Source organism: Georgenia sp. EYE_87 (assembly GCF_023148685.1).
Taxonomy (GTDB): domain Bacteria; phylum Actinomycetota; class Actinomycetes; order Actinomycetales; family Actinomycetaceae; genus Georgenia.
In genome coordinates this window covers 388,648-445,135 of record NZ_JAHXNL010000003.1, presented here as the reverse complement: position 1 = coordinate 445,135, position 56,488 = coordinate 388,648, and the positions used below count along the sequence as shown (strand labels likewise).

Annotated in this window: 53 protein-coding genes and 1 pseudogene (3 of these 54 only partly in view); 21 read left to right on the top strand and 33 right to left on the bottom strand. The window is 71.4% G+C overall.

The genetic code is table 11. The features are described from left to right. The 4 genes in view from KZX45_RS07805 to KZX45_RS07790 are tightly spaced (at most 60 nt apart) and all read right to left on the bottom strand, a layout consistent with a single transcriptional unit that may run on beyond the window. Positions 1-150 carry the 5' end (the start) of an alpha/beta hydrolase gene (locus KZX45_RS07805; RefSeq protein ID WP_248257147.1) on the bottom strand. The gene continues 774 nt to the left of window position 1, outside the view, so only the first 150 of its 924 coding nucleotides appear in the window; its start codon is at positions 148-150; the stop codon falls past the left edge of the window. Positions 151-154: 4 nt separating this feature from the next. Beyond that, the gene (locus KZX45_RS07800) at positions 155-1,276 is read right to left on the bottom strand and encodes an NAD(P)/FAD-dependent oxidoreductase (RefSeq protein WP_248257146.1); all 1,122 of its coding nucleotides are present in this window, start codon (positions 1,274-1,276) and stop codon (positions 155-157) included. Between the two features lie 55 nt (positions 1,277-1,331). Then, complete coding sequence (locus KZX45_RS07795) at positions 1,332-2,267, bottom strand: phosphotriesterase (RefSeq protein ID WP_248257145.1); 936 nt, start codon at positions 2,265-2,267, stop codon at positions 1,332-1,334. A gap of 60 nt (positions 2,268-2,327) precedes the next feature. Further along, positions 2,328-3,320, bottom strand: a complete 993-nt coding sequence (locus KZX45_RS07790; protein ID WP_248257144.1) for a phosphotriesterase — start codon at positions 3,318-3,320, stop codon at positions 2,328-2,330. A gap of 207 nt (positions 3,321-3,527) precedes the next feature. Here KZX45_RS07790 and KZX45_RS07785 point away from each other — a divergent pair, with 207 nt between their 5' ends. After that, positions 3,528-4,010 (top strand): NADPH-dependent FMN reductase, encoded by a 483-nt coding sequence (locus KZX45_RS07785; protein ID WP_248257143.1) that lies wholly within the window; start codon positions 3,528-3,530, stop codon positions 4,008-4,010. A gap of 17 nt (positions 4,011-4,027) precedes the next feature. Here the strand turns inward: KZX45_RS07785 and KZX45_RS07780 are convergent, their stop codons facing one another. From KZX45_RS07780 to KZX45_RS07735, 10 genes are all read right to left on the bottom strand, one after another. Next, positions 4,028-6,049: a CocE/NonD family hydrolase gene (locus tag KZX45_RS07780; protein ID WP_248257142.1), complete on the bottom strand. Its 2,022-nt coding sequence runs from the start codon at positions 6,047-6,049 to the stop codon at positions 4,028-4,030. Next, positions 6,049-7,338, bottom strand: a complete 1,290-nt coding sequence (locus KZX45_RS07775) for an acetyl-CoA carboxylase biotin carboxylase subunit family protein (RefSeq protein ID WP_248257141.1) — start codon at positions 7,336-7,338, stop codon at positions 6,049-6,051. Before KZX45_RS07775 ends, KZX45_RS07780 begins: the two co-directional genes overlap by 1 nt. Positions 7,339-7,396: 58 nt before the next feature. Then, entirely contained in the window at positions 7,397-8,188 is a 792-nt protein-coding gene (locus tag KZX45_RS07770) for an ABC transporter ATP-binding protein (RefSeq protein WP_248257140.1), read from the bottom strand. Next, positions 8,188-9,090 carry an ABC transporter permease gene (locus KZX45_RS07765; protein WP_248257139.1) on the bottom strand — a complete coding sequence of 301 codons (903 nt, stop codon included), beginning with the start codon at positions 9,088-9,090 and terminating at the stop codon, positions 8,188-8,190. The genes KZX45_RS07770 and KZX45_RS07765 overlap by 1 nt, the downstream gene beginning before the upstream one ends. A gap of 4 nt (positions 9,091-9,094) precedes the next feature. Next, positions 9,095-10,093 (bottom strand): ABC transporter substrate-binding protein, encoded by a 999-nt coding sequence (locus KZX45_RS07760; RefSeq protein ID WP_248257138.1) that lies wholly within the window; start codon positions 10,091-10,093, stop codon positions 9,095-9,097. A 79-nt stretch (positions 10,094-10,172) separates the two neighbouring features. Next, positions 10,173-10,625, bottom strand: coding sequence for an SRPBCC family protein (locus KZX45_RS07755; protein ID WP_248257137.1), 453 nt, complete (start codon positions 10,623-10,625; stop codon positions 10,173-10,175). Between the two features lie 83 nt (positions 10,626-10,708). Continuing rightward, complete coding sequence (gene dinB, locus KZX45_RS07750) at positions 10,709-11,965, bottom strand: DNA polymerase IV (protein ID WP_248257136.1); 1,257 nt, start codon at positions 11,963-11,965, stop codon at positions 10,709-10,711. A 108-nt stretch (positions 11,966-12,073) separates the two neighbouring features. Beyond that, a complete protein-coding gene (locus KZX45_RS07745; protein WP_248257135.1) occupies positions 12,074-13,057 on the bottom strand; it encodes a tripartite tricarboxylate transporter substrate binding protein in 984 nt (327 codons plus the stop codon). A gap of 122 nt (positions 13,058-13,179) precedes the next feature. Next, positions 13,180-14,736 (bottom strand): tripartite tricarboxylate transporter permease, encoded by a 1,557-nt coding sequence (locus KZX45_RS07740; RefSeq protein ID WP_248257134.1) that lies wholly within the window; start codon positions 14,734-14,736, stop codon positions 13,180-13,182. Between the two features lie 12 nt (positions 14,737-14,748). Further along, positions 14,749-15,291: a tripartite tricarboxylate transporter TctB family protein gene (locus KZX45_RS07735; protein ID WP_248257133.1), complete on the bottom strand. Its 543-nt coding sequence runs from the start codon at positions 15,289-15,291 to the stop codon at positions 14,749-14,751. Between the two features lie 223 nt (positions 15,292-15,514). Here KZX45_RS07735 and KZX45_RS07730 point away from each other — a divergent pair, with 223 nt between their 5' ends. Continuing rightward, positions 15,515-16,276, top strand: coding sequence for a triose-phosphate isomerase family protein (locus KZX45_RS07730; protein ID WP_248257132.1), 762 nt, complete (start codon positions 15,515-15,517; stop codon positions 16,274-16,276). A gap of 75 nt (positions 16,277-16,351) precedes the next feature. Here the strand turns inward: KZX45_RS07730 and KZX45_RS07725 are convergent, their stop codons facing one another. Beyond that, positions 16,352-17,365: a 4-hydroxythreonine-4-phosphate dehydrogenase PdxA gene (locus tag KZX45_RS07725; RefSeq protein WP_248257131.1), complete on the bottom strand. Its 1,014-nt coding sequence runs from the start codon at positions 17,363-17,365 to the stop codon at positions 16,352-16,354. Positions 17,366-17,567: 202 nt separating this feature from the next. Next, the gene (locus KZX45_RS07720; RefSeq protein WP_248257130.1) at positions 17,568-18,275 is read right to left on the bottom strand and encodes a GntR family transcriptional regulator; all 708 of its coding nucleotides are present in this window, start codon (positions 18,273-18,275) and stop codon (positions 17,568-17,570) included. A gap of 90 nt (positions 18,276-18,365) precedes the next feature. Here KZX45_RS07720 and KZX45_RS07715 point away from each other — a divergent pair, with 90 nt between their 5' ends. From KZX45_RS07715 to KZX45_RS07700, 4 genes are all read left to right on the top strand, one after another. Beyond that, the gene (locus tag KZX45_RS07715) at positions 18,366-19,349 is read left to right on the top strand and encodes a sugar phosphate isomerase/epimerase (protein ID WP_248257129.1); all 984 of its coding nucleotides are present in this window, start codon (positions 18,366-18,368) and stop codon (positions 19,347-19,349) included. Positions 19,350-19,521: 172 nt separating this feature from the next. Continuing rightward, positions 19,522-21,246 (top strand): dihydroxyacetone kinase family protein, encoded by a 1,725-nt coding sequence (locus KZX45_RS07710; protein WP_248257128.1) that lies wholly within the window; start codon positions 19,522-19,524, stop codon positions 21,244-21,246. Positions 21,247-21,275: 29 nt separating this feature from the next. Beyond that, positions 21,276-21,764 (top strand): ribose-5-phosphate isomerase, encoded by a 489-nt coding sequence (locus tag KZX45_RS07705; RefSeq protein ID WP_248257127.1) that lies wholly within the window; start codon positions 21,276-21,278, stop codon positions 21,762-21,764. A gap of 63 nt (positions 21,765-21,827) precedes the next feature. After that, positions 21,828-23,144 (top strand): cytochrome P450, encoded by a 1,317-nt coding sequence (locus KZX45_RS07700; RefSeq protein ID WP_248257126.1) that lies wholly within the window; start codon positions 21,828-21,830, stop codon positions 23,142-23,144. Between the two features lie 4 nt (positions 23,145-23,148). On the opposite strand, the gene KZX45_RS07695 is transcribed toward KZX45_RS07700, so the two are convergent. The 7 genes from KZX45_RS07695 to KZX45_RS07665 form a co-directional block, all read right to left on the bottom strand. Beyond that, a complete protein-coding gene (locus tag KZX45_RS07695; RefSeq protein WP_248257125.1) occupies positions 23,149-24,039 on the bottom strand; it encodes a mechanosensitive ion channel family protein in 891 nt (296 codons plus the stop codon). Between the two features lie 55 nt (positions 24,040-24,094). Next, entirely contained in the window at positions 24,095-25,429 is a 1,335-nt protein-coding gene (locus KZX45_RS07690; RefSeq protein ID WP_248257124.1) for a DUF2254 domain-containing protein, read from the bottom strand. 167 nt (positions 25,430-25,596) lie between these two features. Then, positions 25,597-25,761: a DUF4193 family protein gene (locus KZX45_RS07685; protein WP_248257123.1), complete on the bottom strand. Its 165-nt coding sequence runs from the start codon at positions 25,759-25,761 to the stop codon at positions 25,597-25,599. 213 nt (positions 25,762-25,974) lie between these two features. Next, positions 25,975-26,391 carry a PRC-barrel domain-containing protein gene (locus KZX45_RS07680; protein WP_248257122.1) on the bottom strand — a complete coding sequence of 139 codons (417 nt, stop codon included), beginning with the start codon at positions 26,389-26,391 and terminating at the stop codon, positions 25,975-25,977. A gap of 216 nt (positions 26,392-26,607) precedes the next feature. Next, positions 26,608-27,216 carry a GerMN domain-containing protein gene (locus tag KZX45_RS07675; protein ID WP_248257121.1) on the bottom strand — a complete coding sequence of 203 codons (609 nt, stop codon included), beginning with the start codon at positions 27,214-27,216 and terminating at the stop codon, positions 26,608-26,610. Next, positions 27,213-28,661 carry a HAMP domain-containing sensor histidine kinase gene (locus tag KZX45_RS07670; RefSeq protein WP_248257120.1) on the bottom strand — a complete coding sequence of 483 codons (1,449 nt, stop codon included), beginning with the start codon at positions 28,659-28,661 and terminating at the stop codon, positions 27,213-27,215. The genes KZX45_RS07675 and KZX45_RS07670 overlap by 4 nt, the downstream gene beginning before the upstream one ends. Continuing rightward, positions 28,658-29,335, bottom strand: a complete 678-nt coding sequence (locus KZX45_RS07665; RefSeq protein WP_248257119.1) for a response regulator transcription factor — start codon at positions 29,333-29,335, stop codon at positions 28,658-28,660. Before KZX45_RS07665 ends, KZX45_RS07670 begins: the two co-directional genes overlap by 4 nt. Before the next feature lie 422 nt (positions 29,336-29,757). Between KZX45_RS07665 and KZX45_RS07660 the strand changes: the two genes are divergently transcribed. The 7 genes from KZX45_RS07660 to KZX45_RS07630 all read left to right on the top strand — a co-directional run bounded on the left by KZX45_RS07660 (position 29,758) and on the right by KZX45_RS07630 (position 35,723). Continuing rightward, a complete protein-coding gene (locus KZX45_RS07660) occupies positions 29,758-29,934 on the top strand; it encodes a hypothetical protein (protein WP_248257118.1) in 177 nt (58 codons plus the stop codon). After that, a complete protein-coding gene (locus KZX45_RS07655) occupies positions 29,931-30,407 on the top strand; it encodes a hypothetical protein (protein ID WP_248257117.1) in 477 nt (158 codons plus the stop codon). The genes KZX45_RS07660 and KZX45_RS07655 overlap by 4 nt, the downstream gene beginning before the upstream one ends. Further along, positions 30,407-31,237, top strand: a complete 831-nt coding sequence (locus tag KZX45_RS07650) for a hypothetical protein (RefSeq protein ID WP_248257116.1) — start codon at positions 30,407-30,409, stop codon at positions 31,235-31,237. The genes KZX45_RS07655 and KZX45_RS07650 overlap by 1 nt, the downstream gene beginning before the upstream one ends. A 92-nt stretch (positions 31,238-31,329) precedes the next feature. After that, positions 31,330-32,223 carry a metallophosphoesterase gene (locus tag KZX45_RS07645; RefSeq protein WP_248257115.1) on the top strand — a complete coding sequence of 298 codons (894 nt, stop codon included), beginning with the start codon at positions 31,330-31,332 and terminating at the stop codon, positions 32,221-32,223. A 19-nt stretch (positions 32,224-32,242) separates the two neighbouring features. After that, complete coding sequence (locus tag KZX45_RS07640; RefSeq protein WP_248257114.1) at positions 32,243-33,760, top strand: phosphatase PAP2 family protein; 1,518 nt, start codon at positions 32,243-32,245, stop codon at positions 33,758-33,760. 39 nt (positions 33,761-33,799) lie between these two features. Further along, positions 33,800-34,297, top strand: coding sequence for a hypothetical protein (locus KZX45_RS07635; protein WP_248257113.1), 498 nt, complete (start codon positions 33,800-33,802; stop codon positions 34,295-34,297). Positions 34,298-34,523: 226 nt separating this feature from the next. After that, on the top strand, positions 34,524-35,723 hold the full coding sequence (locus tag KZX45_RS07630; protein WP_248257112.1) for an aminotransferase class I/II-fold pyridoxal phosphate-dependent enzyme: 1,200 nt from the start codon (positions 34,524-34,526) through the stop codon (positions 35,721-35,723). On the opposite strand, the gene KZX45_RS07625 is transcribed toward KZX45_RS07630, so the two are convergent. Beyond that, positions 35,644-36,045, bottom strand: coding sequence for a hypothetical protein (locus KZX45_RS07625; RefSeq protein WP_248257111.1), 402 nt, complete (start codon positions 36,043-36,045; stop codon positions 35,644-35,646). The genes KZX45_RS07630 and KZX45_RS07625 overlap by 80 nt on opposite strands. Between KZX45_RS07625 and KZX45_RS07620 the strand changes: the two genes are divergently transcribed. Beyond that, entirely contained in the window at positions 36,044-37,789 is a 1,746-nt protein-coding gene (locus KZX45_RS07620) for a BCCT family transporter (protein ID WP_248257110.1), read from the top strand. The two genes, KZX45_RS07625 and KZX45_RS07620, sit on opposite strands and share 2 nt — an antisense overlap. Positions 37,790-37,911: 122 nt before the next feature. Here KZX45_RS07620 and KZX45_RS07615 read toward each other — a convergent pair whose 3' ends face one another. Further along, positions 37,912-38,514, bottom strand: a complete 603-nt coding sequence (locus KZX45_RS07615) for a 4'-phosphopantetheinyl transferase superfamily protein (protein ID WP_248257109.1) — start codon at positions 38,512-38,514, stop codon at positions 37,912-37,914. A gap of 53 nt (positions 38,515-38,567) precedes the next feature. Here KZX45_RS07615 and KZX45_RS07610 point away from each other — a divergent pair, with 53 nt between their 5' ends. After that, the gene (locus tag KZX45_RS07610) at positions 38,568-41,228 is read left to right on the top strand and encodes an AMP-binding protein (protein WP_248257108.1); all 2,661 of its coding nucleotides are present in this window, start codon (positions 38,568-38,570) and stop codon (positions 41,226-41,228) included. A 105-nt stretch (positions 41,229-41,333) separates the two neighbouring features. Here the strand turns inward: KZX45_RS07610 and KZX45_RS07605 are convergent, their stop codons facing one another. Then, positions 41,334-42,833 carry an ATP-binding protein gene (locus KZX45_RS07605; RefSeq protein WP_248257107.1) on the bottom strand — a complete coding sequence of 500 codons (1,500 nt, stop codon included), beginning with the start codon at positions 42,831-42,833 and terminating at the stop codon, positions 41,334-41,336. Positions 42,834-42,932: 99 nt separating this feature from the next. Here KZX45_RS07605 and KZX45_RS07600 point away from each other — a divergent pair, with 99 nt between their 5' ends. Beyond that, positions 42,933-44,291, top strand: a complete 1,359-nt coding sequence (locus KZX45_RS07600; RefSeq protein ID WP_248257106.1) for a deoxyribodipyrimidine photo-lyase — start codon at positions 42,933-42,935, stop codon at positions 44,289-44,291. A gap of 506 nt (positions 44,292-44,797) precedes the next feature. Here the strand turns inward: KZX45_RS07600 and KZX45_RS07595 are convergent. After that, the gene (locus tag KZX45_RS07595; protein ID WP_248257105.1) at positions 44,798-46,402 is read right to left on the bottom strand and encodes a GMC family oxidoreductase; all 1,605 of its coding nucleotides are present in this window, start codon (positions 46,400-46,402) and stop codon (positions 44,798-44,800) included. 370 nt (positions 46,403-46,772) lie between these two features. Between KZX45_RS07595 and KZX45_RS07590 the strand changes: the two genes are divergently transcribed. Continuing rightward, entirely contained in the window at positions 46,773-47,345 is a 573-nt protein-coding gene (locus KZX45_RS07590) for a TetR family transcriptional regulator (RefSeq protein ID WP_248257104.1), read from the top strand. 116 nt (positions 47,346-47,461) lie between these two features. Here the strand turns inward: KZX45_RS07590 and dnaB are convergent, their stop codons facing one another. Next, complete coding sequence (gene dnaB / locus KZX45_RS07585; protein WP_248257103.1) at positions 47,462-48,823, bottom strand: replicative DNA helicase; 1,362 nt, start codon at positions 48,821-48,823, stop codon at positions 47,462-47,464. Between the two features lie 291 nt (positions 48,824-49,114). On the opposite strand from dnaB, the gene KZX45_RS07580 reads away from it, so the two are divergent. After that, positions 49,115-50,497: an MATE family efflux transporter gene (locus KZX45_RS07580; protein ID WP_374112568.1), complete on the top strand. Its 1,383-nt coding sequence runs from the start codon at positions 49,115-49,117 to the stop codon at positions 50,495-50,497. 16 nt (positions 50,498-50,513) lie between these two features. Beyond that, a pseudogene (locus tag KZX45_RS07575) lies at positions 50,514-50,816 on the top strand (VOC family protein); the annotation flags it as partial. A 133-nt stretch (positions 50,817-50,949) separates the two neighbouring features. On the opposite strand, the gene rplI reads toward KZX45_RS07575, so the two are convergent. The 5 genes from rplI to KZX45_RS07550 all read right to left on the bottom strand — a co-directional run bounded on the left by rplI (position 50,950) and on the right by KZX45_RS07550 (position 55,209). Next, the gene (gene rplI / locus KZX45_RS07570) at positions 50,950-51,402 is read right to left on the bottom strand and encodes a 50S ribosomal protein L9 (RefSeq protein ID WP_248257101.1); all 453 of its coding nucleotides are present in this window, start codon (positions 51,400-51,402) and stop codon (positions 50,950-50,952) included. A 17-nt stretch (positions 51,403-51,419) separates the two neighbouring features. Next, positions 51,420-51,656 (bottom strand): 30S ribosomal protein S18, encoded by a 237-nt coding sequence (gene rpsR, locus KZX45_RS07565; RefSeq protein ID WP_043503716.1) that lies wholly within the window; start codon positions 51,654-51,656, stop codon positions 51,420-51,422. Between the two features lie 57 nt (positions 51,657-51,713). After that, complete coding sequence (locus KZX45_RS07560) at positions 51,714-52,280, bottom strand: single-stranded DNA-binding protein (protein WP_248257100.1); 567 nt, start codon at positions 52,278-52,280, stop codon at positions 51,714-51,716. A 42-nt stretch (positions 52,281-52,322) separates the two neighbouring features. Beyond that, entirely contained in the window at positions 52,323-52,610 is a 288-nt protein-coding gene (gene rpsF, locus KZX45_RS07555) for a 30S ribosomal protein S6 (protein ID WP_248257099.1), read from the bottom strand. Positions 52,611-52,902: 292 nt separating this feature from the next. Then, positions 52,903-55,209: a transglycosylase domain-containing protein gene (locus tag KZX45_RS07550; RefSeq protein ID WP_248257098.1), complete on the bottom strand. Its 2,307-nt coding sequence runs from the start codon at positions 55,207-55,209 to the stop codon at positions 52,903-52,905. Between the two features lie 400 nt (positions 55,210-55,609). Here KZX45_RS07550 and KZX45_RS20220 point away from each other — a divergent pair, with 400 nt between their 5' ends. Beyond that, positions 55,610-56,488 carry the 5' portion of a PadR family transcriptional regulator gene (locus KZX45_RS20220; protein ID WP_308221716.1) on the top strand. 3 nt of this gene lie beyond the right edge of the window, so only the first 879 of its 882 coding nucleotides appear in the window; the start codon lies at positions 55,610-55,612; the stop codon falls past the right edge of the window. Beyond that, position 56,488: a 1-nt sliver of an inositol-3-phosphate synthase gene (locus KZX45_RS07540; protein ID WP_248257097.1), read on the top strand. 1,079 nt of this gene lie beyond the right edge of the window; only 1 of the gene's 1,080 nt is visible here; the start codon is cut by the window's right edge — 1 of its three bases falls inside, at position 56,488; its stop codon lies beyond the right edge, outside the window. Before KZX45_RS20220 ends, KZX45_RS07540 begins: the two co-directional genes overlap by 4 nt.

The window sequence follows — 56,488 nt, the reverse complement described above, 5'->3', positions numbered from 1 at the left end:
CAGGTCCTCGACGGCGTGGAGCGGCAGCCGCTCCTCCGGCGGGGGCACCGACGCCTCCTCGGCGGCACGGAGGGCCGCCGGGTCGATCGGGCCCGGCGGCGGGGCGGGCAGGCTGGCGACGATCCTGGCGATCTCGGGATGCAGCGCCACGGCGTCAGGCCCTCGTCCCGGCCGCGGGCTTCTGCCCGGGGAAGACGTCGTTGACCTCGTCCTCGGTCCAGCCCTGGCGGGAGATGCGCTGCAGCTCGTCCGTGACCGGCTTGCGGGTCGCCTGGTACGACGCCAGCGCCTCCGTGACGGAGCCGGCCTCCCGAAGGGCGTCCGCGAGCGCGCCGGCGTCCAGGATCGCCGAGTTCGCGCCCTGACCCTGGTGGTGGCACATCGAGTGCGCGGAGTCGCCGAGCAGCACCACGGAGTCCGAGTGCCAGGTGTCGACGGGGTCGATGTCGTACACGGCGCGGATGTTGACCCTGTCCATGTCGAGGTCCCGCACGAGGCCGACGATGCGCTCGTCGAAGCCCTCCACCGTCCGCAGCAGGTCCTCCTTGGTGACCTGCGGGCTCCAGGTGCCGTCGGGGTTCAGGGCGGTGACGTCGAAGGACATCTGGCCGCGGTGGCGCAGCGGCAGCACGTACACCTTGGTGCCCCTGCCGATGAACATCCGGAGGTTGTCGTCGGTGACCAGGCCATGAGCGTCCTCGGCGTCGACGACGACGCGGTAGGCGTGCTCGCCGGCGAACACCGGCTGCTGGTCGCTGAACAGCTGCTGGCGCACCGTGGACTTGATGCCGTCCGCCCCGACGACCAGGTCCGCCTCGACGGTCCTGCCGTTCGTGAAGGTGAGCGTGGCGCGGTCGCCGTGGTCGGTGACGGTCTCGAGCTTGTGGCCCAGCTGCACCATGCCCTCGGGCAGGACGCTGAGGAGGGCCTGGAGGAAGTCGTTGCGGTGGATGAGGTGCGTGTGGGTCTTCACCTCGTAGTCGTCCATGCCCGGCCACGAGTCCTTCATGATCGGGTCGCCGGTGGCCGAGAGGATCTCGAAGTAGTCGCTCGGAGAGCTCACCTTCGCGATCGCGTCGAAGATCCCCCACTGGCGGAACTGGTCCATCGAGGACGGACGGAGGCCGATGCCTGCCCCCACCTCGCGGATCTCGTTCGCCTGCTCGTACACGGTGACGTCTGCCCCGAGCCGGCTGAGCGCCTTGGCCGCGGCGGCGCCGCCGTAACCGGCACCGACGATGGCGACGGTCAGGTTGTTCAGGTCGGAGGTGTTCATTGTGCTGCCTTTCGGGCGGGGCGCGTCGGTGCGCCGCGGGGGTGATGGCGGGCGGTCAGGACTGGACGGTCAGGAAGTCGGCGGGGTTGTCGACGAACAGCTTCGTGATCGTCGCCTCGTCCACGCCGTTGTCGCGGAGGTCGGGGATCAGCACCTCGAAGATGTAGTTCACGGTGTGGCCCTTGACGCCCGGCCAGCCCAGGGGGCTGCAGTTCGCGTCGGCCGAGGCGAGCACCCTGTCCGCGTGGCCGCCCTTGACGAACCGCAGGAAGTGGTCCAGGCGCTCCTTGCGGGGGCGGGCCCAGAACGGCGGGTCCGGCAGCTCGGTCTCGTACCCGAAGGTGTCGAAGCCGAGGCGCCCGCCCTGCTCGACGATCCAGGTGTCGCGCGTCTTGTCGGCGTTCACCCCGTCGTCGACGTGCCCGAACAGCACGCGGTCCAGCGGGAGACCCTCCTCCGCGAAGATGGCGACGGCGTTCTCGGCGTCGATCGCCAGGTGGGTCAGGATGGGCACCCCGGTCGTCAGGGCGGCCCGGGCGGCGGCGCGGTAGATGCGCTTGTCCAGGTCGGTCATCCGCCCACCGCGGCTGACGCCGACCTTGATCACGCCGGCGCGACTGCCGGTGCCACCGATGCCGACGGTGATCTCGTGGACGAACTGGCGGGTCAGGTAGTCGACGCTCGCGCGGGCGAAGTGCGGCAGGGCGGTGTCGCCGCCGACGAAGCCGGTGCAGGCGACGATGTGGACCCCGGTCTTCGCGGACAGCGACCGGTAGTAGTCGACGTCGCGGCCGTTGCAGATGCCGGTGGCGTCGACGAACGTCCCGCCGCCGTGCTCGTGGAACCTCCGCAGCTTCGGCACCGTCTCCTCGTACCGCTGCTCCGGCGTCTTCCACCATCGCGTGTCCAGCTCGGAGCCGGGCATCCCGTACCCGATGTGCTCGTGGACGGCCACGACGCCGAGCTCCTCGGCCGGGACCGGTCCCAGCACGGTGTTGACTCTCGACAAAACCCTCACCTCAGAAGTTCGTACGAATGGGTGGACGGCGCGTTATCGGCGCAGGGTCAGCAGCTCGCGCGGGTTGTCCACGAGGATCCGTACGGCGTCCTCGTCGGTGAGCCCCAGCGACTTGGCGAAGGGCACGAACGTCGACACCACGTGGCTGAACGGCAGGTCGTACCCGGGCTGGCCCTTGGCCACGCCGACGGCGTTGCTCGAGAGCAGGATGCGGCCTGCGTGGCCGGCCCCGACGAGCTCGAGCACCAGCGCGGCGCGCTCCCGGTCGGAGAGGTGCTCGTCGTCGTCGTCCAGGCCCACGTGGTCCAGGGCGACGAAGGCGCCGCGCCCGGCGACCGCGAGGGGCGCGCCGGCGGCCACCGCGTCCTTCCGGTCGAGCCCGCCGACGACGACGCGGTCGGCCGGCAGCTGCTCGTCCAGGACGACGTCGAGGTCGTGCCGCGCGTCCTCGCCGAACCTGACGGAGAGCGGCACGCCCGTGCCGAGGGCGGTCCGGGCGGCGCCACGGAACAGGCTCTCGTCCGTCGCGGTCATGCCCTCGCGGGTGGCGGTGGTGGTCACGAGGCCCGCGGGGGCGCGGCGCTCGACGCGGGGGACCACCATGCCCTCGGTGGCCTCCTTCGTGAAGAGGTCCGCGAACTTCTCGGCGGGCCACGGCGTGGGCGGGTTGGTCTGCGGCGTCAGGAAGTAACCGCCGAGCAGCTCCTCGGGCCCCATGCCCGTCGAGGCGACGATGTGCACGCCGGTCGAGCGCGAGAGCGCCTCGTACAGCCGCACGTCGCGACCGTGGAACATGCCGGTGCTGTCGACGATCGTCCTGCCGCCGTGGTCGCGGAAGTCCGTCAGCTTCCTTGCCAGGACCTCGAAGATCTCCGCCCGGTCCATCGTGACGTCGTACGCGTGCTCCGCCCCCGGGACCACCGAGAGCAGCGCCTCGTGGACCGAGACGACGCCCAGCTCGTCGGCCGGGACCGGGCCGAGGACGGTGTTGACGGTCCTGCTGGTGACAGTCGTGGGGTCCGTCATCGGCGGGGACTACCTTTCGTCAGCGCCACGCCAGCTCCGGCGTCACGTGTGGTGGAGAGGATCGTGCACCGCGACATCTGGATCGGTTCCTCGTCGAACTCGGTGCGAGCAGGTGGGCGGGGGAGGTCGCCGCAGGATCCCGAGGTCCGGCCCGTGGGCCGCGGTCCCTGCCGCGGGTGTGATCCCCCTTACGTCACGTCCACTAAGTTGACATCTTGTCAGGCTAAAGTCAAGGCCGGTCTGGCGGGTGGACGGCGCGGCACGCATGCCGGGCGGCGCGCACCCGAGCTCCCGGAAACGGCCCGGCAACGCCGGAAACCCGACCGCGACCGACGTGCGGCACCGGTCGAACGGCCACTTCCCGGCTACAACGCCGCGCTGAAGAACGCGCTGGACTTCCTCCACCAGGAGTGGGCGGACAAGCCGGTCGGCATCGTCAGCTACGGCGGCATCTCCGCGGGCATCCGCGCCACGCAGCAGCTCAAGCCGGTGCTCGACGCCCTGCGCATGGCGGTCGCCGTCGAGGCGGTGAACGTCCCGTTCGTCGCGAACCTCGTCCGGGAGGGCGGTTTCCACCCGACCGACGTCCTCGAGGCGTCGGCCGTCGCGATGCTCGACGAGCTCGTCCGGCTCGAGGGGCTGCTCCGCCCGGCCCGTAGTGAGGTGCGGATGCAGCTCACCGCCCGCTGACCTGCATCATCGCGCCGCTAGAGGAAGTCCCGCGGGATGGTCGTGCGCCAGGTCTTCGACGCCACGCGCACCTCGCCCTCGTAGGCGTCCAGCTCGGCGATCAGGTGGAAGTCGGTGGCGGTCGAGGTCAGCACCGTCCGCGTCCGGGTGCGCACCTGCCAGTCCCCGCGCTCGAAGCCCATGGCCCAGTCCGTCTCGCCGCGCACCGAGCAGAAGTCACGCCCGACGAACGTGTATCGCTCGTGCGCGCGTCGCGTGACCGCGAGGTCGATGGCGTCGAAGCGAACCACCCCGAGGTCCTTGAGCACGTCGAGCGCTCCGGAGAGGTCCACCATGTTGCGGGTGACGGTCCAGTCGTGCTCGCCCGGCCGGAGCTGGGTCACCGAGATCGGCGGCGTGCCCTCGGGCTCGCCGAACACGGGGGCGGGCTCGCCGTCGTCGACGCCCACCGGGCGCACCGGGAGCACCAGGTGGCTCTCCTCCGGGAAGACGGTGAGCCGCACCGGCTCGGGGGACGGCCAGACCACCGGCCAGTACGTCGTCGAGAGGGACAGGCGTAGCCGGTGCCCGGCGGGGAACGACTGCGCCATGCCGTTGAGCTGGACGGCGACGGTGTACCGCTCCCCCGGCTCGAGCAGCTGCGGGTCCTCCGAGCCGGCGTGGTGGGTGAGGTTCCGGACGCCGTAGCTGACCCGCGTGGCCTCGCCGTCCGGTGCGACGTCGGACAGCCGGGCCACCACCATCGCGACCGGGCGGTCGGCCGCGAGGGTGAGCTCGACCCTCGGGGCGCCGAGCACCTCCAGCCGCTCGGGCAGCAGGTCGCTGTCGAAGACCATCGACCCGCCGTCCTCCTCACGCTGGTCGTACGGCATGTCCGGGGGTGCGTTGTAGGAGCACCACTTGCCCGCGAAGTGGCCGACCCAGAGCGGGGACTGGACGCTCAGCACCGGGCTCGGCTCGGGCCGGTCCGGCGCGGCGATCCGGTGACGCCCGAGCGGGAACCGGGTCTCGACGATCCGCGGGCTGGGCCAGCTCGGCTCCCCCACCCACCTGCCGGGGCGGTCGGCGTAGGTGGTCGAGGGACGGACCGAGTCCTGCATCCAGATGGTCAGGGCCGGCGGGTCGGCACCGTCGTCCTTGCCCTTGAGCCACCGGTCCCACCAGGCGACGACCTCCTGGAGGAAACCGATGGCCGGGCCGGGCTGGCCCAGGTGCGGGTACTTGTGGCTCCACGGGCCGACGAGCCCGCGGGTGGGCACGTCGAGCCCGCGCAGCAGCCGGAACACCGCGTTGGAGTACCCGTCCGCCCACCCGCTGACGGCGAACACCGGGCACCGGATCGCGGAGAACTCCTCGCCCACCGACCCGTGCCTCCAGTAGTCGTCGCGGCGTTGGTGACGCAGCCACTCCTCCAGCCACAGCCCGCTGCGCTCGAGCCGTTCCAGCCACATCTCGCGCCACCGCGCGCCCACGACGGCGGGGTCGGGCGGACAGGAGTTGTAGGCGAACATCGTCGAGGCCCAGGAGAGGTTGTCGCTGAGCAGGCACCCGCCCATGTAGTGCACGTCGTCGGTGTAGCGGTCGTCCGTCGAGCACACAGTGACGATCGCGCCCAGGCTCGGTGGCCGGCGAGCGGCGACCTGCAGGGCGTTGAACCCGCCCCAGGAGATGCCCATCATCGCGGTGGTGCCGTCGCACCAGGGCTGCACGGCCATCCACGCGAGCACCTCCTCGGCGTCCTGCAGCTCCTGCTCGAGGTACTCGTCCATGAGCACGCCCTCGGAGTCGCCGCTGCCGCGCAGGTCCACCCGCACGCACGCGTAGCCGTGGCCCGCGATGTACGGGTGGTGGACGGAGTCGCGCTGCGCCGTGAGGTCACGCTTGCGGTACGGGATCAGCTCCAGCACGCCCGGGACCGGCTCGGCGACGGCGGAGACCGGGAGCCAGAGCCGGGCGGCGAGCCGGGTGCCGTCGGACATCGTGATCCAGAGGTGCTCGACCTCCTGGACCTGGTAGGGCAGCGACGAGACCGTGCGCATCAGGACCCTCCGTCGACGTCGTCGATCTCGAACCTCAGCGCGTCGACGCACGCGGCGTACCTCGCCGTCAGAGCCGCCTCGTCGTCGCCGGCGGTGTAGATCTCGGCGAGGACGTAGCTGTAGCTGTCCTCCCCTTCGCCGCCCTGCGAGAGCCGGTCCCCGGCGGCGACGAGGGGTCGCACCGTCGTCCCCGTCACGGCGCGCTCGACGGCGGCGACCTCGGCGGGCGTGGGGACGCGGCGCACGACGCCGTCCGAGAACCGCCGCAGGAACCACTTCGCGGCCGTCCGGTACGGGCCCTCGCCGCTGGGCAGGTGCGGTTCCCGGCCGAGCGCCAGGTCGATCATGCAGGCGTGGTTGGGGACGCCGTCGACCAGGCGGAAGAGCATGGCGTGGGACTGCGAGTGCCGCGTGTTGATCTCCAGCAGGGCGAGCCGGTCCGACTCGGGGTCCCAGAAGTACTCGACGTTGAAGGTCGAGCTCGTCAGGCCGACGGCGCTCATCACCTTCTCGGTCACCGCGGCGGCCTCGCGGCGGACCCGCTCGGGGAGCACGGACGGGTACTGGTAGCGCAGGAAGCTCGAGGAGTCCGGGTACCGGTGGGAGTCGATCACGCCGTAGGTCCGCACCCGGCCGGCCCGGGAGTACCCCTCGACGGTGAACTGGTGCCCGGTCACCGCCTCCTCGACCAGGCACGCGCGAGCGCCTGCGGCGGCGACCTCGGGCGGCAGGTCGACCATGGCGAGGAGCTCCTCCCACGGTGGCCCGATGCGGTCCATGGTCGCTCGCGCGCGGGCCACCGCCGTCTGCAGCTGCGCCTCGTCGGCCGCGTAGCTGGCCCCCTCGGAGCTGGCGGACTTCACCGGCTTGACCCACACCGGGTAGCGGAGCCCGCGCGGCAGCGTGGCTCGGGTGACGGCCGGGTCGAGCAGGGCGAAGGCGGGGACGTTGTCGACGACCTTCCGCTGCTCCAGGCGGCTCCAGTACTTGTGCTCGCACCGCATGACGGCGGTCAGGGGCGCGGAGCGCAGGCCGTAGCGCCGGCAGAGCACCGGCACGAGGAGACTCACGGGGAAGTCCCAGTACCCGACGATGGCGTCGATCGTGCCGTCGAAGGCGTCCAGCTGGCGGAAGGCCCTGGCCAGCAGCTCGGCCACCGAGACCGTGCCGGACTGGAGCTCGGGCCGGGTCAGGAGCTGGTGGAAGGCGTAGCTCTCGACGTCGGGCAGCGCCTGCAGCGTCGACAGGTTCAGGTCGTCGAGACCCACCACGAAGACGTTCCGCCTCATGCGCGTCCTTCCGGAGAGGACGATCGTCGCACCTCGGCCGGACGGGTGCTACCGCCGCCTACTGCAGCAGGGTGCGGTCGTCCAGACCGCCGCCCTTGATCTTCTCGAACTCGGCCAGCAGGTCGGCCGGGGTCATCCGGGACTTCCGGGCGTCGTCGACGTCGAGGATGATCGTGCCCTCGTGCATCATCACGAGCCGCGTGCCCATGCTCAGGGCCTGCTCCATGTTGTGGGTGACCATGAGGGTCGTCAGGCGGTGCCGCTCGACGAGCTCGGCCGTCAGCCTGGTGATGAGCGCCGCACGCTGGGGGTCCAGGGCCGCGGTGTGCTCGTCGAGGAGGAGGATCTGCGGCTCGGAGAAGGTGGCCATGAGCAGGGACAGCGCCTGGCGCTGCCCGCCGGAGAGCAGCCCGACCTTGGCCTTGAGCCGGTTCACCAGCCCGAGCTCGAGGCTGGCCAGCTCGACGCGGAAGCGGTCGCGCTTGGCGCCCGTGACCCCACGGCGAAGGCCCCGCCGTCGGCCGCGCTCGAGCGCGATGGCGAGGTTCTCCTCGATGGTCATGTGAGGGGCGGTCCCGGCCATCGGGTCCTGGAAGACCCGGCCGATGTAGCGGGCGCGCTGGAAGTCGGCGAGGCGGGTGACGTCGCGCCCACCGATCCGCACGGCGCCCGTCTCCGGTCGCATCTTGCCGGAGACGATGTTCAGCAGGGTCGACTTCCCGGCCCCGTTGGACCCGATGACGGTGACGAACTCGCCCTCCGTCAGGTGCAGGTCGAGATCGCGCAGCGCGACCCGCTCGTTGACGCTGTTGGGGAAGAAGGTCTTGGTGACGTTGTCGACGTCGAGCATCACGCCTCCGCCCCGGACGTCACCGCGCGCAGCCGCCGCGCCGGCCGGAACCGCCGCAGCACCGACCACTGCGGCAGCACCAGCGCGAAGACCACGAGCACGGCGGAGACGAGCTTCATGTCGTTGGCCTCGAGGCCCGCCTGAAGGGCGAGCTGGATGACGACGCGGTAGAGGACCGAGCCGACGACGACGGCGAGGGTGGCGATGAAGATGACCCGCTGACCGACGATCGCCTGGCCGATGATGACGGACGCCAGACCGGCGACGATGAGGCCGATGCCCATGCCGACGTCGGAGAAGCCCTGGTACTGCGCGATGAGGGCACCGCACACGGCCACCAGGCCGTTCGACAGCGCCAGGCCGAGCACCTTCATGCCGTCGGTGGTGACGCCGAGCGAGCGGATCATCTCCTCGTTGTCGCCGGTGGCCTGCATCGCCAGACCGATGTCGGTGTGGAGGAACCAGTCGAGGATCAGCTTGAGGACGAGTGCGCCGACGGCGAAGATGCCCACCGCGGCGAGGGTGCCGAGCAGCGCCGAGTCCCGCAGCGGGGTGAACAACGTCTCCTCGCGGAGCAGGGGCAGGTTGGCCTTGTTCCCCATGATCCGCAGGTTGATCGAGTAGAGCCCGATCTGGGTGAGGATGCCCGCCAGGAGCCCGTTGATCTTGCCCTTGGTGTGCAGCAGCCCGGTGACGACGCCGGCGAGGAGACCCGCCACCCCCGCCACCGCCGTCGCCAGGAGGGGCGGGGTGCCCGAGATGATGAGGGTCGCCGCCGTCGCACCGCCCGTGGTGAATGACCCGTCGACCGTGAGGTCGGGGAAGTCGAGGATGCGGAAGGTGAGGTAGACCCCCAGCGCCATGACGGCGTAGATGAGGCCGAGCTCGACGGCGACGACCACCGGACTACTCGACGACCGTGTCGGCGTGGTCGAGGACGGTCTGGGGGATCTCCACGCCCATGCGCTCGGCGGCGCCCTGGTTGACGACGAGGGTGAGCTCGTCGAGCGTCTCCACCGGCATCTCGGCCGGGTCGGCCCCCTCCTGGAGGATCCTCACCGCCATGAGGCCGGTCTGGTAGCCGAGCTTGTCGTAGTCGATGCCGTAGGTGGCGAGGCCGCCCCGCTCGACGCTGTCGGACTCCCCGACGACCATCGGGATCTGACGCTGCTCGGCGACGGCGATGACCGACTCCAGGGCATTGACGACGGCGTTGTCCGTGGGCACGTAGAACGCGTCAACCTCGAGGGACTGGGCCGCCTGCTGCACCTCGGCGGAGGTGCTGACGGTGGCCTCCTCGATCGTCAGACCCAGCTCCGCGGCCGCCTCCTTCGCGAGATCGACCTGCACCTGGGAGTTGACCTCGCCGGAGCTGTAGACGATGCCCACCGTCCTCGCGTCCGGCGCGATCTCCGCGAGCAGCTCGAGCTGCTCGCGGACCGGGTTGAGGTCCGAGGTGCCGGTGAGGTTGCCCCCGGGCGCCTCCCAGCTGTCGACGAGGCCGGCCTCGGCGGGCTCGGTGACGGCGGTGAACAGGACCGGGATGTCCGTGATCGCCTGCGCCGCGGCCTGCGCCGTCGGCGTCGCGATGGCGAGCACCAGGTCCTTGCCGTCCGAGGCGAAGGTGTTGGCGATCGAGGTCGCGGTGGTCTGGTCGCCCTGCGCGTTCTGCTCGTCGTAGTTCGCGTCGATCCCGTTCTCCTCCAGAGCGCGCTTGAAGCCCTCACGGGCGGCGTCGAGGGAGGCGTGGGAGACGATCTGGGTGATGCCGATCTCGACGGTCTCGCCGGCCGCGGCGCCGGTGCCGTCCGCGGCGGGGTCGGCGTCGCCGCCGCCCGAGCCGCACCCGGCGAGGAGAAGGGCCGACGCCGCGAGGGCGCCGAGGAGACGCACGGGGCGCTTCATGATGGTCTGGTCCTTTCGGCGGAGGGGTGCCGTGTGCTGGGCAGGGTAGACGGTGGTCCGCCATCCGGGCGAGCACGTGTCAGGGACTGGCACGTTCGGGGGGCTTCTCGCGCGTCTCGAGGATGCGCCGGAGCCGGGCGAGGTCCGATCGGTTGGCCCGACGCATCGCCGCTGCCATGACCCGCGCGACGAGCCGGCCGGACGGACCTCCCCGGTTGCGCAGGCTCATCTCCGTCCGGTCGTCGCCGAGCGCCCGCCAGGTGTAGGTGGTCTCCATCGGGAACGACGACCCAGGGGCCGTGCGCATGACGAGCCGGGTGTGCGGCACGTTCTCGACGACGCCGTAGGTGTAGGCCAGCGTGCGGCCGAGGAACCGTGCGACGAAGTCGACCTGGGAGCCGACCGCCAGCGGCGGCGGCGTGCGCCACGTGACGGACGTGATGTTCCGGTACCACTGCGGTGCCTTGTCCGGGTCGGCGGCGTAGGCCGCGACGACCTCGGGCCGTCGGGCGATCACGATCTTCGTGGTCACGTCGACACCCACGACGTCCCCTCCCTGTCATGCTCCCGGACGGCGAGCCTGCGAGCTGGTCAGCCGCTCGATCATCGTCCCGGTCAGAGATCGCGTTCGGCAAGCTCCCGGAAGTCGTCGGGCACCCCGCCCGGGCGGCGCATGGTGGCCGGCAGGTAGCCGACCGCGTCCCGGCCGAACCGGGCGCGCGCGGCGTCCATCGACCGGTCGAGCGCCCACCTGGCCGACCCCGTGGGCGAGCCGGGCCGCCACGGGTCCTCCGGCTGGAGCGGCAGCTCGAGCTGGACGGCCGCCTGACGGGTCAGGTTCGACACGGAGACGGCGAGCAGCGTGATCTCGGGCGTCTCGGTCTGGTCGCGGATCGCCTGCCAGACGAGCGCCTCGGCCATCTCGGTGAGCGTGAGGGTCGCCGACACCGGTCCGGGCAGGGTGCGCGATCGCGTCACCGACCGCATCCCGGCGAAGCGCACCCGGACGGTGATCGTGCGGCCGGCCCTGTCCTTCGTCCGGAGCCGGCCGGCGACCCGCTCGGCCAGGTGCCCGAGCACGGACCGGACGAGCTCCGGCGTCGGCGTGCGGCGCCCGAGGGCCGACTGGGCTCCGACCGAGCCCGCCCGGGCGGTGCGGGTGACCTTCCTGGGGTCCTCGTTGAGGGCGAGCGCGTGGAGGGTGGAGCCGGTCGCCCTGCCGAGGAGCTTCTCGAGGGTGTGGCCGGGCTCCTGGACGAGCTCGCCGATGGTGCGGATGCCACGGTCGGCCAGCCGTTGCTCGGTCACCGGGCCCACGCCCCACATCAGGCCGACGGGGAGCGGGTCGAGGAACTCCCGCTCGCGCCCGGGCTCGACCACGACCAGCCCGTCGGGCTTCGCGACCTGAGAGGCGATCTTCGCGAGGTGCTTGGTGCTCGCGGCGCCGACCGAGATCGGCAGCCCGACCTCGGCGCGCACGCGGTGGCGGATGCTGGCACCGATCGCCCCCGGGGCGCCGAAGAGGTGCGTGGAGCCGGAGACGTCGAGGAACGCCTCGTCGATCGAGATGCGCTGGACCGCCGGCGTGAAGTCGCCGAGGACCGCCATCACGCGGTCCGCGAGCTCCTGGTAGCGGCCGAAGTGGCCGCGGACGAAGAGCAGGTCGGGGCACAGCCGGGCCGCGCGCCAGCCGGGCATGCCGCCCTGCACGCCGTGCGCCTTGGCCTCGTAGGACGCCGCGAGGACCACGCCGCCACCTGCGCTGCCCCCGACCGCGACGGGCCGGCCACGCAGCGACGGGTCCAGCAGCTGCTCGACCGACGCGTAGAACGCGTCGAGGTCGGCGTGCAGGATGGTCGGCCCGCCGGACATGTCACCCAGCGTAGTCGAACGCCCGTTCGATGAACAGGTCGGCGCCGCGGGTACGAACGAGGGCGGGGTGGTGGCTGCGCGCCACCACCCCGCCGTCCGCGGTGCTGCCTACTCGAGGCCGGCCGCCAGGTCGGCCTCGTACTGCTCCAGGTAGGAGACGAAGTCGTCGCCGAAGAGCGGGTCGGCCTGCATGAAGTTGGCCGACATGTACTCCTTGAAGGACTCGGTCTCGACGTACTCCTTGCTGGCCTCGATCCAGTACTCCTTGGCCTCGTCGGCGATGCCGCCCGGAGCGATGATGCCGCGGTACTGGGAGAACGTGACGTCGATGCCCTGCTCCACGGTCGTCGGGATGTCGGCGAGGTCCTCGTACTCGTAGCGCTCCTCGGCGATCACGCAGAGAGCCTTGAGGTCGCCGGACTCGAGCTGCCCGATGACCTCTCCCGGGTTGGTCAGTGCGACGTCGACGTGGCCGCCGAGCACGGCGGCGATCGCCTCGCCGCCCGACTCGTAGGGCACGCGCTGGAAGGCGACGTCCTGGTCCTTCTCGATGAGGCCGAACTGGATGGCGTCGTTGCCCGTGACACCGCCGGAGACGGAGACCTTGACGTCGCCCGCCCGGGCGGCGTCGACGACGTCGGTGCAGGTGCCGTACGAGGCGCCGGCGGGGACCACCATGATGGTGGAGTCCTGGCCGACCTTCATGATCGGCGTGAACGACTCCCAGCTGAACGGCACGTCCTCCGTCAGCGCGAGGTTGACGAGGGCGGTCTCCGTGGCCAGCAGGTAGGACGGGTCGCCCTCCAGCCCCAGGAAGTTCGCGTAGCCGACGGCGCCGCCGCCGCCCTCCTGGTTCTCCACCGAGATCGTCTTCTCGGTGACCTCCTCGAGACCGGACGCGATCGACCGGCCGGAGAGGTCGGAGCCCCCGCCCGGGCCCATCGGCACGATCATGGTGAGCCGGTCGCCCGGGTCGAAGCTCTCGGCGCCGGCGCCCTCGCCGGCCGACGAGCTCCCGCCGGAGCATGCGCCCAGCGTCAGAGCCGCGGCTCCGAGCCCTGCGACGATTCCTGCTGCTCTGCGAACAGACATGGTGATAAGTCCTCCTTGACCGAACTTCGTTGCGAGACGGGGGTGGGTCCCGTCCGCGGCGGGACGCCGGGGACGAGGGGTCGTGCGAACCGGAGAGACCGTGCGGGCCTCCGGACTGGGGGTCACTCCTCGGCGCCGGTCCTGACCGGGACGTCGTCGGAGGTGGTGGCGGGCCCGGCGGGGGCCGGACCGGCCGGGACGGGCCCGCCGCGGCCCGCGATGCGCTTGGCGACCGTCGGCACGAGCATGATCAGCGCCGTCGCGACGAGGATCGCCAGGGAGAGCGGCTCGGTGAAGATCACCGTGAGATCGCCGTTCGCGAAGGACGAGGTCTGCACGAGCGCCTTCTCGACCATCGGGCCGAGGACGAGGCCGAGAATCAGCGGCGCCGTCGGGTAGTCGAACTTCTTCATGAAGAAGCCGCCGACGCCCGCCGCCAGCAGCACGGGGAGGGCGAACAGGTTGTTCTGGACCGCGAACGCGCCCATCATGCTGAAGAAGATGATCGCCGGGTACAGGTACGTGTAGCGCATGCGCAGCACCTGCGCGAAGGCGGGCGCGAGCGGCAGGTTGAGCACCAGCAGGATGACGTTGCCGATGAAGAACGACGTCAGCAGGCCCCAGACCAGGCCGGGCTGGTTCTCGAACAGCAGCGGTCCGGGCTGGACGCCGTACATGACGAAGGCGCCGAGGAGGACGGCCGTCGTCGTGCCGCCGGGGACGCCGAGCGCGAGGGTGGGGATGAAGTTCGCGTTCGCGGCGGCGTTGTTCGCCGACTCCGCGGCGGCCACTCCCTGGATCGCACCCTTGCCGAACTCCTTGCGGTTCGGGCTCACCTGCTTCTCGACGCCGTAGCCGACGAGGGCGGCCAGCGTCGAGCCGGCCCCGGGCAGGGTGCCGAGCGCGAAGCCGATGCCGCTCCCGCGCAGGATCGCGGAGAACGAGGCCTTGACGTCGCTGAACCGGATCACCATGTCGCGCATGCGGGTGCGGATGGGCTCGACGCCGCCGGTGCCGATCTGGCTGACGACCTCGCCGATCGCGAAGACGCCGATCATGACGACGACGAAGTCGATGCCGCCGAGCAGGTTGACGCTGCCGAAGGTGAACCGGGACTCCGCGAAGCCCGAGGACATCCCGACGGTGGAGAGCAGGATGCCCAGCCCCGCCATGATCAGGCCCTTCGCCAGGTTGTCGCCGGAGAAGGAGATGATCGTGAGCAGGCCCATGATCATGATCGCCAGCATCTCGGCCGGACCGAACCGGAGCGCGAAGGTGGCGATCGGGGCCGCGATCAGCATGAGGAGGACGAGCGAGAGGATCGCTGCCACGAAGGAGCCGATGGCGGCGATCGCGAGCGCCTTGCCGGCCTGCCCCTTGCGGGCGAGCGCATAGCCGTCGACCACCGTGGCGACGGCGTTGGCGTCACCAGGCGTCGCGATCAGCACCGCTGCGATCGTGCCGCCGTACTGGCAGCCGTAGTAGATCCCGGCGAGCATGATGAGCGCCGTGACCGGCTCCATGCTGAGCGTCAGCGGCAGCAGGATGGCGACGCCGGTGGTGGCGCCGAGGCCCGGCAGCATGCCGATGACGGTCCCGAGGACCACACCGATGAAGCACCAGAGCAGGTTCTCGGGGGTCAGCGAGGTCTGAAATCCCAGGGCGATGTTCTCGAGCATCTGTCTTCTCTCTCAGACCAGGCCGAGCATCCCGGTGGGCAGCGGCACGTTGAGCGCCACGCCGAACACCAGGTACCCGAAGAGGAAGGCGGCGGCGCCACCGACGAGCGCCACCCACCACGGCATCTTCTCCACCACGCCCAGCAGCACGACGACCATGGCGGTCAGCGCGAGGAGCAGGCCCACGACGTGGGAGAGGAGCACGGCCAGCAGGATCACGGCGAAGACCATGAGCACGGCGCGGTTGCGCTGCCCGGCCCTGCGGCCGAAGACGTCGAGCTCGCCCGCCTCGTCGGCCGCTTCCGGCACGGCGGCCGCCTCCGCGTCGACGGCGACCGCGGCGCGCGCGTCGCGCAACGCCCTGGCGCCGTCCCACAGGGACGCGACGACCATGACGAACCCGGCGAGGGCGGGCATCAGACCGGCGCCGACGAGCCCTTCGGCGGTCCGCAGGCCGTAGCTGGAGCCGCCGACCAGCGCGGCGACGCCGAGGGCGAGCAGCACCAGCCGCATCACCCAGGGCCCAGTGGCGAGTCTCGCGCCGCTGACGTTCACGACCTACCCCTGTGCTTCTTCATCGACGGTTGCCTCCTTGCAAGCGAGCCACCATGCTCGACCATCACTACAGCATCGATCCCATAGGATCTATTACAGGAGGGAGTGTGCCACCTCACGGAGCCCTGGCGCAATCGAATCGCGCGGCGCCCTTCCCGGCGGCCTCGACCGGGGGCCCGGGCGCCGCACTCCGCCCGCCGTCCCCCCGATCCCGGAGGATCTGATGAACAGACCGCTCGTGGCAGTGAGCCTGAAGATGTACTTCGACCGTGCGCGCTCCCTGGAGTACCTCGACGCCGTGCGGGACCTGGCCGGCCGCACCGCAGTCGCCGCCGGTGACGTGCGCCTGGCGGTGCTGCCGGACTTTCTTACCCTGTCGGCGGCGTGCGAGGCCCTGTCGTCCACGGCGGCGCTCGTCGGCGCGCAGGACCTCTGCCCCGCCGATCGGGGCGCCTTCACCGGCGAGGTCTCCGGCGCGGACCTCGCGGCACTGGGCTGCTCCTGCGTGGAGATCGGCCATGCCGAACGGCGCACGATCTTCGGCGAGGACGATGCCATGGTGGCCGCCAAGACGGCGGCGGCCGTGCGCAACGGCCTCACCCCGCTGCTGTGCGTCGGCGAGGCGGGGCGCACGACGCCGGAGGCCGCCGCCCGTGAGTGCGTCCGCCAGGTGGAGCGGGCCCTCGCCGAGGTCACCGCCAGCTCCGAGGTGTGGATCGCCTACGAGCCGTACTGGGCGATCGGTGCGGCCGAGCCCGCACCGGCCGACCACGTCCGCGCCGTCTGCGCCATGATCCGGGCGGACCTTGCCGCAGCGGGGCGCGAGACCACGCTCGTCTACGGCGGCTCGGCGGGCCCCGGCCTGCTCACCGAGCTCGGCGACGCCGTCGACGGCCTCTTCCTCGGACGCTTCGCCCACGACCCCGCGGCGTTGGCCCAGGTGATCGACGAGGCGGCCGCCAGGGCGGGCGACGGCCGCGCCTGAGCGGGCGCGGACCTCCCCCGCGGTCCCGGGCGCGCCGGAGGGGCCGGCCCGTCGGCCGGCCCCTGGCGTCCCCCGTCAGACGGACGCGGGAACACGCTCCTGCAGCGTCCGGCGACCGAGCTGCACCGCGATGTCGAACGCCCGCTGCGTAGGGCCCAGGTTTGCCTTGTTCTGCCCGACGATCCCGTAGGCGGTGCCGTGCGCCGGCGTCGCGATCGGCACGGGCAGGCCGCCCTGGACGGTCACCCCTTGGTCGAAGCCCATGAGCTTCATCGCGATCTGCCCCTGGTCGTGGTACATCGTCACGACGCCGTCGTACTCCCCGTCGCGCGCCGCGATGAAGATGGTGTCGCAGGGGTACGGCCCCCGCGCGTCGATGCCCTCGACCTGCGCCAGCCGGACGCCGGGTGCGATGTGGTCGATCTCCTCGCGTCCGAACTGGCCGCTCTCCCCCGCGTGCGGGTTCAGCGCGCACACCGCGAGCCGGGGCCGCTCGACGCCGTTCGCGCTGACGACGTCGTTGAGCAGGCGGATCGCGTCGAGCACGGAGCGCGCGCTGATGCGCTCCGGGACCTCCTTGATCGCGCAGTGGGACGTCACCCGGGAGGTCGTGAGGCCGGGGACGAAGTTGAGCTCCGACGTCACGCCGTCGTGGTCCAGCTCCTTGGCGAACCACCGGAGCTCGTCCTCCTCGTGCATGCCGGCGTCGTGCAGCGCGGACTTGTTGAGCGAGAGGAACATGATCGAGTCGACCTTGCCCCGCTTGTACAGCTCGAGGCAGTCGAGCAGGTCCTGGAGCACCCTGGCGCCGCCGGCGGTGGACGCGACGCCCCGCTCGACCGGGCGGTCGGCCAGCTTCGAGCCGACGAGCGTGACCGTGCCCGGCCCCGGGACGGTCGCCGTCGGCACCTGCACGCCCACCTCCGCGGCGAACCGGTCCACCTCGGCCTGGGAGGCGAGCAGGTAGATCTCCGCCTTCTCCCGGTTCTCCTCCACGGCGAGCAGCTTCATCGCCAGCTCGGGACCGACCCCTGAGAGGTCGCCCAGCGTGAGCGCGAGCCGGGGGCGGGTCGCATCGGTCATGGTCATGGTTCTCCTCGTAGTAGTGACGTGCCCGGGGAGCACGCCGTGGCTGCCCGCGAGGCGGGCTCAGCCGCTCGCGACGAGGCGGCCGCGTCGGACGCCCGCACGAGCCGTGCCGCGGGACCACGCGCTCCCCGTCGAGCCGACCGCCCTCGGGTGCTCCGAGGGCATGGAGCGATCCTATTGGATGTTGGATCTATGTCCAACGCTACTCCGGTGTTGCGGCCTCCGCCTGCGCCCGCCCGGAGACCAGGTCGAGGTGCCTGCGCATCGCCTCGACGGCGGTGGCCGGGTCGCCGCTCTCGAACGCCGCCACGATCTCGGCGTGCTCGTGGAGGGCGTCCATGGCGTCGGTCAGGCCCACGTCCATGGTCTGGCGCATCCGGTGGACGTTCGCGCCCAGGATGGACGCCATCTGCTGGATGAAGCGGTTCCCGCACGACCGGATGATCGCCTCGTGGAACGCCCAGTCCGCCCGGAAGTACTCCAGGATCTGATCCTGGGAGGCCTCGCGGACCCCGGCCGGCCCGTCGAGGCCGTAGCGCCGGATCACCGCCTCGTGGTCCGCGTGGACGCCCTTGAGCGTCTCCACGATGCCGGCGGCCCGCACGGCGCGCTCCACCGCGGCGAGCTCGATCACCTGCCGCGCGTCGATCAGCTCGGCCATCTGCCGCGCGGAGAGCGGGGACGTGACCGTGTAGCCCTTGAGGGCGGCGCGCGTGACGAGACCGGTGTGCTCGAGCTCCACCAGCGCCTCGCGCACCGGCGTCGGCGAGACGCCCAGCTGGCGGGCCAGCGAGTCGATGCTCAGGGACTGCCCCGGGGCGAGCTGCTGTGTCATGAGCATCTCCAGCAGGGCGTCGTGGACGTCGTCCCTCAGCACCTTCCGGGTCAGATGCGTCGTGCGAGTCACCATGCGTAGCCCCTATCGAGATCGATCATGTAGTACTCTCACCAACATCCTATATGCTCCAGGATCTCTGGAGAGCCTGCGAAGGAGACACCGTTGTCCTGGACATCTGAGACGTGGCCCATCGGCGCCGCGCTGCTGCAGTATCCCGGCACGCTGCCGGACGGCACAAGCACGACCATGGCCGACGACGCGGCGTGGGCCGGCGTTCTCCGCGAGGTCCGGCTCGCAGGCTTCGACCACGTCGACCTCACCGACACGTGGCTCCCGGTCGGGGACCTGGCGGCCCCGCGCCTGGACGCGCTCCGGCGGCTGCTGCTCCAGGAGGGTCTGGGCGTCAGCGCGATCTCGGTCTCGCGCCGCTCGATCATCGACCACGACGCCGCTGCCGCCGAGGCCAACGTCGCGTACTCGTACCGCACGATCGACGCGGCGGTCGCGCTCGGGGTGGACACCGTCTGCCTCGGCCTGCACCAGGCGCTCACGGCTGACCAGCAGGCCGCCATGTGGTTCTGGCACGAGCCGGGGGCCGCCGACCCCGAGGACCCAGAGGTGTACCGCCACGCCGTGTCGACGTTCCGCGAGCTGGGCGCGTACGCGGCCGAGCGCGGGGTGGCACTCTCCCTCGAGATGTACGAGGACACCTACCTGGGCACCGCGGACTCGTGCGTGCGCATGGTCACGGACATCGGGCTGGAGAACGTCGGCCTCAACCCCGACGTCGGCAACCTCGTCCGCCTCCACCGGCCGGTCGAGGACTGGCGCACGCAGTTCGAGAAGATGTTGCCGTACACCAACTACATGCACGTGAAGAACTACTACCGCGACCTCGACGTCGCGACCGGGGCCTACTTCAGCGCGCCCGCCCCGCTCGAGCTCGGCTTCATCAACTACCGGGCGGTCGTCGACATGGCGCTCGACGCCGGCTTCGCCGGGACGTTCTGCGTCGAGCACTACGGGGGCGACGGGCTGTCCGTGGCCGCCAGGAACCGGGACTACCTGCGCACCATCCTCGCGGCCAAGCTGACGCTGCGCTCGGGGACGGTCACGCCGGACGTGGAGCCCGCCACCGTGGCGTGATCGCCAGGTGGCGTGACCGCCGACGTCGGGAACGCCACGGTCGACAACCCCACTGGGTCCACAGCCTGCCAACACCCCCTCGTCAACCGCACACCACTGACCTACTTGTCTGCCAATATCCAATAGGATGCATGCTGTACGACTTCGATGCGACGGAGCTAGGAGATCTTCGATGACCCGCCTCTACAACGACCCCAAGCAGTTCTCGGACGAAGCGCTGGCGGGCATGGCGCTGGCCCACCCCGGTCACGTCCAGCGCGTTCACGGCGGTGTCGTGCGGTCGACGGACAGCCCGCGCGGATCCGTGTCCGTCGTCGTCGGCGGCGGCTCGGGCCACTACCCGGCCTTCGCCGGGTGGGTGGGGCCTGGCCTGGCGCACGGCGCCGCCTGCGGCAACGTCTTCGCGTCGCCGTCGGCCTCCCAGGTGTACTCCGTCGTCCGCGCGGCCGACAACGGCGGCGGCGTGCTGCTCCTGTACGGCAACTACGCCGGCGACGTCCTGCACTTCGGCCAGGCCGCCGAGCGCCTCCGCGCCGAGGGGCTGGACGTGCGCACGCTGGCGGTCTCCGACGACGTCGCCTCCAACACGCCGGAGAACCACCGGGACCGGCGCGGGGTGACCGGCGACCTCGTCGTCCTCAAGGTCACCGGCGCGGCCGCCGAGCGGGGCGACGACCTCGACGCGGTGGAGCGGCTCGCCCGCCGGGCCAACGACCGGACGCGCTCCCTCGGTGTCGCGTTCAACGGCTGCACGCTCCCCGGCGCCGCGGAGCCGCTGTTCAGGGTGCCTGCGGGCGTGATGAGCGTCGGGCTCGGCGTCCACGGCGAACCGGGCGTGCGCGACGTGCCGATGGGCACCGCGGCCGAGGTGGCGGACCTGCTCGTCGACGGCGTGCTCGCCGAGGAACCGCCGCGCGGGCGAGACGGGTACGAGGGACGCGCCGTCGTGATCCTCAACGGCCTCGGCACGGTGAAGAACGAGGAGCTCTACGTCGTCTACGGGCGCGTCGCGCAGCGACTCGAGGACGCCGGCCTCACCCCGGTGCTGCCTGAGGTCGGCGAGCTCATGTCGTCCCTCGACATGGCCGGGCTGTCCTTGACCGTCACCTTCCTCGACCCCGAGCTCGAGGAGCTCTGGGTCGCTCCGGTCGACACGATCGCCTACCGCCGCGGAGCGGTGCAGGAGCGCGGGCGGCGCGAGGTGACGGCCGACGCCGTCGCCGCCGAACCGATCCCCGAGGCCTCCGCGGAGTCGCGCGAGCTCGCGCAGGCGATCACGGACGTCCTCGAGGTCCTCAGGGCGACGGCCGTCGCCGCGGAGCCGGAGCTCGGCCGCCTGGACGCGATCGCCGGTGACGGCGACCACGGGCAGGGCATGAGCTACGGGACCACGGGAGCCTGGCGCGCCGCGTCGGACGCGCTCGCGCGGGGCGCCGGCGCGCGGACCCTGCTCGTCCGGGCGGGTGAGGCCTGGTCGGAGGCGGCGGGCGGGACGTCCGGCGCCCTGTGGGGCGGTGCTCTCACGGCCGCCGGCGCCGCGCTCTCCGACGACGCCCCGGCCGCGTCGGCGGACATCGTCCGTGCGGTCGAGCAGGGCGGGCAGGCGGTCCAGCGGCTCGGCGGTGCGGAACCGGGCGACAAGACCATGGTCGACGCACTCGTGCCCTTCACCACCGTGCTGACCGAGCGGTTCGCCTCGGGCGACCCGCTGCCACGGGCGTGGGCGCAGGCCGCCGAGGCGGCCTCCCACGCTGCCCGCGCCACCGCGGAGATCCAGGCACGGCGCGGCCGCTCGCGCGTGCTCGGCGAGAAGTCCGTGGGCACCCCGGACCCGGGCGCGACGTCGTTCGCCCTGCTCATGTCGGCGGTCGCCGAGTCCGGACTGCTCGAGAACTGACCAGGAACCAACGAACGAGGGAGAACACCATGGGACTGAGGATCGTCGTCGGCTCGGACGACGCGGGCTTCGACTACAAGGAGGCCCTCAAGCGGGACCTCGAGGCTGACGAGCGCGTCGACGAGGTCATCGACGTCGGCGTCGGCGCCGACGAGCACACCGCCTACCCGCACGTCGGGGTCGCCGCCGGCCGCACGATCGCCGAGGGGCGGGCCGACCGGGCGCTGCTGGTCTGCGGCACCGGCATCGGCGTGGCGATGGCCGCCAACAAGGTGCCCGGCATCCGGGCCTCGGTCGCCCACGACTCCTTCTCGGTCGAGCGCCTCGTCAAGTCCAACAACGCCCAGGTGCTCACGTTCGGTCAGCGGGTGATCGGGCTCGAGCTGGCGCGCAAGCTCGCCAGGGAGTGGCTGGGTCACGGGTTCGACGAGTCCTCGGCGTCGGCCGAGAAGGTCGCGCTCCTCTCCGAGTACGAGTCGGTGACGCCGGCCGGCGACAGCGAGCCCGTCGGCCGCTGATGACGACCTGGCGGGTCCCGGGGGGGCTGAGTCGGCGCCCGTCCTTCGCGCTACGGTGAGGACGTGCGGACGGTGGCCGATCTGCCCGGACCAGCCGCGTCGCCGCTCGTCGGCAACGCGCTGCAGCTCCGCCGCGACCGGCTGGGTTTTCTCACCCGGTGCGCCCGCGAGCACGGGGACGCCGCCGCGTTCCGCATCGGCGGCACCGCCGTCGTCCTGCTCTCCCACCCCGACGCGGTCCACGAGCTGCTCACCGTCCGGCAGCACGACTTCGGGAAGAGCCCGGTGCTTCGGCGCGCCCGGGCCGTGCTCGGCGACGGGCTGCTCACGAGCGAGGGCGACGTGCACCTGCACGACCGGCGGCTGCTGCAGACCGCGTTCAGCCGGCAGCGCGTGGCGCGGTACGCCGAGGAGATGGTCGACGTCGCGGTCGCCGTCGTCGGCTCCTGGACGCCGGGCCGACCGCTCGACCTGCACGCGCAGACCGTCCGGACCACGCTCACCGTGGCGGGCCGGACGCTGTTCGGCACGCGCCTCGACGAGGACGTGGAGCTGGTGGCCGGTGCCGTGCGGGACGTGCTCTCGGCGTACCCGGTCCTCATGCTGCCGCTGGGTGACCTCCTGGTGCGGCTGCCGCCGACCCGCGGGCGCGTCCGCCGGGGCACCGCGGCGCTGGACACCCTCACCGCCCGGCTGGTCGGGGAGCACGCCCGGGGCGGACCGGGGCGGGAGGACCTGCTCTCGCTGCTGCTCGAGGACTTCGACCCGCGTCACGCGCGCGACCAGGTGGTCACCATGCTGCTGGCCGGGCACGAGACCACCGCGAGCGCGCTGGCGTTCGCCGGTCACCTCCTGGCCGGCCACCCCTCCGTCCAGGACCGCGTCGCCGCGGAGGTGCGGGAGGCGTGCGGCGACGGCGGGGTGCCGATGGTCGACGACCTCGAACGCCTTCCGCTCACCCGGGCGGTGATGGCGGAGGCGCTCCGGCTCTACCCGCCGGCGTGGACCATGGGGCGCCAGGCCCGGGCGAGCACCAAGGTGGCCGACGTCGAGATCCCGGCCGGCACGGTCCTGCTCGCCCCGCAGTGGGTGGTCCACCGCGACGCCCGCTGGTGGCCGGACCCCGAGGCCTTCGACCCGGACCGGTTCCTCGGCCCCGCGCCGGACCGGCCGCGCTTCGCGTACTTCCCGTTCGGGGGCGGGACGCGGCAGTGCATCGGCGAGTCCTTCGCCTGGACGGAGGGTGTCCTGACGCTGGCCGTCATCCTGGCGCGCTGGCGGCTCCGGCCGGTGCCGGGCCGCCCGCTGGTCCCCGACCCGCTCCTGACCCTGCGCCCGCGCGACGGGTCCTGGGTGGTGCCCGAGCCCCGACCCGCGTAGCGAGCTAGGAGGGCGCGGAACGCTCCCGACGTCCGCCGTCGTCTCCGCGTCCCAGCCCGGCCAGCGCCGCGGTGAAGCTGGGGGAGGCCTCGAGGACACGGATGTCCGCCGGCATGGCGATCTCCGCCTCGTTGAAGGCGCGCACGACAGCGCCGATCACCTGGTCCTGGGCCTCGAGGGTCTCGAGCTGACGGGCGCCGGACCAGAACCGCAGCTCGATGTTGATCGTGGAGGAGCCGAGCTCGGTGATGAGGGCCTGCGGCGCCGGGTCCCTCGCCACGGACGGCAGGCCCTCCACCGCCGTCAGTGCGGTGCTGCGAGCGCGCTCGAGGTCGGCGTCGTAGGCGACGCCGACCACGACCGACGTCCGGACCTTCTCGTAACCCGTCTGCACCGTGACGACCCCGCTGCTCATCACGCTGTTGGGGATGAGCACCCGGCGCCCGTCGAACGTGCGCACGACCGTCTCGCGCAGGTTGATCTCGTCGACGGTCCCGCGGACGTCACCCAGCGCGATCTGGTCCCCGGACCGGAACGGCTCACGGCTGATCAGCAGCACCCCGGCGAAGAGGTTGCCGAGCACCGCCTGGAACGCGATGCCGGCGGCGATCGACGCCACGCCGAGCCCGCCCAGGATGTTGATGGGCCGGACGCTGGGGAAGGCGATGGTCAGCCCCGCGCCGACGGCCAGCGCGAGGACCACCCAGCCGGTCATCGAGGCGAACACCGAGCTGAAGCTCGGGCTGCGGCGTCGCCAGGTCCAGTAGCGGCGCAGCACCGCGCGCACCAGCCGGGAGAGCACCCAGCCTCCGACGATCACCAGCGCGCCGGCACCGAGCTGGCCGGGCTCGACGGGCGGGAGCTCCCAGGAGTCGACGGCCGCCGGTGGTCTCACCCGGCCATCATGCATCGCCGCGCCGCGGCCCGCCGGGCGAGCGCCCCGGGAGCGGCTACCGGCCGGTGGCGAGGGCGGCGCGCACGCGGCCCGCCCGCTCGGCGTACGCCTCGACGTCGTGGTCCTGGTGCCCCGCCCGCCGGAACGCCTCGTCGAGCAGAGAGACCTCACGGCTGAGCCGGGCGCGCAGCTCGTCGTCCCGGGCGCGCCCGCCGACGCGCTCGGCGAGGGTCAGCGCGGCGTGCATGACCGCGGGGGACCCGGTGGCGTACCAGCGGAGGGTGCCGAGCACCTCCCCGGTCAGCGCCGTGGCGTCCTCGTACGGCGCGTGGACACGCAGGACGTGGTCGTCGTCCAGCCGTGCCGGTGAGGGCATGCGGCGCCCGGCCAGCATCGAGAGCCCGACGGAGAGGTCGTCGATGGCGTTGATCGCCGTGTACGGGTCGTTCGTGCCCGGCGAGAGCGCCCGGACGGCGAGCTCCGTGAGCTGCTGCACCGCGAACCCGACGTCCTGGTGCGGACTGCGGCCGTCGGTGATGCCCACCGCGTCGCGCACCCGGTCTGCCAGCTTCTCGGTGAGTCGCTCGGCCGGGTGCACCAGGCAGACGTCGCCGTCGCCGAGGACGTACCGGCCGGGGTGGACCTGGAGCGCGAGCAGGACGTCGTGCTCGCGGGCGGCGGCCATGAGGTCGTCGTCCTGGACGTAGGAGACGTAGCCGGCGCGCCCGGCCGTGACGCGTCCGCCGTCCGTCTCCAGGCCGGCCGGGAGACGGGGCCGCTCGGTCACGGCATGCTCGTCCACGCCGAGCTCCTCCGGGTACAGCCGTTCGACGGTGGCCCGCAGGTCGTTCTGCACGCGTCGGGAGATGGTCGTGACCTGGATCGAGTCGGCGATGTGGTGGATGAAGTACACGAGCACGGTGACGTCGAGCACCGCGAGCAGCACGGCGCCGTTGACGGCGAGGTGCGGGACGAACACCTCGGCGTCCGGGTCGCCGGGGTCGCCGATCGCGCGGACCGACCGCAGCACCAGAAGGGCGTAGAGGAACGTCGCGACGAAGATGCCCAGCACGGCCTGGTTGACCTTGTCGGCCATGAAGTTGCGGACCAGCCGGGGACCGTAGCTCGACGACGTCAGGGCGAGTACCGCGACGGTGATCGAGAACGTCGTGCCGGCAACCGCAAGGGCAGAGGTCGCGATGGCACCGAGCAGGTCACGGCTCCCGCTCTCGCCCACCCGGTAGACGAAGGTCTCCGCCCACGCTGGGAGGGGTAGCACGCCGAGGCGTTCGTCGACAGCCACCAGCACCTCGGCGGCCACAGCCGCCACGACACAGATCGCGGTGGGGACGAACCAGAACCGCTCCAGCAACCGTCCGAGGGTGTCCATCGCACCAGGGTGTCAGGATGTCGGGGCGCAGGCGCGGATAACCGGGCGCGTCTAGGGCCGGCCACCAGAGGCGGCGAACGGCGATTGCCGCAGCGTGTCGGGGGTGCTGAACCAGCGCGAGCAGGTGAGCTCGTCGGCCTGGACTGGAATGCTCCGCACGGTGAGCGTCATTCGAGGTCGGTACCGGGCAGCTCGAACTCCTCCGCGGCCTCGGCGCCGTCGTCGGCGTCGGTCTGGGCCGATGCCATGGCATCGTTCCTGGCCGCGAGCGCGGCGATGGGCTCGGCGCCATCTTCCTCGTGGTTGCGCAGGGCGTCGCAGTCGATCGTCATGGTCGACTCCCGATCTCGGTCGTCTCAGGTGATGCATCTTGCTGGGAGGGGCACGGCGAGCCGTGGTGCGGTCGCTTCGCCGCACGGCGCGCGCAGCGACGTGGAGAACGGGTCCGTGACGGTCACGGCCGGACACAGAAGTCAGTGCAAGATGCCGGCGCCGAGCGTGATTCTGACGAGCAGACCAGGACGTCACCTGGAGGCCTGGGCTGTCTAGTAGTAGGGGTACGGGTATGTGTAGCCCGCGCCCCAGTACGGTGGTGCTCCCCACCAGCCGTAGAGGTTCTGGTAGTAGTCGCCCTCCCGAACCAGCTCGGGGTCGTAGGCCGGTACGTCGCTCAGTCGTGCGCGGTCGCGATCGACGCGCACGCGTTCGGGCTCGATGCCGGTGATGACGTCGACGGGTACGAGAAAGTGGTCCTTGCCGATGCCGAGAAACCCACCGGAGCTGACCCGGAGGAACCGTACGCGCAACTCCTCGTCGTCGATCAGAATATCGTCGACGCTGCCGACCTTCTCGCCGTCGCTGGTGACGACGTCGCGGCCACGGACGTCGAGGTCTGGATCGGCGATGGTGCGGTCGGTCTCGGTGACCGGGACCAGGTTGGCCCCGGGGCGTGTCTCACTCATGGTGCTCCTTCGTGGTCGGGCCCGGAACCGGGCCTGCCTGTGGTCGCCCGACCAGCGTCACCCCTCGCCGCGTCCCTAGGCATCCCGGACTAGGGATGAGGCCACGGACTTCACCGGATCGTCACACTGGTGTCACGGCGGTGACGAGGGGCGGGGTGGTCTCATGACAGCCCCCGGCGGCATGGGTGCGGACCGGCCCGGCAAGTGATGGGCAGCTCAGCCGGGCCCTGCGGCCGACGCGGTGGCTACGGTCGAGGACTCTGGTGGCTCAGGTGGCGAGCCTGGCGCGACGGACATGTAGTCGTCCCGCCCCACCGGTATCCGGGACAGGCCCCGATCGGTAGGGAGCTCCAGAGGTTTGCCGTTCGAGGACAGGCGGACGCGGTCGATGCCGGGCAGCTCGGTGACCGTCCAGACGAGCTGGGCGACGGCGAGGAGCTGGTTCTGCCCTGAGATGCTGGTGAAGTCCGGCGTCACAGTGACGTCCCCGGTGCCGGGTGTCTTCTCGTCGGTGGTCAGTGTGAGCGGTTGGAGGGTGAGGGCGGTGCGCAGGCCGGTGGTGACCTCTCGACGGGTGGGCCCTGCCGTGAGGAGGGAGAGGACCGTTGCGGCGGAGGCTCGGGCGACGGACCGTTCGACCGGTTCGAGGCGCTCGTTGCGGATGTAGTAGACGGTGACGGTGAGGGGGCCGTCGTCGGGCGTTGGCTGGGAGGAAGGCGTGGCCGCGGTGATCTCGATTGCGGTCGGTTCCTGCTCGGGGCGGACGCCGCAGCCGGGCAGCAGGATCACCGCGAGGCTGAGCAGCGCTGTGATGAGCCGTTTCATTCCGCCTCCAGGGGGAGGGACAGCACGAACCGGGCTCCGCCTCGTGGACCGTCCTCGACGTGGACCGCTCCACCGAGGAGACGGGCGTGCCGACTCACCAGTGCCAGGCCCAGACCCGCCCCGTCACTGCTTGCCCGCTCGTTGCCGGGGCCGCGCGCGAAGGGTTCGAAGATGTGAGCCCTGTCGGCGGCGGGTATCCCGGGGCCGGCGTCGTCGACGATGACCGTCGCCACGGTGTCGCCGCGTCGGAGGGTCACGCAGGTGAGGCCCCCACCGTGCTTCTCCGCGTTGTCGACGAGGTTGGTGATGACCTGTTCCAGGCGCCGTTTGTCGACCAGGACGTCCAGGGAGGCGGCACCGTCCTCGATACGGAGCTGTTCCTGATGCCGCGGTTCCAAGGTCCGCCGGACGAACTCGGCGAGCCGGACCGGGGTAAGGACCAGGTCGGTGCCGCCGATGGCGTCGGTCCGGGATATCTCCAGCAGGTTCTGCACCAGTCGGGCGAACCTCTCTACCTCGGACGTGAGGATGTCGAGCGCCTCGCGGCCCCCTTCGGGAAGGCGATGCCGGTAGTCCTCGACCAGGGCGATGGCGCTGACCATCGTCGTCAGCGGGCTGCGCAGTTCGTGGCTGACGTCGGCGGCGAAGCGGGCATCGGCCTGGACGCGGCGTTGGAGCGACGCAGCAGTGGCGTTGAAGGAGGTGGCGATCGGCAGCAGCTCGGGATCGTGCCCGGGGTCGATCCGGACGTCGAGGTTTCCGGCGGCGACGGCCGCAGCAGCGTCCGCCACGTGGGTCAGCGGCCGCAGTGCCGGTTTGGTGACCCACCAGCCCAGGGCGAGGGAAGCCGGCGGCACGATCGTGACCCCGGTGAGCAGCATGCTGCTGAGGACCCGCAGTGCCTTGTCGAGCTCGTCGAGAGGAAAGACCTCGAAGTACGCCTCTCCCAGGCCCGCCAACGGCACCCCGACCGCCATCATCGTGCGACCGTCGACCACGATGCGTTGGCGGGATGCCTGCCCGTCGATCACCATCTCGCGGAAAGCGGCGGGGAGGTCGTCCCGACCGATCCGCAAGGAGGTGGTGAACCACTCCTGGCCGTCGACCAGCAGGGACGTCGAGCCGAGCTCACGGCTGACCTGCGAGAGCATCTCGGGCGTGCTCAGCCCCTGGGTCCACATTGACCGCTGCACCTGGTCAGCGTTGGCCGTCACCTGCGCCACCGTGGACCGCTCGCGCTGGACGAACAGGAACTGCGACACGGTGAGCCAGACGCTCAGCGCCATCGCGGCGGAGAGCACCAGCGTGAGCGCCGCGAAGGCGACCGTGGCCCTGCCGCGCAGGCTGCGCCAGCGGGCGTGACGAAGAGTGCGGTGTGGGTCCGACCCGCGCGGTCCGGCACCGCTCCGTGACGTCTTGTCCTCGCCGTGGGGGTGGCCCGTCATGTCCCCAACCGATATCCCATTCCCCGGACCGTGACCACGATCCGTGGGTTCGTCGGGTCTGCCTCGACCTTCTTGCGCAGGCGGCCGATATGGACGTCCACCAGGCGGACGTCCCCGAAGTAGCCGTACCCCCAGACCCGCTCGAGGAGCTCCTCACGGCTCAGGACCCGGCCCGGCGTGGCTGCCAGCTCACCCAACAGCCGGAACTCTGTCTTGGTCAGCGCCACCGGAACCCCCGCCTTCAGGACCAGGCCGTTGCGCGGGGCGATCTCCACGTCCTCGACACTCACGTTCCCCTGCGTGGAGGACTCTGCCGATCGGCGGAGCAGCGCACGGATCCGGGCCGACAGCTCCTTGGCGACGAAGGGCTTGGAGACGTAGTCGTCCGCGCCAGCCTCGAGCCCTGCCACGACGTCGTGGCTGTCCGACCGGGCGGTGACCATGATGACCGGCGCCTCGCTGGTCCGCCGGATCTCCCGGCAGATCTCGAAACCGTCCCGGCCCGGCAGCATGAGGTCGAGCAGAACGACGTCAAAGGTCCGTCTGGCAAGCAGCGCCAAGCCGTCCTCACCCGTAGTTGCCTCGTGGACCTCCATGCCCTCGGCGGCCAGGGCGAGGTTGACCACACGACGTATGCCCGCGTCGTCCTCGATGATCAGCACCGTTCGCCGCATCCCCGCAGTCTCCGCCTCGGCAAGGCAACCACGCCACCGCTCGCGCTGTCTCCCGGCCCGAGGGGAAGCGGTGCGGACGACACGGGCCCGGCTGAGCCAGATCGTGCGGGGCCTCCGGGCGAGCGCGGCCGGATGTTACGGAACCGCCATCTCGCCGTCATGAAGGTGACGCCGGGAACGCGTTCCGAGGGCGTTCGGCGTTCGCGGGCACTCCGTCCTCGCGAACGCACCCGAAGCGTGCGCACGGTGGTGGAGGCCGATAGGCCGCCGACCCGGGACCGGGGTTCGGTTCCGGACAAGGAGGAAGTCATGAGACTCAGGCACCGCACGTCCGGACGTCTCGCCATGGCCGGCATCTCGGTCGCCTCGGACCAGTAGCCATGTCCCGTCCACCCCGGCGGGTCCAAGCTGCACGGCACCCCATGAGCGCGATGCGCGGATGGCGCCGACCGGCAGCCCCAGCACGGGCGCCGCGGCTGTTGCACCGGGCCGCGGTGATCACCGCCGTGGTGCTGGGCACCGGGATCTTCGCTGCGGTGAACACGATCTGGCTGGACTGGCCGCGGAAACCGACGACACTGCAGGAGAAGATGCGATGAGCCACCATGGCGAACGCAGGGTCAGGAGCACCTTCACCGGTGCCCTCTGCACCGCGCTGCTGCTCGGCGGGTGCTCCTTCCTCAACCCGATCACCACGATGGAGGAGTACGCCCCCGGCGACGGCATCCGGATCGACCTGACAGAAGACGTCACGGCCGAGAACCTCATGATCCTCACCGAGGGTGAGGGGCTACCGGGCCACCTGCTCGGCGCCATCGACAACAACTCCGAGCAGCCCGTCGTGGTCACCGTGGTCCTGGGGTCGGACGGGTACGCCGTCCCCGTGGACGTGCCCGCCAACGGCCTCGTGAACTTCACCGACAGCCAGGTCGTCATCCCCCGTGTCGACGAACCTCCCGGCGCCACCCTCACCTCGGTGATCCTCTCCGAGCAGAGCGGTGCCTACACCGTCTACATCCCCGTGCTCGACGGCACGCTCCCCCCCTACGACCGGTACCTCGATCGTCACTGATGCGACCGGACCAGGGCGGACAAACCGACCCGTTCATTGCCAGACCTGAGGAGACAAACATCATGTCCAGGATCCGCAACAACAGGAGCGTCGCAGCTCCGCTCGCTCTAGCCACGGTCGTCGCACTGGTGGCTGGATGCTCGAACGACAGCGCCGGGCCCGAGCAGGGTACCGATGTCGAGGACGTCGCGGAGGCCGAGCCCGAGGAGGGCGAAGGCGCACAGCTTCTCGGCCAGAATGTGACGGTCAGCGGGGAGGTCGACGAGGTCGTCGACGAAGGCGCCTTCCGGGTCGGCGGAGACGACCTCGGCGGCGACTCCGCGCTCGTGCTGAGCCAGTCGGGCAGCTTCGACGACCTAGGAACCGACGTCAACGAAGGCCTTGTCGAGGACGACACCGTGGTCCAGGTGACGGGCACCGTCCGAGAGTTCGACCTCGCGGCCTTCGAGGAGGAGTTCGGGGTCGACTACGACGACGAGCTCTACGAGGAGTTCGAAGGTGAGGTCGTCATCGTCGCGGACCAGGTCTCAACACTCGCGGGGGAGAGCCTGACGATCGCCGGAGAGGTGTCCGCACTGGTCAGCACGGTGGCGTTCCAGCTGGCCGGTGCCGGCTGGACGGTGGTGGTCCTGGACGCACAGCAGGCAGAGGTCAGCCGCGGTGACTACGTTCAGGTCACCGGCACGGTCCGCCAGCTCGACATCGCCGAGCTCGAGGAGGAGTTCGGCACCGATCTCGACGATGCGTTGTACGACGCCTACGCCGGCGATCTCGTGCTCGTCGCGGAGAACGTCACCGCGGCGGAGCCGGTGCTCGAACCCAACCAGTGAGGGACGACAGCCCCACCGGCCGGTAGCGGATGCGCGCGATCGAACCATCCTGGGTCCAGCACCGACCACGGCTAGGACGAGAGGCAGTCGAGATGACCTCGAGGAGCAGGCGCACCCTGGTCCGGGTGGCTGCCGCGGCCACGGCGGTCGTCATGGCAGTCCTGGTCTACGGCTCGGTGCTCGAGCCGCGGCTGATCCTGGACGAGCGCCGCTACCGGGCGGAGCTGCCGCGGCTCGGGCGGCAGTGGCAAGGTGCCGAGATCGCCGTGTTCTCCGACCTGCAGGTGGGCATGTGGTGGGCCAACACGGCCATGGTCGAGCGGGTGGTAGATCGGGTGGTGGACGAGCGCCCCGCAGCGGCTCTGGTCGCCGGGGACTTTCTCTACAGCGCCAGCCCCGACGTTGCCGAGCAGGCGGACACCGCGGTGAGGCTGCTGGAGCCGCTGGTGGAGGCCGGGATCCCCACCTTCGCGGTCCTGGGCAACCACGACTACGCAGTCGGCGGCGCCGACGCCCTCACCGATGCCCTGGAGGAGGCCGGGGTGACGGTGCTGCACAACGGGGTGGCCCGGATCCCGGCGCCAGACCCGACGAGCGGCGAGCAGCTGTACGTCGTCGGCATTGCCCCGACCCGGCCCCGTCTCGCCGACACGGGGGAGGCGCTCTCCGCCCTGCCTCCGGAGGGAGCCCGGGTTGTCATGATGCACAACCCGACTGCGTTCCCCCAGCTGCCGGAGGGTTCGGCTCCGCTGGCCGTGGCCGGGCACACCCACTGCGGACAGGTAGCGGTGCCCGGCATGCCGCAGTGGTCCTACCTCGGACTGACCGCTGAGGAGAAGATCGTCGCCGACGGTTTCGCCCCGACCGACTACGGCGCGCGCGGGAACGACCTGTTCGTGACGTGCGGGATCGGGTTCAGTGTGGTCCCGGTGCGGATCGGCGCCGCCCCCCAGGTCGTGTTCTTCGAGCTCATGGCAAGCGACTGAAGGCATGGGAGCTGATCACATGAACCGTGCAGAGCGCCCGTCCGAGCCACCCAGACCTCGCCGCAGCGATGCTCGCGGCACGAAGGCGGTCTGGAGAGGTCATGGTGGGGACGAGCAGCAGCTGGAGGGAGCCGGTCGGTTCGGAGGGCTGAGCCTGCTGGGCCTGCTCGCGGTGACCCTGGGGGCGCTGCCCTTCCTGACCCTGCTCGCCCTGGTCGAACAGCGTTGGCCGCCGCTGGAAGAGCTCGACGTCGCGGTCGCCCAGGGCCTGAACGATCTTGTCTCGCCTCACCCGCTGGTGGTACGAGTGCTGGAGATCGCCTCCGAGGCAGGCGGTGGCGCCACGGCGGGCCTGGTCATGGCGCTGGCCGTGCTGTGGCTCCTCATCCGCGACCAGCGCCGGCTCGCCGCCTACGTCGCGGTCACCGGGCTTGGTCTCCTCGTGCTGGTGCCGCTCACCAAGGCGCTCGTCGGGCGTACGCGACCGGAGGTGCTGCTGCCAGTCGTCGACCTGCCGACGAACGCCAGCTTCCCCAGTGGTCACGCCATGACCTCTCTTGTGACATGGGGGGCGCTCGTGCTGGTGATACTGCCGATGGTGTCGCCGTGGCATCGTCGCCTGCTCTGGAGGGCCGCCGCGGCGCTGATTCTGGTGGTCGGACTCACCCGGCTGGCGCTCGGCGTGCACTTTGTCTCCGACGTCCTCGCGGGCTGGGCGCTCGGCACGGCGTGGCTGGCGGTGACCTGGGCCGGGTTCCGTCGGTGGCTGCACCACCGCCATGACCCCATGACCCCTGTCGGTCTCGGTGAGCCGCCCATCGTGGCCCTGAGGATTGCGCCGCGGGACGAACCCGCGCTCCCCCAGGGAGCACGGTCGGCGGGCTGGATCGCTCTGACGGGCTGCGGCGTCGTGCTGCTGCTCGTCGGGTGGGGCCTGCTGGTCGCGGGGCCGCTGGCCGAGACGGTCCTCGGCCGGTGGGACCGGCAGATCGTGCAGGCGGCGCGGCCCTTGCGATCGCCCGAGCTGACCCAGGTGGTCAGCTCGATCGGCAAGCTCGGCGGGCTCTGGGCCGTTGTGGCGACCACTGTCGTGACTGCTGTGCTGGCGAACGCCTACCGGGGCAGTCTGCGCCCAGTGCTGTTCGTCCTGCTCGCCGTTGCCGGAGAGGTGGTTCTCTACGGTGCGGTGAGCCAGATCGTGGGCCGTGCGCGGCCAGATGTACCCGACCTGACGGCGGGTCTTCCAGCCGATGCAAGCTTCCCCTCCGGGCACGTCGCGGCGGCGACGGTCGCTTACGGGGCGCTCTGTGCCTTGCTGCTGTTGTACGGCCGAGGTAGCTGGCGGTGGGCGGTCGTAGCCGTCGTCGTGCTGATCGTCGTCGCCACGATGGCCTCGCGGGTATATCTCGCCGCGCACTACCCCAGCGACACCCTGGCTGGGCTGCTGCTGGGACTGCTCTGGCTGGCCATCCTCGAGCGGTCCCTCCTGCGTCCGCCGCGCGAGAGGCGCTTGCGGCAGCGGGTTCCCGCACACTGAAGCGGTCAGACTCCCATCACGGAACGGAGAGGAAAGCCGATGAGACCACGTAGCGTTTGGCTCCCACCCCTGGCAGTTGCGCTGCTTCTTGCGCTGGGCGGTTGCTCGGACGACGAACCGGTGAACGAGGCAGGACAGACAAGGACCACCGCCGAGACGGAACGCGAGACCGAAGGCGGTGACGTGGCATACGACGGGCCTTACGACTCGGCGTTCTACCAGACGATCGCGGAGTACGACGGTGAGGAGGTCACCGTGATCGGCCGGGTGGATGAGGTGGTGTCACCTACGTCGTTCACCATGGCTGGGACCGAGGACACCGAGGTGGGGCCGTTGCTGATCGTCGACGTCGGCGCGGTCGGAGGGTTCGAACCGGACATGGTGGTGGCCGTCTCCGGCATCGTCCACGAGGCTTTCGACCTGGAGACGGTCGAGCAGCGTTTCAACACCGACCTCGACGACGAGCTGCACGAGGAGTGGAATGGCGGCCCGTACATCGAGGCCGTCACCATCGGCATGCCAGACACCTCCGCATAGCAGGAACCTGCTCCCGCAGCAGCATCGCTCGGAGCAGCTTGGTGCTGACCCCCGTCAGGTGCGCCAGCGCCATCGGCGAGGTGCGCCGGAGGGCCTTCCGTCTCGCGCGCCACTCCTGCGTCTCAACCCCGGGAAACGAGACAACGGGGGCAAGAGACGGCCGTTACGGGGTCGACCCGGCGGACACGAGCGGATGATGTGGGTGCACGCCGGACGAGGAGGTCACATGGCGCTCACCCGCACCGAGCTGTCGACGCGGGCCCGGGCCGCCGTCGGCGAGATCGGCCCGGTCACCGACTTCTTCGCGTCCCTGAGGGAGCTGGACGGCCGCGACGACGTCCTCGACCTCACCTTCGGCAACCCGCACGAGATGCCGCTCGACGGTCTTGTCCGCGCCATCTCGTCGCACACGGAGCCACGGTCGGTGGACTGGTTCGCCTACAAGTCCAACGAGAACGAGCCGCGCGAGGTCATCTCGACCGCGCTCACCACCGAGCTCGGGCTGGACTTCGCCCCCGAGGACGTGGCGCTCACCCAGGGCGCGTTCGGGGCGATCGCGCTCGCGCTGCGGCTGGTGGGTGACGCCGGCGACGAGGCGATCCTCCCGACGCCCGGGTGGTTCTGCTACGCGCCGATGCTCCGCCTCGTCGACATGGCGCCCGTCAAGGTGCCGCTCGACCCGCAGACCTACGACCTCGACCTCGCCGCGATCGAGCGGGCCATCACCCCGCGCACGCGGGTCGTCGTCGTCAACTCCCCCGCCAACCCCACGGGCCGCGTCTACCCGCGGCAGCAGCTTGAGAGCCTTGCTGACCTGCTGGAGAGCGCGTCCGTGCGGATCGGACGGCGGGTCTGGCTGCTCTCCGACGAGCCGTACCGGCGGATCCGGTTCGACGGCGTCCCCTTCGTCAGCCCGGCCGCCTGCTACCCGTGGACGCTCGTCGACTACAGCTACGGCAAGGTGCTGCTGGCGCCGGGGCAGCGCCTCGGCTACCTGGCGCTGTCGCCGCTGCTGCCGACGCCCGAGCGCGACGCGCTGCGGGCGGCGCTGGTGCCCGTCCAGCTGTCGATGGGCTGGGGCTTCCCGGACGCGATCATGCAGTACTCCGTCGCGGACCTCGAGGACGTCTCCATCGACCTCGTCGAGCTCACCCGCAAGCGCGACCGCATGCTGGGGGCGCTCCGGAGCGCGGGGTACCGGGTCACCCGGCCGGAGGGCACCTTCTACCTCTGGGGCGACGCCCCCGGTGGCGACGCCGCCCGCTTCGTCGCCGCCCTCGCCGAGCGCGACGTGTACGTGATGCCGGGGACGCTCTTCGAACGGCCGCAGCACTTCCGCATCAGCCTCACCGCGACGATGGGCACGATCGAACGAGCGCTGCCCGCGTTCGACGACGTCGGGGCCAGGCTGCTCGCGGGGCGGTGAACCGGCGCCGTGGGCGAGCCGGCAGGTGCGGTGCAGACGTCGAGGAGAGGTCGGGCTCCGACGGCAGCTCCATCGACTCGAAGTCCAGGTCGAGCTGGCCGACGACCGGGTGGCGGAGGCACTTCCGCCCGCTGCGGTGGAACTGCACGTCGTGGGAGGCGCAAGTCCCTGCCGGACCAGGCACTGGCAGTACCCCCCAGCGCCACGTGCGCCGCCCCGGCGACCCCGACGCACCCACGGTGCGGGATGCGGGAGCTCGCGACCGGATCGCTGCGGCCTCCCTTTGCGCACCTCGGGCGAGGGGACCACCCTGGGACCTCATGAGCGAGAGCGGCACGACGCCACCCGAAGGCACGACGACGTCGCCCGGACCTGGCGGATCCGCGGCCACACCGGCCGTATCCCGGCCGCACGGCGTCGCGCGGCGCGTCTTCTACCCCGCCTCGGGCATCGTCCTGGTGTTCGTCCTCGTCGCCCTGGCCCTCCCGGACTGGCTGAACTCGGTCCTCGGCACGGCGAACACCGTCGTCGTCAACTCGATCGGCTGGTACTACGTCCTGACGGTCACCGGCTTCGTGCTGCTCGCGCTGTGGATCGCCTTCTCCAAGCTCGGCGACGTCCGCCTCGGCCGCGACGACGAGCGGCCCGAGTACGACACGTTCAGCTGGTTCGCGATGCTGTTCGCCGCCGGGATGGGCATCGGCCTGGTCTTCTGGGGCGTGGCGGAGCCGCTGAACCACTACGCCGCGCCGCCGCCGGGCCAGGAAGGGCCTCCGGCCCAGCTGGCTCAGGGTGCGCTCATGACGACCTTCCTCCACTGGGGCCTGCACGCCTGGGCCATCTACATCGTGGTCGGGCTCGCCGTCGCCCACGTGGTCCACCGCCGGCGCCGCCCGGTGGCGCTGCGGTGGGCGCTCGAGCCGATCATCGGCACGAGGCGCGCCAGCGGCGGGTGGGGCGACGTCGTCGACATCGTCGCCATCGTCGGGACCGTGTTCGGCGTGGCCACCTCGCTCGGATTCGGCGTCGTCCAGGTCGGCTCCGGGCTCGACTACCTCGGCATCCTCGACATCTCGCCAACCGTTCTGGTTGTGCTCATCCTGGTGATCGCCGGGATGGCGGCCATCTCGGTCGCCACCGGGCTAGACGCCGGCATCCGGTGGCTGTCGAACATCAACCTCGTGCTGGCGGCGGTCCTCCTGCTCGCCGTCCTGCTCCTCGGCCCGAGCCTCTTCGTCATGCGCGAGTTCGTGCAGTCCATCGGGGCGTACCTGCAGAACATCGTCCGCCTCTCCTTCTCGACGCTGCCCTACCAGGGGGCCCAGGGCGAGGAGTGGCTGGCGGGCTGGACCACCTACTACTGGGGCTGGTGGATGAGCTGGTCGCCCTTCGTCGGCATCTTCATCGCCCGCATCTCCCGCGGCCGCACGGTGCGTGAGTTCATCATCGGCGTGCTGCTCGTCCCCACGCTCGTCACCTTCCTGTGGTTCTCGGTCATGGGTGGCACGGCGCTGTACCGCCAGCTCTTCGGCGACGGCGGGCTGATCACCGGTGAGGGCCAGGTGAACAACAACACCGCCCTGTTCCAGATGCTCGAGGGGCTCCCGGGCGGTCCGGTGCTCTCCGGGCTGGCGATCCTGCTCGTGACGATCTTCTTCGTGACGAGCTCCGACTCCGGCTCCTACGTCGTCTCGATGCTCTCGACCGGCGGCGACCCCAACCCACCCCTCGCCGTCCGCCTCACGTGGGCCGTTCTCACCGGCGCCATCGCCGCGGTGCTGCTCGGGAGCGGCGGGTCCACGGGCGGCCTCGGGGCGCTGCAGACCATGGCGATCCTCGTGGCGGCGCCCTTCAGCGTCGTCATGATCGCCATGTGCGTCGCCCTCGTACGGTCACTGCGGCAGGACGTGGAACGGGCAGAACGCCGGCGCCGGACCGAGATCCGCGAACGCCTCGTGGCCGCCGTCGTCGAGGAGGTGGGCGGCGGGGAGGAGGGGCCGATCCGGCCCATCGAGTCCTCCGGCCCGCTGGCCAAGCTGTTCTCCCGCGGTCCCCGCCGGACCTGACGGGGCACGCCCGGGGGCCGGCGGACGCCGGGGCCGCGGCACGCCCGGTGCGCCGGTCGAGCACCCGGGAGAGCGACGGGCGGCGCGCACGGGGGCGTCCGGGTCCACGGTCCGTCCGCGCCTTAGCTCGCCGCGCCTTCCCCGGTCCAGCCGGCCGGCCAGCAGCGGGCTGAGTGCCGGCTGTCGGACTCGCCGAGCGCGGCCAGCGCGGCGGCGTAGCCGGCCAGCGGCGGGCGCAGGTCGGCCGTCGCCGCGGCCACCGCGGCCGCCGTGCACCTGGCGGTGGCATGGCCGTCCCTCCGGGCGGCGGTCGTGGCCTTGAGCGCCGCCTCTCGGCGCACCCACTCCCGGCCGGTGCCGGGACCGGGCAGGTCGGACTCCCGCTGGACGTCGACGCCGACCGGACCGCGCTCGCTCACGGCGACGACGACGAGCAGGCCGGAGTGCGAGACGGACACCCACGGTGCCGGGGTGCCGGCCAGAACGACTCGCGGCGCCCCGTGCGGAGCGCCGCACTCGATGCAGGTGCGGTCGATCACGACCTCGGCCGGCCCCACCGGGAGACGGGCGGCGAGAGCCATGCGTAGCAGTGCGGCACCGAGCAACGACCGGCCGCGGTCGGCCGCACGCTCGAGCGACTCCACCCGCGCACGCTCGGTGTCGTCGAGCATGGCGAGCAGGTCCCGGTCCGCCGCGGCGAGGGACGACCACCACACCACCGCCACCGCATTACCTCCTGGTTGTGTGACGTATATAGGTAAGGCTAGCCTCACCCCCCGTGACAACTCTGACGACCACGGTCTCCCCCCGGCCCGGCCGCGGTCTGCTGCCGCGCCCGGCGGAAGTGGCGCCACCCGGACGACCCGCCCTGCTCAGCGCCGCCGGGGACGTCGTCACGTACGAGGAGCTGGGCACCCGGGTCACGGACGTCGCCGGCCAGCTGCCGGACGTCGCCGAGGGGCGACGGCTCGTGCACCTGCCGCTTCGGCCGGACCTCGCCGGCGTGACGGCGTACCTGGCCACCCTCGAGGCGGGCCACGTGGCCCTGGTGACCGCCGACGACGACCGCACGGCCCGCATCCTCGCCCGGTATCCGCCGGACGTCAGGGCGACGGGTGACCCAGAGCGGCCGTTCGAGGTGACGTCGCCCGACGCCCGGCATCTCCTGCACCCCGACCTCGCGCTGCTGCTGAGCACGTCCGGCAGCACGGGGTCGCCGAAGCTCGTGCGGCTGTCCCGCACGAATCTCGTCAGCAACGCCACCGCGATCGCCGAGGCGCTGCGGATCACCCCGGCCGACCGGGCGATCACCAGCCTCCCCCTGCACTACTGCTTCGGGCTGTCCGTCCTGCACTCGCACCTGGTGGCCGGCGGCTCGGTGGTGCTGCACGAGGGGTCCGTCCTGGACGAGGCGCTGTGGGACGTCGTGGACGAGCGGCGGGTCACGACGCTGGCGGTCGTCCCGCACATGGTGGAGCTGATGGAGTCCACCGGTGCGCTCGGTGGGGCGCACCCCTCGCTTCGCCTCGTGGCCCAGGCCGGGGGCCGGATGGGTCCCGACCGCGTGACACGCACCGCGGCCCTGGGCCGTGAGCACGGTTGGGACCTCGCGGTGATGTACGGGCAGACCGAGGCCACGGCACGCATCTGCGTGCTGGACCCGGCGTCGGTCGCCGACCACCCCGACGCCGTGGGGCGTCCCGTGGCCGGGACCTCCCTGCGTCTCGACACCTCCGTGCCGGAGGCCGCCGACGGCTCCGGGGAGGTGGTGGTGAGCGGCCCCGGGGTCATGATGGGCTACGCCGAGCACCCCGACGACCTGGCGCTGGGCGCCATGCTGACTGAGCTGCGTACCGGCGACCTGGGCCGGGTCGGGCCCGACGGCCTTCTGCGCCTGGACGGTCGTCGGTCCGGTTTCGTCAAGGTGATGGGCCTGCGCGTCGACCTCGCGACGGTCGAGCGGGTCCTCGAGTCCGCCGGCCTGACGGCGTGCGTGGGCGGTGACGACTCCGGCCTCACCGTGGCGGTCGAGCCGCAGCCCGGTACCGGCGTCCCGGAGACCGCCGTGCGGGCCCGACGCCTGGCCGGCGAGGCCTCCAGCCTCGGCCCGGCGGCGGTGGCCGTCGCCGTCGTCGAGCTGCCCCGCCTGGGCAACGGCAAGGTCGACCGCCTCGGCTGCGCCGCGCTGGTGCGCGGCGGCTCCCCGGAGGCGTGCGAGGAGGCGCGGCTGCGCACCGCCGAGGCGGTCGGCGCGAGCCCCACGCTCGCCGTGCGCGTCGCCGCCGTGATCAGCGACGTGCTCGGCACCGACGCCGTCGACCTGGACCGCACCTTCGTGGAGGAGGGCGGGGACTCCCTCAGCCACGTGCAGGCCTCCGTCCGGCTCGAGGGTCTCGTCGGCCCGCTCCCCCGGGGCTGGCACCAACGCCCCCTTCAGGAGCTCGTGCGGCTGGGACGTTCCCGGCGCGCCGGCTCCGCGCCCGAGCAGGATCAGGCGTGCCCCTCGGGCGACCGTGGCGACCGGCCGTGGCGGCGGGGGTGGCGGGGGTGGCGGACCGTGGAGACCTCGGTCCTGCTGCGCGCGATCGCCGTGGTGATCATCTGCGGCTCGCACGCCGACCTCTTCCGCGTCCTCGGCGGCGCGCACACCCTCCTCGCGGTGGCCGGCTTCAACGCCGCCCGGTTCGGGCTGTCCGCCCCGACCACGACCGGTCGCTGGCGCGCGACCGCCCGCCTGCTCGTCGGCGTCGCGGTCCCCACCATGGCCGTGGCCCTGATCGGCATGGTCACCCAGGAACGCTACGGGTGGGCCAACGTCGCCCTGGCGAACTGGATGCTCGGGGACGTCACCTACGGGTTCCGCAACGAGCTGTGGTTCGTCGACGCCCTCGTCGCCTGCTCGCTGGTGCTCGTCGCCGTCCTCTCGGTCCCGGCGGTATCCCGGGCCTGGCGCCGGGACCCGTGGCGGGTCGCCGCGGCCGTGGCGGTCGCGGCCCTCGTGCCGCGCTTCGTCGTCCTGCACCTCGGGGAGGGCGTGCTGCGCGGGATCATGCCGACCACGTTCTGGCTCTTCGCGGTCGGCGCGGCCGTGGCGCACGCCGACACTCCTCGACGCCGCCTGATCACCCTTGCCGTCGCCGTCGTCGGAGGGGCCACCTTCTTCCCGGACGATCCCGTGCGCAACGCCACCGTCCTGGCGGGCATCGCGCTCCTGGCCCTCGTGCCCGAGGTGCGGGTCCCCGCCCGGGCGGTCCCGCTGATCGGCCTGGTCGCCGCCGCCTCGCTGTACGTCTACCTCGTCCAGTTCCAGATCCTCGCCCACGTCCCGGACCCGCTCACCGCGACCGTCGCCGCCGTCGTCGCCGGGTGCCTGCTCTGGCGGCTGGCTGACCGCCCGGTGCGGCGGCTGCAGGACCTGGTCCCTGCGCCGACCCGGTGACCCCGGTGGTCCCGGGGCTACCCGCCCCTCGCCGTCGCGCCCTCCGACCCGGGCTACCGCTTGCGCGCCGAAGCCGGAGGTCTGAGGGTGAAGTCTGGGGTCGGCTCACTCCTCCCAGCCCGACGCCGCCGCACTCGCGGCCGGCCCGGCACCGGGCGCGACGCCCGGAACGCTGACGAAGCCGGCCGCGGACGCCGGTCCTTGACCGTCGACCGGGCCTGCGCCGCCCAGCAGCACCCGCGTCAGGGCACCGCCGTCCGCCATCATCTCCTCCAACGAGGTGCGAAGGTCGTCGTCGCCGACCTCCCCCTCGCGCTCGACCGCCCGCAGCACCGAGCGCCGCACGAGCTCCTTGGCGAACGAGGCCGTCGTGCCCTCGGCGCCCGCCGCGACCTCGTCGCGGACGCCCGGACCGAACGGCAGGTCGGCGGCGTAGAGGTCCAGCAGCGCACGCCGGGCCCGGAGGTCGGGGAGCGGGATCTCGACGGCGAGGTCGACGCGCCCGGGCCGCTGCGCGAGAGCCGGCTCCAGCACGTCCGCCCGGTTGGTGGTCAGGAGAAAGACGACGTCGCAGTCGGCGGCGAGGCCGTCGAGGGCGTCGAGCACCTCGAAGAGCAGCGGCGAGGACGAGAAGTGGCTGCGCTCCTCGGCCACCAGGTCGCAGTCCTCGAGCACCACGATCGCCGGTTGCAGCGCGCGGGCGGTGTCCGCCGCCTGGGTGACGAGCTGCAGCGACCGGCCGGAGAGCAGGATGACCGTGGAGTCCTGGGCGGCGCCGACGAGGTGGCGGACCGTGTGGGTCTTGCCCGTGCCCGGCGGGCCGTAGAGCAGCACGCCACGCTTGAGGTGCTGTCCCGCGGCGGCGAGCTCGGCGCGGTGGCGCCCGATTCCGAGGACGTGACGCTCCACCCGGGCGAGCAGGCCCTCCGGGAGCACAACCTGCTCGGCGGAGACCCTCGGCCGCCGGACGAACGTGACTCCGCCCGCGCCGGGCTCGTAGCTCGAGGTCGTGAAGGTGACCACCTGGCCGCGCAGCACACTGTGCGCGTTCATCGCCTCGCGGATCTCGGCGAGCACGGCGGCCGCCACGCCGTCCCCGGGCGTCAGGACCTCGAGCTGGGGCTGGCTCCCGAACTGCGGCCGGCCACCACGCTGGAGAAGGACCACCGGGACGTCGTCGTGACGGAAGAGGTGCAGGCCGTAGCTCACGGTCGCGCGTTCCTCGTCGGGACCGACGGGGACGGTGGTGTAGTCGACCGGCCCGAGAGGGAACTGCCCCCACTGCCCGGCGACCTGGAGAATCTCCGACAGCCCGTTGTGCCAGCGCTGGTCCCCGCCGCCCACGCCCAGCACCGTGCCGCCCCCGTGGGAGGCGACGACGCGCTCGATCGCGACGTCGGCGTCAGCGATCCGGAGCGGGCTCACCAGCTCGGTCAGGACCGCGAGGCCGCGCGGGTCGACGCCGAGGTGGGCCTCGAGGGCCGGCAGCAGGGGTTCGCGTCCGCGCGCCTGGTCGGCCTCCGCCTGCCGCTGGGCCAGGTGGCTCAGGCTCTGAAACGCGTGCAGGAAGGACGCGAGGTCAGATTCGGACGCTCGGGGACTCATGGCCGGATCCTGCCAGGTCGGCTCGGCCGGGCGCAGCCGTATGGGCGGGCCGGGTGCGCCGACGAGCGCGTTCCTGGCCCGGCCCGGAGGATGGCGTCCATGACCGCCTTGCTGTGGCTCCGTCGCGACCTGCGGCTGCACGACCTGCCGGCACTGCTCGCGGCGCACGAGTCGGGCGGCGAAGTCCTGCCGGTGTTCGTCGCGGACCCGGCGCTGCTGGCGTCGGCGGGGCCGGTGCGGCGCGCACACCTGTCAGCGGCGCTGGAGGCCGCCCGGGAGTCGTACGACGGCGCACTGGTGGTACGCGTAGGCCGCGCGGAGGCGGAGATTCCGGCCCTCGTCCGGGAGGCCGGGGCCGGGAGCGTCCACGTCAGCCGGGAGACCACGCCGTACGGGCGGCGCCGCGACCGGCGGGTCGAGCGCGCCCTGGGCGACGTCCCGCTCGTGGCGACCGGCACGCCCTACGCCGTCGGCCCGGGGGTGGTGCGCAAGGCCGACGGCGAGCCGTTCCGGGTCTTCACCCCGTTCTCCCGCGCCTGGCGGGAGAACGGCTGGCACTCGCCTGCGGCGGTCCCCGCCCGCCTGAGGTGGCGCCGGAGGGTCGAGTCGGCAGCGGTGCCGTGGGAGGAGGACCCGGCCACCGCCGTCGTGCCCGTCGGCGAGGCCGCGGCCCGCGCCCGGTGGGAGGAGTTCCTCGAGGACGACCTGGCGGACTACGACCGCACGCGGGACCGCCCCGACCTGGCCGCGACGTCGCAGATGTCCGTGCATCTCAAGTACGGCACGATCCACCCCCGCACGATGCTCGCCGACGTCGCCGCGCACCCGGCCGGTCGGTCGGAGGGTGCGCGGCGGTTCGTGGCCGAGCTGTGCTGGCGGGAGTTCTACGCCGACGTGCTCTTCCACCGCCCGGACTCGGCCTGGGCCGACCTGCGGGAGGACCTGCGGGGCATGGCGTACGAGGACCCGGCGGGCGCCGCGGCGGACCACGTCCGCGCGTGGGAGGAGGGCCGGACGGGGTACCCGTTCGTCGACGCCGGCATGCGTCAGCTCCTCGCCGAGGGGTGGATGCACAACCGGGTGCGGATGGTCGTGGCGAGCTTCCTCGTGAAGGACCTGCACGTCTGGTGGCCGCACGGCGCGCGGTACTTCCTCGAGCGCCTCCGCGACGGCGACCTCGCCTCGAACAACCACGGCTGGCAGTGGGTGGCAGGCACCGGCACGGACGCCGCGCCGTACTTCCGCGTGTTCAACCCGGTCACCCAGGGTGAGCGGTTCGACCCCGACGGGGCGTACGTCCGCCGGTACGTTCCCGAGCTGGCCCACGTCCCCGGCGCCGCCGTGCACCAGCCGTGGCGGATTCCTGACGGCCTTGCCCGCGGGTATCCGGAACGGATCGTCGACCATGCTGCGGAGCGGGCCGAGGCGCTGCGGCGCTACGAGGCTGCGCGGCGATGACGAGTACTACTTCGCCCTGAACCAGCACCAAGCTGCTGCTAGCTACTTGCGAGGATGCGCTGATCCTGCAAGAAGCGGCCGCACTGCGGGCGCTCCTGCAAAGTCCTCGGCAGGTTGTTCCTGCAAGAAATCTGCGGCGCACCCGCCCCTTCGAAGCCGCGAGTAGTAGGCTGCCGGCGCTGTACGTCGCACGTCGCTCGTCGGCCGTCTTCGCCAGGGCAGGTACGAGTAGGTCGAGGACCAGCGAACGTCCAGAAAGTTCCGTGGCGCCGGCCGATCTAGGCGTCCGCCTTCCGGATCGGCGACTGTCTGGCTGTGGGCCCGGATAGGCAATTGAGAGCTTCTGCACCTGCCCCGCGACCTCGCGCCTGGGTGATCACGGCCGCAGCGGTGCTGTTCGGCGTATACGCCGTCGGCCCGGTCCTCTGTGCTGCAGCGGGGTGGCACCGTCCACGCGCGGTCGGGCCGGGGCTGACGGTCAGGTCAGTCAGGCCCGGCCCGGCTGCTCAGTTGTCCGACAGGATGAAGTCGGCTGCTCGCCATCCGATGGCCATGGCTGCCGCCGCGGTGTTCCCGGCCACCTGGACGGGAAGTACCGACACATCAGCAACGCGGAGCCCTTCAACGCCGCGAACACGCAGAGTCGGGTCCACCACGTCCTCATCGTGGGGCCCCATGGCGTTGGCGCCGACACCGTGATAGATCGTGGCTCCGGTCTCGATCGCGTAGTTCAGGACCTCGTCGCGAGAGGACACACTCGCGCCCGGGAACTCTTCCTCGACCACGAACTCGCTCAGAGGCTGCTGAGCGAAAATGCGTCGTCCGCGATCCAGGATCGACGCCGTAGCGTCCTTGTCCTCTGCTGTCCCGAAGTAGTTGGGCTCGATCACCGGGAGGTCGTCGGGGTTCCGTCCGGAAATATGGATCGAGCTCTCGGTGGTCGGGCGTATCTGGTAGCCCATGAACATCGCGCCGGCGTGCTTGGCAACCTTGACCGCATCGAAACTCTCAGCATCCAACGCAATCGGAGTGAAGAGCCCCTGGACGTCAGGACGTTCCAGCTCGGGTGAGGACTTGAAGGCGGCAAGCACGTTGTATCCGCCGTCGGCCACGGGCCCCTTACGGTTGAGCAGATACTTCGCGCCCTCCCACATCTGCTTGGGGAAGGAGTTCACTCGGGAAGTCAGCCCGAATAGGGGGTCCTTGAACTTCACCTGCATGGCGACCCCGTGCTGCTCGAGCACCCGTTCCCCAACGTTGGGACTCTCCACACGAAGCTTGACGCCCGCAGCGTGAAGTACGTCCGGGCGCCCGATGCCGGACCGCTCCAGCAGCATGGTGCTCTCAATAGTTCCACCGCTGAGTATGACCTCCTTACGCGCGCGGAAGGTGACGTTCCGCCCCTTGCGCTGCGCCAGTACCCCGGTCACGCGCCTCCCCGAAAACTGGAGGTACCCCACGCGAGTCCGTGTCAGGTAGGTCAGGTTCCGCCGCTTCAGGGCCGGTCTGAGGAACGCCGTCGCGGACGACGTTCTCCGGCCCTTCCAGACGCTGGAGGGAGTCATACCGATCCGCTCGACGTCCTCCGCGTTCACGTCATCGACGCGCTTGAGCCCGGTCGCCTCGCCGGCTTGGAGGATCAGCTCCGACACCTCGTCGGTCTCGGCGAAGGAGACGCCGTAGGGCCCGTACCCACCTCGTACGGAGGAAGCACCCAGAACGTGCCGCTCCATCTGCTTGAAGATGGGCAGGACGTCCTCCCATCCCCAGCCGGGATTGCCCCTTTCGACCAAGCCGTCATAGTCCCGCTCGGACCCGCGTACGTACATCATCCCGTTCACGGTGCTCGAACCGCCCGAGACCTTGCCGCGCGTCCAGAGCTCAGTAGCTCCCTGCGGGCTGAAGGGCTTCGTGGGGTAGCGATAGACGTAACGGTCTCCGCGCAGGGTGAAGAAGAACCCCTTCGGGACGTGGTGCATCGGGTTGCGGTCCGACCCCCCGTACTCGAGCAGCAGAACTGAGTTCCTCGGATCGGCACTGAGCCGGTTGGCCAGCACGCTGCCCGCGGCGCCAGCCCCAACGATGATGTAGTCGTAAATGTCGTCGACCACGAAATGCCTCATTCCATCTCCGTGAGCCACAGGTGTTTCGGCAGACTTCAGCGACCGCCGATCAGTAGCTCGCTGGTACCACCTTAATGGTACTCAGTCCCATAATAAGGTTCTGAGAACGTCTCGGGGGAACCGCAGGACACCACGCCCTGAAGCGCAGCGCGAGGTCCGAGGCTTCAGCCCGCCTCCTCTACGCTCCTGTCAATTGGCCGCGAGGAGCCGGCACATTGGGTGAGTGCCCGCTACGGCCGGGTACGGAGTGTCTTGGACTGTTGGCGGAAGAGAGGGTGTCCGGCAGATGACATCGACTGCTGGTCGACGACGGGGACGTCCGGCGGTCTCCTCGGCGACAGAGATCGAGGACAGCGCCATGCGCCTGTTCCTCGTCAGGGGGTTCGACCAGACCTCGATGACCGAGGTTGCTGGGGCCTGCGGCATCGGGAGGACAACGCTCTTCAGGTACTTTCCGTCCAAGGCCGACCTCGTCTGGCGTGCCTTCGACATCCACCTGCGCCGCCTGGCAGAACTCCTGCTCTCGCAGCGTGAAGACCTCCCGATCGCGACGGCTGTGCACCTCGCAGTCGTGCAAGCGTTCGCAGAAGCCGTCGACGAAGAGCAGCTCTGGCGCCGGAGGTTCAAGGTTCAGCATCAGACCGACATCCTGCGTTCGGACCTGGCCGTCCGTTGGCTGGCGTGGGCGCAGACCGTCGCTGATTTCGTCGCCGAACGAACCGGCGCACATGCCGACGATGCCGTTCCCGCCGCCGTCGGCGGCGCCGTCCAGGCCACTTTCGCCGCGACGTTGCGCACATGGTTTCGCACTGAAGACTTCAGCGGAGACGTCGTGCAACGCATGCACGACGCCCTGCAACCCGTGTGCGCGGCGATGGACCGATTGCTCGAGGACCACGAGCACGAATGTGCGTCCGTCAACCAGCGCTGAGCTGGGCCGTGGGTGCTCAGGACGTCACCAGCAACCTCGGTTCCGCCACCGTACCGGTGCCGTCTGTCTTTTCCCAAGGCCTCATGCACTTTTCAGTGCATCGTCGGCATTTCTACTTAACGAGCCATGTCCACGAACCGCGAGTAGTGACCCTGGAAGGCGACGACGATCGTGTCGGTCGGACCGTTGCGGTGCTTGGCCACGATGATGTCGGCCTCACCAGCCCTCGGGGACTCCTTCTCGTAGGCGTCCTCGCGATGCAGCAGCATGACCACATCGGCGTCCTGCTCCAGCGAGCCCGATTCGCGAAGGTCGCTCATCATCGGCTTCTTGTCCGTGCGCTGCTCGGGACCACGGTTCAGCTGGGCGACGGCGATGACCGGCACCTCGAGCTCCTTGGCGAGGAGCTTGAGGGCGCGCGAGAACTCCGAGACCTCCTGCTGACGGGACTCGACGCGCTTTCCGGAGCTCATGAGCTGGAGGTAGTCGACGACGACCAGGCGCAGGTTGTGCTTCTGCTTGAGCCGGCGGCACTTCGCGCGGATCTCCATCAGCGACATGTTCGGGCTGTCGTCGATGAACATCGGCGCCTCGGACACCCGGCTCATGGCGGTCGCCATGCGGGTCCAGTCCTCCTCGCGCATGGTGCCCTTGCGCATGTTCTGCAGCGGCACCTGCGCCTCGGCGGAGAGCAGTCGCATGGTGATCTCGGTGCGGCCCATCTCCAGGGAGAAGATGACCGAGGTCTGCCCGTGCTTGATCGACGCTGAGCGGCATATGTCTAGTGCGATCGTCGACTTCCCGATGGCCGGTCGGGCCGCGATGATGATCATCTGCCCGCCGTGCAGGCCGTTGGTCAGCGCGTCGAGGTCGGCGAAGCCGGTGGGCACGCCGATCATGCCCTCGCCGCGGTCGGCTGCGGCCTCGATCTCCTCCATCGTCGGGTTGATCGTGTCGCGCAGCGGCACGAAGTCCTCGCTCGTGCGCCGCTCACTGACGGCGTAGACCTCGGCCTGGGCGTTGTTGACCAGGTCCTCGACGTCGCCGCCGTCGGTGGCGTAGCCGAGCTGGACGATGCGCGTGCCGGCCTCGACCAGGCGGCGCAGCACCGCCTGCTCGCGGACGATGCGGGCGTAGTAGCCGGCGTTCGCCGCGGTGGGGACCGACGAGATCAGGGTGTGCAGGTAAGGCGCACCGCCGATCCGGGCGATCTCGCCGCGCTTGGTCAGCTCGGCGGCCACCGTGACGGCGTCGGCCGGCTCCCCGCGGCCGTAGAGGTCGAGGATCGCCTCGTAGACGAACTCGTGGGCCGGGCGGTAGAAGTCGTTGCCGCGGAGCTCCTCGACGACGTCGGCGATCGCGTCCTTGGAGAGCAGCATGCCGCCAAGCACGCTCTGCTCCGCCGCGACGTCCTGGGGAGGAGTCCGGTCGAACCCCTCCCGACCGTTGGTCGCCGTACGTTCGTCCGCGATCGTCACCCGATCTCCTCTTCCTCAAGCAATACTCAGGTCTAACGCCCGCCGCCCACATCCGGACCCCACGAACCCAGCCTGCGCCCACGCGAGGTTAGGCCCCCGGCGTCGTCCACACCGAATGGGGTCTGTGCACGGAGCCGCCCTATCCTGTGGACGGCCTGTGGAGCCCGGTACCGGGGTTGTGCACAGCCGGGGATAACTCTGTGGGTATCTCCCTGCGGATGCCCCGGATCGCGCGGGAACGCGTCCCCAGGTGCGTGCACACACTGTGGAGAAAAATTGGAACGGAGATCGGTGGACGACACTCCCGACACGTTGGCCGACCCTCGACACCTACCTGAGGGTCGCCGTCCGAAAGGGCGTGCGCTCGACCGGCAGATCCTCGCGCTGGCCGTCCCCGCGCTGGGCGCCCTGGTCGCCGAGCCCCTCTTCGTCCTCGTCGACTCCGCGATGGTCGGGCACCTCGGCACCGCCGAGCTCGCCGGCCTCTCCCTGTCCTCCACCCTGCTGACGACCGCCGTCGGCGTCTTCGTCTTCCTCGCCTACGCCACCACGGCCGCCACCGCACGCCGGGTCGGCGCGGGCGACCGCGCCGGGGGCGTCTCCGCCGGCGTGGACGGCATGTGGCTCGCGGCGGTGCTCGGGGCGCTGACCGCGACGGCGCTCTTCCTCGCCGCGCCCTGGCTCGTGACGGCGATGGGGGCTCCGGCGGCGGTCGAGCCCCACGCCGTCGCCTACCTGCGCTGGTCCGCGCCGGGCCTGCCGGGGATGCTCCTCGTGCTCGCGGCGACCGGCACCCTCCGGGGCCTGCTCGACACCCGGACGCCGTTCGTCGTCGCCGTCGCGGGTGCGCTGTCCAACATCGGCCTCAACGCGCTGTTCATCTACGGCCTCCGCATGGGGGTCGCGGGCTCGGGGCTGGGCACCGCGACCGCCCAGACCGCCATGGGCCTCGCCCTCGTCCTGGTCGTGCTGCGCCGCGCCCGCGGCATCGGCGTCTCCCTGCGCCCGCGCGGCGCCGGCGTCTGGTCCGCCGCCCGTGCCGGCGCGCCGCTGCTGGTGCGGACGCTCACGCTGCGCGGCGCCATCCTGGCGACCGTCGCGGTCGCCACGTCCCTGGGCGCCGTGAGCCTCGCGGCGCACCAGGTGGTCAACGCGATGTGGGGGCTCGCCGCGTTCGCGCTCGACGCCCTGGCGATCGCCGCTCAGGCGATGGTCGGGCAGGCGCTCGGCGCCGGGGACCCCGGCCACGTCCGCGCGCTCATGCGCCGCTGCCTGCAGTGGGGCACGGCCGCCGGCGCCCTCATCGGCGTCCTCTTCGCCGCCGGAGGCTGGTGGCTCGCCCCGCTCTTCACCGGCGACGACGACGTCCGCCTCGCCGCCGCCGTCGCCCTCGCCGTGGCCGGGGCCTGCCTGCCGGTGGCGGGCTGGGTCTACGTGCTCGACGGCGTCCTCATCGGGGCCGGGGACGGCCGCTACCTCGCCTGGGCGGGGGTGCTCACCCTCGTCGTCTACCTCCCGCTGGCGTGGGCGGTCCAGGAGTTCGCCCCCGACGGCGCAGCCGGGCTGGCGTGGTTGTGGGCGGCCTTCGGCGGTGCCTTCATGACCGCACGGGCCGTCACCACGGGCCTGCGGGCGCGCGGCACGTCCTGGATGGTGCTCGGCAGCGGCCGATGACCGGTCGGGCGGCCCTCAGTTCCCGTGCACCGAGGCCGTGTCGTTCGCGGTCAACTGCGTTGACCAGGCGGAGATCGACCACTTCTGGGACCGGCTGGTCGCGGGCGGGGAGCCGGGCCCCTGCGGCTGGCTGAAGGACCGCTACGGGCTCTCGTGGCAGGTCGTGCCGGCGGAGTGGTACGACATGCTGGAGGACCCGGATCACGAGAAGGTGCGGCGGGTCACCCAGGCGATGCTCGCGACGCAGGGCAAGTTCGACCTCGCCGAGCTCCGGGCGGCCTTCGAGGGCACGTCCCGGCCGTCGCAGCGCCGCGGATGACACTGCGTGGGGCCACAGCCCGTGGCGTGCGTTCGGGACACGAGAACGGCTCCGGCCCGGTCCCGTGAGGGACCGGGCCGGAGCCGGTGACGGACGACCCGGGCGGCTCACGCCGTCGGGAGGTCCGCCCGTGTCACTGGGCGGGGACGACCTTGACGTCGACCGTCGCCTGGACGTCCTCGTGCAGCCGCACGTGGACCTTGTGCTCGCCGACAGCCTTGATCGGGGCCGGGACCTCGATCTTGCGGCGGTCGAGCTGCGGGCCGCCGGCGGCCTTGACGGCCTCGGCGATGTCCGCGGTGGTCACGGCGCCGAAGAGGCGGCCGTTCTCGCCGGAGCGCACGGCGATGGTGACCGGGTTGGCCTGCAGACGGTCACGGACGTCGCGGGCCTCCTCGATCGTGTGGATCGCGCGGGCCTTGCGGGCCGCCTGGATCTGGTCGACCTGCTTCTGGCCGCCCTTGGTCCAGCGGGTGGCGAGGCCACGCGGGACGAGGTAGTTACGGGCGTACCCGTCCTTCACCTCGACCACGTCGCCTGCGGTGCCGAGACCGGAGACCTCGTGGGTCAGGATCAGCTTTGCCATGATGTGCCTCCCTGGCCTCAGCGAGCCGAGCTCGAGTAGGGCAGCAGGGCCATCTCGCGGGCGTTCTTGACGGCCTTGGCGATGAGTCGCTGCTCCTGGACGGACACGCCGGTCACGCGACGGGCGCGGATCTTGCCGCGGTCGGAGATGAACTTCCGAAGCAGCGCGGTGTCCTTGTAGTCGACGTTCTCGATCTTGGCCGACTTGAGCGGGTTGGCCTTCTTCTTGGGCTTGCGAAGAACAGGCTTCGCCATGGTGGTACTCCTCGATGTTCTGCGGGCGGCGCCGGGCGCCGCACCGGAAGGTCTGACTTAGAAGGGGGGCTCGTCGTTGAACGCGCTCGAGCCGCCCGTGGCCCAGGGGTCGTCGGCCTGGCCGCCGCCGGGAGCGGTGAACCCGCCACCCTGCTGCTGGCCGCCGCCGCCGGCGCGCGCGCCGGCGAAGCCGCCCTGGTTGCCACCGTTGTAGCCGCCGCCCTGACCACCGGAGCCGCCGCCGAAGCCGCCGCCGCCGCGCTGCGAGCGCGTGACCTTGGCCGTGGCGTAACGCATGGAAGGACCGACCTCGTCGACCTGCATCTCCACGACCGTGCGCTTCTCGCCCTCACGGGTCTCGAAGGACCGCTGCACGAGCCGGCCCTGCACGATCACGCGGGTGCCCTTGGTCAGCGACTCGGCGACGTTCTCCGCGGCCTCGCGCCAGATCGAGCAGCGCATGAACAGGGTCTCCCCGTCCTTCCACTCGTTGGCCTGGCGGTCGAAGGTGCGCGGCGTGGACGCCACGGTGAAGCTGGCCACGGCCGCCCCCGACGGGGTGAAACGCAGCTCGGGGTCCGCCGTCAGGTTTCCGACGACGGTGATGACGGTCTCGCCTGCCATGCGTGTGCTCCCTGGGTCAGGTGGTGCTCAGTGAGCGGGTGCTCAGTGAGCGTCCGGGCGGATGAGCTTGGTGCGCAGGACGGCCTCGTTCAGGCCGAGCTGGCGGTCGAGCTCCTGGGCGATGTCCGGCGTGGTGGTCATGTTGACCACCGCGTAGATGCCCTCGGAACGCTTCTTGATGTCGTAGGCAAGACGGCGCTTGCCCCAGATGTCGACGTTGTCGACGGTGCCACCGGTCTTGACGACCGTGAGCAGCTTGTCGAGCGACGGGGCGACGGTGCGCTCTTCGACCTCCGGGTCGAGGATGATCATCAGTTCGTACTGACGCATGCTTGTTACCCACCTCCTCTGGACTTGGCGGTCACGGTCTCTCCGTGACAGGAGGGCTTGCAGCGTGCTGCGGCCCCGCGCGCCGACGCAGGTGCGTGACGGTGGGGACCAACGGACAACAGTACCGTAGCGACCCCGCTCGTCCGGCCGCGAGCCTCGTCACAGTCCTGTGGACGACGGCGCAGCCCGCGACCGGTTGCCCTCGCCGGTGCCGGAGCCGAGAGACCAACGGCGAGGGTTCGATGCCCAGAGGCACCGAACCCTCGCCGTTGTCGTGGACGGGGCGGGCGGATCAGCTGTCGGCGCCGACCCAGTCCTCCCACCGGAGGCCGGCGGCGTCGTTCGACCCGCCGCCGCCCCCGACGCCGTTGTTCTCACCGCTGCCGGCGGGGGGCTCGAGCAGGTCGCCCGGCCCTGTCGGCTCCTCGGCCGGCTCGGTCGGCTCCTCGGCGGGCTCGGTGGTCTCCGGCTCGGGCTCCGGCGTCGGGGTGGGGCTCGGCTCCTCGGTGGGCTCCTCCGTCGTCGGCTCCTCGGTGGGCTCCTCCGTCGTCGGCTCCTCCGTCGTCGGCTCGGGCTCGGGCTCGGGCTGAGGCGCCGGGACGTATGTGGGCCGCTCCGGCTCGGAGCGCTCCGGGAACTCCTGGACCTCCATGCCCTCGGTGGCCACGAGCATGTAGTCGGTCCAGATCTGGGTGGGGTACGTCCCGCCGGCGATGGTGTTGATACCGCCGAAGCCGGTGAGCACCTCCTCGGTGCCGTCCTCCCCCGTCTGGAACATGGCGACGGTCGTGGACAGCTGCGGGACGTACCCGGAGAACCACGCGGAGCGGTAGGCGTTCGACGACCCGGTCTTGCCGGCGGCGGGCCGGCCGATGGCGCTGGCCGTCTCCGCGGTCCCGCGCTCGACGACCTGGCTCATGGCGTACGTGGCGTCGGCCATGACCTGCTCGTCGAACTGCCGCTCGCCCTCGGTGTTCGCGGTGAAGACGGTGTTCCCGTCGGAGTCCTTCACCTCGGCGACGATGTGGGTCTCGTGGCGCACCCCCTGCGCGGCGAAGGTGGCGTACGCCGTCGCCGTGTCGATCGGGTGCGGCGAGGCGGGGCCGAGCACGTTCGACGGCGTGGCAACCAGGCCCGGGGTGTCCTCGGGGATGCCGGCGCGGGTGGCCACGTCGACCGTCTTGTCCGGCCCGACCTCGACGTTCATCTGTGCGTAGACGGTGTTGACGGAGTCCCTCGTGGCCTCGACGATGTCGATCCTGCCGCGGTTGAAGCTGTCGTAGTTGGAGACGGGGACGTCATAGCCCTCGATCTCCATGTCGTCGTAGCTGAGGTAGGTGTCGTCCAGCGTCTTGCCGTTCTCCAGCGCCGCGATCAGCGTGAAGGGCTTGAAGGTCGAGCCGCCCTGGGCCACGGACTGCGTGGCGTCGTTCTGCGGCTGGGCGACGTAGTCGGGGCCGCCGTACAGCGCGACGATGCCGCCCGTGGCGGGGTCGATCGACACGAGCGCCACGTGGTTGTTCTCCGGCCGGTCCTCCGGCAGGTTCGCCACCGCCTGGACGGCGGCCTCCTGGTTGCGCTGGCTGATCGTGGTGACGATGTCGAGACCGAGGGTGTCGATTTCCTCCTCGGTCATGCCGGCCCTCTCGACCAGCTCCTTGCGGACCATCGTGAGCAGGTAGCCGTTCGGCCCGCCGTAGATGTTCTCCGTGGCCGGCTCGACCGCCTGCGGGTACTGCGCGGCCGCCCGGTCCTCGGCGGTGATCCAGCCGTCCTCGAGCATCAGGTCCATGACGCGGTTCCAGCGCTCCTCGGCCCGCTCGGGGTCGACGGCCGGGTCCCAGTTCGACGGCGAGGGGATGATGCCGGCGATGAGAGCGGACTCCGCGATCGTCAGCTCGGAGGCGGGCTTGTCGAAGTACGCCTGCGCGGCCTTCTCGATGCCGTACGCGCCGCGGCCGAAGTAGATCGTGTTGAGGTAGTTCTCGAGAATCTCGCTCTTGGTCTGCGACTGGTCGATCTTCAGCGCGAGGATGGTCTCCTTGAACTTGCCGAAGTAGCTCGTCGTCGTGCCGACGTAGTAGCGCTCGACGTACTGCTGGGTCAGCGTGGAACCGCCCTGCGTCGGCAGGCCGCGCACGTTGTTCCACAGGGCGCGGACCAGGCCCCTGGGGTCGACACCGTTGTTCTCGTAGAACCGCCGGTCCTCGGACGCGATGACTGCCGCCGGGACGTGCTCGGGGAGGGTGTCGAGCGCGACGATCTGCCGGTCCACCTCGGAGAACTGGCCCATCGGCGTCTCGCCGTCGGCGTAGTAGACGGTCGTCGACTGCGCCAGGGCGAAGTCGTCCGGCTCGGGGACCTCGGTGGTGGCGTAGGCGAACGCGAAGATCCCCGCCCCGACCGCGATCAGGGTGAGGAAGGCACCGAGCACCACGCGCCAGCTGGGCAGCCAGCGCTGGACGGGCCCCTTGCCGGCCCGGGGGTAGTTGAGGAAGCGCTTCTGCTGCTTCCTCGCCGCCGGACGCCGGGTCGACGACGTCGCCCGTCGGGGCGCCGCCGGGCGTCGGCCCGGGTTTCGAGAAGGTTGACGTGCCACGCGGTTCAGCCTTTCACCGTGCCGCACACCGGTGCTTCGTGGAGTGCGGTCTCGTGCGCCCCGGCCGGCCGGGCACACGCACGCCCAGCTGCCCGTCGGGGCAGATCAGTCCACAAGTATGCGGCCTTGGGCCCGGAGGCGTCTGTATAGGACGGCACACTGCGGTACGGCTCACAGCGCCGCCAGCCCAGGTCACCGGGCGGTTCGTGCCCGCTCTGCCTCGCTGCGGCCTCGCTCGCGGACGCGCTCGGCTTCCGACACGCACGCCCGTACCGCCACACCTCCCGCCGCATCCTCGTCGCGACACGGACGCGGCGATGCACCGCGCGATATATCGTTGCGATATATTGCGGTGCTACGCAGCCGCTGCCGGCTGGCAGCGGCGGACGAACGGAGAGCAGTGAGCGCACGGACGCGGGTGCTGGAGCTGGCCATTCTCGGCCGGCTCAGCGAGGCCCCGATGCACGGCTACGAGCTGCGCAAGCATCTCAACGCCGCCCTCGGTGCGTTCCGCACGCTCTCCTACGGCTCCCTCTATCCCGCCCTGCGCTCGCTCACCGAACGCGGGCTCATCACCGCCGCCGAGCCCACCTCGGCGCCGCTCGGCGGACGGCGGGGCCGCATCGTCTACGAGCTGACGGACGCCGGCCGGCAGCACCTCGAGAGCTCCCTGGCCGTCGCCGAGCCGGCCGCCTGGGACGACGACGCCTTCGACGTGCGCTTCACCCTCTTCGGGAGCACCGACGCGACCACGCGGCTGCGCATCCTCGAGGGCCGGCGCGCCCGGATGGTCGAGCGGCAGGAGAACCTGCGCCAGACCTTCGGGCGCACGTCGCGGCGGATGGACGCCTACACCGCCGAGCTGGCGCGCCACGGCCTCGAGCAGGTCGAGCGCGAGGTCCAGTGGCTCGAGAGCGTCATCGACACCGAGCGTGGCACCCGCGGTGCGCTGGACTACCGGTCGCTGCCCGTCGACCGGGATCGCGGACCCCGTCGCGCGACGAACGACCCGAGGTCCGACGGCGCACCCGCATCCCCCGAGCCGGGCACCGCGGCCCGCACCCCGACGACCGGCGGTACCTCCGGCGTCGTCCACCAGACCGACGGCACGACCGCCGTCCCACGGACCGGCGGTACCTCCGGCGTCGTCCACCAGACCGACGGCACGACCGCCGTCCCACGGACCGGCGGCAGCTCCGCCGTCCTTCACAGGAAGAGCGGGAGCGCCGCCGGCGCGAGCGCCTTCATCGATGTCCCACCACCAACCAAGGAGCAAGCA

Coding starts and splice junctions, on each gene's coding strand:
- KZX45_RS07800 (WP_248257146.1), bottom strand. CDS start 1,276: ATGAACACCTCCGACCTGAACAACCTGACCGTCGCCATCGTCGGTGCC.
- KZX45_RS07790 (WP_248257144.1), bottom strand. CDS start 3,320: ATGACGGACCCCACGACTGTCACCAGCAGGACCGTCAACACCGTCCTC.
- KZX45_RS07780 (WP_248257142.1), bottom strand. CDS start 6,049: ATGCGCACGGTCTCGTCGCTGCCCTACCAGGTCCAGGAGGTCGAGCAC.
- KZX45_RS07775 (WP_248257141.1), bottom strand. CDS start 7,338: ATGAGGCGGAACGTCTTCGTGGTGGGTCTCGACGACCTGAACCTGTCG.
- KZX45_RS07770 (WP_248257140.1), bottom strand. CDS start 8,188: ATGCTCGACGTCGACAACGTCACCAAGACCTTCTTCCCCAACAGCGTC.
- KZX45_RS07760 (WP_248257138.1), bottom strand. CDS start 10,093: ATGAAGCGCCCCGTGCGTCTCCTCGGCGCCCTCGCGGCGTCGGCCCTT.
- dinB (WP_248257136.1), bottom strand. CDS start 11,965: ATGTCCGGCGGGCCGACCATCCTGCACGCCGACCTCGACGCGTTCTAC.
- KZX45_RS07745 (WP_248257135.1), bottom strand. CDS start 13,057: ATGTCTGTTCGCAGAGCAGCAGGAATCGTCGCAGGGCTCGGAGCCGCG.
- KZX45_RS07740 (WP_248257134.1), bottom strand. CDS start 14,736: ATGCTCGAGAACATCGCCCTGGGATTTCAGACCTCGCTGACCCCCGAG.
- KZX45_RS07730 (WP_248257132.1), top strand. CDS start 15,515: ATGAACAGACCGCTCGTGGCAGTGAGCCTGAAGATGTACTTCGACCGT.
- KZX45_RS07725 (WP_248257131.1), bottom strand. CDS start 17,365: ATGACCATGACCGATGCGACCCGCCCCCGGCTCGCGCTCACGCTGGGC.
- KZX45_RS07720 (WP_248257130.1), bottom strand. CDS start 18,275: ATGGTGACTCGCACGACGCATCTGACCCGGAAGGTGCTGAGGGACGAC.
- KZX45_RS07710 (WP_248257128.1), top strand. CDS start 19,522: ATGACCCGCCTCTACAACGACCCCAAGCAGTTCTCGGACGAAGCGCTG.
- KZX45_RS07705 (WP_248257127.1), top strand. CDS start 21,276: ATGGGACTGAGGATCGTCGTCGGCTCGGACGACGCGGGCTTCGACTAC.
- KZX45_RS07690 (WP_248257124.1), bottom strand. CDS start 25,429: ATGGACACCCTCGGACGGTTGCTGGAGCGGTTCTGGTTCGTCCCCACC.
- KZX45_RS07685 (WP_248257123.1), bottom strand. CDS start 25,761: ATGACGATCGACTGCGACGCCCTGCGCAACCACGAGGAAGATGGCGCC.
- KZX45_RS07680 (WP_248257122.1), bottom strand. CDS start 26,391: ATGAGTGAGACACGCCCCGGGGCCAACCTGGTCCCGGTCACCGAGACC.
- KZX45_RS07675 (WP_248257121.1), bottom strand. CDS start 27,216: ATGAAACGGCTCATCACAGCGCTGCTCAGCCTCGCGGTGATCCTGCTG.
- KZX45_RS07670 (WP_248257120.1), bottom strand. CDS start 28,661: ATGACGGGCCACCCCCACGGCGAGGACAAGACGTCACGGAGCGGTGCC.
- KZX45_RS07665 (WP_248257119.1), bottom strand. CDS start 29,335: ATGCGGCGAACGGTGCTGATCATCGAGGACGACGCGGGCATACGTCGT.
- KZX45_RS07660 (WP_248257118.1), top strand. CDS start 29,758: ATGAGCGCGATGCGCGGATGGCGCCGACCGGCAGCCCCAGCACGGGCG.
- KZX45_RS07655 (WP_248257117.1), top strand. CDS start 29,931: ATGAGCCACCATGGCGAACGCAGGGTCAGGAGCACCTTCACCGGTGCC.
- KZX45_RS07650 (WP_248257116.1), top strand. CDS start 30,407: ATGCGACCGGACCAGGGCGGACAAACCGACCCGTTCATTGCCAGACCT.
- KZX45_RS07645 (WP_248257115.1), top strand. CDS start 31,330: ATGACCTCGAGGAGCAGGCGCACCCTGGTCCGGGTGGCTGCCGCGGCC.
- KZX45_RS07640 (WP_248257114.1), top strand. CDS start 32,243: ATGAACCGTGCAGAGCGCCCGTCCGAGCCACCCAGACCTCGCCGCAGC.
- KZX45_RS07635 (WP_248257113.1), top strand. CDS start 33,800: ATGAGACCACGTAGCGTTTGGCTCCCACCCCTGGCAGTTGCGCTGCTT.
- KZX45_RS07630 (WP_248257112.1), top strand. CDS start 34,524: ATGGCGCTCACCCGCACCGAGCTGTCGACGCGGGCCCGGGCCGCCGTC.
- KZX45_RS07620 (WP_248257110.1), top strand. CDS start 36,044: ATGAGCGAGAGCGGCACGACGCCACCCGAAGGCACGACGACGTCGCCC.
- KZX45_RS07625 (WP_248257111.1), bottom strand. CDS start 36,045: ATGAGGTCCCAGGGTGGTCCCCTCGCCCGAGGTGCGCAAAGGGAGGCC.
- KZX45_RS07605 (WP_248257107.1), bottom strand. CDS start 42,833: ATGAGTCCCCGAGCGTCCGAATCTGACCTCGCGTCCTTCCTGCACGCG.
- KZX45_RS07600 (WP_248257106.1), top strand. CDS start 42,933: ATGACCGCCTTGCTGTGGCTCCGTCGCGACCTGCGGCTGCACGACCTG.
- KZX45_RS07590 (WP_248257104.1), top strand. CDS start 46,773: ATGCGCCTGTTCCTCGTCAGGGGGTTCGACCAGACCTCGATGACCGAG.
- rplI (WP_248257101.1), bottom strand. CDS start 51,402: ATGGCAAAGCTGATCCTGACCCACGAGGTCTCCGGTCTCGGCACCGCA.
- rpsR (WP_043503716.1), bottom strand. CDS start 51,656: ATGGCGAAGCCTGTTCTTCGCAAGCCCAAGAAGAAGGCCAACCCGCTC.
- KZX45_RS07560 (WP_248257100.1), bottom strand. CDS start 52,280: ATGGCAGGCGAGACCGTCATCACCGTCGTCGGAAACCTGACGGCGGAC.
- rpsF (WP_248257099.1), bottom strand. CDS start 52,610: ATGCGTCAGTACGAACTGATGATCATCCTCGACCCGGAGGTCGAAGAG.